Source organism: Prolixibacteraceae bacterium (assembly GCA_019856515.1).
GTDB classification, from domain to species: domain Bacteria; phylum Bacteroidota; class Bacteroidia; order Bacteroidales; family Prolixibacteraceae; genus Halosquirtibacter; species Halosquirtibacter xylanolyticus.
Genome location: CP082230.1, coordinates 1903158 through 1960828, shown reverse-complemented (window position 1 = coordinate 1960828; position 57671 = coordinate 1903158). Strand labels below are relative to the sequence as shown.

The 57671-nt window shown below is 37.1% G+C and carries 64 protein-coding genes (1 of these 64 only partly in view); 51 read left to right on the top strand and 13 right to left on the bottom strand.

Translation table 11 applies throughout. From position 1 onward, the window contains the following. Positions 1–1262: 1262 nt before the first annotated feature. Together K5X82_06920 and K5X82_06915 are read left to right on the top strand one after the other, a co-directional pair. Entirely contained in the window at positions 1263–2540 is a 1278-nt protein-coding gene (locus tag K5X82_06920; GenBank protein QZT38620.1) for an ATP-binding protein, read from the top strand. A gap of 10 nt (positions 2541–2550) precedes the next feature. Beyond that, positions 2551–3270 (top strand): RloB family protein, encoded by a 720-nt coding sequence (locus K5X82_06915; protein QZT38619.1) that lies wholly within the window; start codon positions 2551–2553, stop codon positions 3268–3270. A 97-nt stretch (positions 3271–3367) separates the two neighbouring features. Here the strand turns inward: K5X82_06915 and rlmD are convergent, their stop codons facing one another. From rlmD to K5X82_06900, 3 genes are all read right to left on the bottom strand, one after another. Beyond that, positions 3368–4777, bottom strand: coding sequence for a 23S rRNA (uracil(1939)-C(5))-methyltransferase RlmD (gene rlmD / locus K5X82_06910; GenBank protein ID QZT38618.1), 1410 nt, complete (start codon positions 4775–4777; stop codon positions 3368–3370). Positions 4778–4858: 81 nt separating this feature from the next. Continuing rightward, positions 4859–6430 (bottom strand): hypothetical protein, encoded by a 1572-nt coding sequence (locus K5X82_06905; GenBank protein QZT38617.1) that lies wholly within the window; start codon positions 6428–6430, stop codon positions 4859–4861. Positions 6431–6441: 11 nt separating this feature from the next. Continuing rightward, positions 6442–7170 carry a DUF2490 domain-containing protein gene (locus K5X82_06900; GenBank protein QZT38616.1) on the bottom strand — a complete coding sequence of 243 codons (729 nt, stop codon included), beginning with the start codon at positions 7168–7170 and terminating at the stop codon, positions 6442–6444. Between the two features lie 218 nt (positions 7171–7388). Here K5X82_06900 and K5X82_06895 point away from each other — a divergent pair, with 218 nt between their 5' ends. Beyond that, on the top strand, positions 7389–9341 hold the full coding sequence (locus K5X82_06895; GenBank protein QZT38615.1) for an ATP-binding cassette domain-containing protein: 1953 nt from the start codon (positions 7389–7391) through the stop codon (positions 9339–9341). 51 nt (positions 9342–9392) lie between these two features. Then, positions 9393–10136 carry a 23S rRNA (guanosine(2251)-2'-O)-methyltransferase RlmB gene (gene rlmB / locus K5X82_06890; protein ID QZT38614.1) on the top strand — a complete coding sequence of 248 codons (744 nt, stop codon included), beginning with the start codon at positions 9393–9395 and terminating at the stop codon, positions 10134–10136. A gap of 67 nt (positions 10137–10203) precedes the next feature. Here rlmB and K5X82_06885 read toward each other — a convergent pair whose 3' ends face one another. Next, positions 10204–10683, bottom strand: a complete 480-nt coding sequence (locus K5X82_06885) for an Lrp/AsnC ligand binding domain-containing protein (GenBank protein ID QZT38613.1) — start codon at positions 10681–10683, stop codon at positions 10204–10206. Between the two features lie 685 nt (positions 10684–11368). On the opposite strand from K5X82_06885, the gene K5X82_06880 reads away from it, so the two are divergent. From K5X82_06880 to K5X82_06860, 5 genes are all read left to right on the top strand, one after another. Continuing rightward, positions 11369–12976, top strand: a complete 1608-nt coding sequence (locus K5X82_06880; GenBank protein ID QZT38612.1) for a S41 family peptidase — start codon at positions 11369–11371, stop codon at positions 12974–12976. Between the two features lie 293 nt (positions 12977–13269). Continuing rightward, positions 13270–13890, top strand: coding sequence for a nicotinamide riboside transporter PnuC (gene pnuC / locus K5X82_06875; protein ID QZT38611.1), 621 nt, complete (start codon positions 13270–13272; stop codon positions 13888–13890). Beyond that, entirely contained in the window at positions 13883–14416 is a 534-nt protein-coding gene (locus K5X82_06870; protein QZT38610.1) for an ATP-binding protein, read from the top strand. The genes pnuC and K5X82_06870 overlap by 8 nt, the downstream gene beginning before the upstream one ends. A 5-nt stretch (positions 14417–14421) precedes the next feature. Then, positions 14422–15351: a serine acetyltransferase gene (locus K5X82_06865; GenBank protein QZT38609.1), complete on the top strand. Its 930-nt coding sequence runs from the start codon at positions 14422–14424 to the stop codon at positions 15349–15351. A 71-nt stretch (positions 15352–15422) separates the two neighbouring features. After that, positions 15423–16586: an RNA methyltransferase gene (locus tag K5X82_06860; GenBank protein ID QZT38608.1), complete on the top strand. Its 1164-nt coding sequence runs from the start codon at positions 15423–15425 to the stop codon at positions 16584–16586. A gap of 265 nt (positions 16587–16851) precedes the next feature. Here the strand turns inward: K5X82_06860 and K5X82_06855 are convergent, their stop codons facing one another. Further along, a complete protein-coding gene (locus K5X82_06855) occupies positions 16852–18294 on the bottom strand; it encodes an SPOR domain-containing protein (protein QZT38607.1) in 1443 nt (480 codons plus the stop codon). Between the two features lie 278 nt (positions 18295–18572). Here K5X82_06855 and K5X82_06850 point away from each other — a divergent pair, with 278 nt between their 5' ends. The 7 genes from K5X82_06850 to K5X82_06820 all read left to right on the top strand — a co-directional run bounded on the left by K5X82_06850 (position 18573) and on the right by K5X82_06820 (position 25068). Further along, positions 18573–19598 carry a hypothetical protein gene (locus tag K5X82_06850; GenBank protein QZT38606.1) on the top strand — a complete coding sequence of 342 codons (1026 nt, stop codon included), beginning with the start codon at positions 18573–18575 and terminating at the stop codon, positions 19596–19598. Between the two features lie 9 nt (positions 19599–19607). After that, entirely contained in the window at positions 19608–21026 is a 1419-nt protein-coding gene (locus tag K5X82_06845; protein QZT38605.1) for a redoxin domain-containing protein, read from the top strand. A gap of 44 nt (positions 21027–21070) precedes the next feature. Continuing rightward, positions 21071–21643 (top strand): hypothetical protein, encoded by a 573-nt coding sequence (locus K5X82_06840; protein QZT38604.1) that lies wholly within the window; start codon positions 21071–21073, stop codon positions 21641–21643. 178 nt (positions 21644–21821) lie between these two features. Then, positions 21822–22535, top strand: coding sequence for a 4-hydroxy-tetrahydrodipicolinate reductase (dapB, locus tag K5X82_06835; GenBank protein QZT38603.1), 714 nt, complete (start codon positions 21822–21824; stop codon positions 22533–22535). A gap of 22 nt (positions 22536–22557) precedes the next feature. Then, positions 22558–23907 (top strand): signal peptidase I, encoded by a 1350-nt coding sequence (gene lepB, locus K5X82_06830; protein ID QZT38602.1) that lies wholly within the window; start codon positions 22558–22560, stop codon positions 23905–23907. Between the two features lie 88 nt (positions 23908–23995). Further along, complete coding sequence (locus K5X82_06825) at positions 23996–24565, top strand: sigma-70 family RNA polymerase sigma factor (GenBank protein QZT38601.1); 570 nt, start codon at positions 23996–23998, stop codon at positions 24563–24565. A 38-nt stretch (positions 24566–24603) separates the two neighbouring features. Further along, complete coding sequence (locus tag K5X82_06820) at positions 24604–25068, top strand: hypothetical protein (GenBank protein ID QZT38600.1); 465 nt, start codon at positions 24604–24606, stop codon at positions 25066–25068. 61 nt (positions 25069–25129) lie between these two features. Here the strand turns inward: K5X82_06820 and dnaJ are convergent, their stop codons facing one another. From dnaJ to K5X82_06790, 6 genes are all read right to left on the bottom strand, one after another. Beyond that, positions 25130–26293: a molecular chaperone DnaJ gene (gene dnaJ / locus K5X82_06815; GenBank protein ID QZT38599.1), complete on the bottom strand. Its 1164-nt coding sequence runs from the start codon at positions 26291–26293 to the stop codon at positions 25130–25132. 1 nt (position 26294) lies between these two features. Then, entirely contained in the window at positions 26295–26879 is a 585-nt protein-coding gene (locus K5X82_06810; GenBank protein ID QZT38598.1) for a nucleotide exchange factor GrpE, read from the bottom strand. Positions 26880–27011: 132 nt separating this feature from the next. Further along, positions 27012–27533, bottom strand: a complete 522-nt coding sequence (locus tag K5X82_06805) for a TlpA family protein disulfide reductase (GenBank protein ID QZT38597.1) — start codon at positions 27531–27533, stop codon at positions 27012–27014. Further along, positions 27530–28840 carry a UDP-N-acetylglucosamine 1-carboxyvinyltransferase gene (gene murA / locus K5X82_06800; GenBank protein QZT38596.1) on the bottom strand — a complete coding sequence of 437 codons (1311 nt, stop codon included), beginning with the start codon at positions 28838–28840 and terminating at the stop codon, positions 27530–27532. Before murA ends, K5X82_06805 begins: the two co-directional genes overlap by 4 nt. 42 nt (positions 28841–28882) lie before the next feature. Continuing rightward, a complete protein-coding gene (locus K5X82_06795; protein ID QZT38595.1) occupies positions 28883–29521 on the bottom strand; it encodes a DUF4290 domain-containing protein in 639 nt (212 codons plus the stop codon). Positions 29522–29600: 79 nt separating this feature from the next. Beyond that, entirely contained in the window at positions 29601–31925 is a 2325-nt protein-coding gene (locus tag K5X82_06790) for an exodeoxyribonuclease V subunit gamma (GenBank protein QZT38594.1), read from the bottom strand. 254 nt (positions 31926–32179) lie between these two features. On the opposite strand from K5X82_06790, the gene K5X82_06785 reads away from it, so the two are divergent. The 3 genes from K5X82_06785 (at position 32180) to K5X82_06775 (ending at position 36299) form a co-directional block, all read left to right on the top strand. Further along, entirely contained in the window at positions 32180–33451 is a 1272-nt protein-coding gene (locus K5X82_06785) for a gliding motility-associated C-terminal domain-containing protein (GenBank protein QZT38593.1), read from the top strand. Between the two features lie 788 nt (positions 33452–34239). Further along, on the top strand, positions 34240–34929 hold the full coding sequence (locus K5X82_06780; GenBank protein QZT38592.1) for a CDGSH iron-sulfur domain-containing protein: 690 nt from the start codon (positions 34240–34242) through the stop codon (positions 34927–34929). 71 nt (positions 34930–35000) lie between these two features. After that, positions 35001–36299: a hypothetical protein gene (locus K5X82_06775; protein QZT38591.1), complete on the top strand. Its 1299-nt coding sequence runs from the start codon at positions 35001–35003 to the stop codon at positions 36297–36299. Positions 36300–36514: 215 nt separating this feature from the next. Here the strand turns inward: K5X82_06775 and K5X82_06770 are convergent, their stop codons facing one another. Both K5X82_06770 and K5X82_06765 read right to left on the bottom strand, forming a co-directional pair. Further along, entirely contained in the window at positions 36515–37756 is a 1242-nt protein-coding gene (locus K5X82_06770; protein QZT38590.1) for an ISL3 family transposase, read from the bottom strand. 147 nt (positions 37757–37903) lie between these two features. Further along, positions 37904–40057: an elongation factor G gene (locus K5X82_06765; GenBank protein ID QZT38589.1), complete on the bottom strand. Its 2154-nt coding sequence runs from the start codon at positions 40055–40057 to the stop codon at positions 37904–37906. Between the two features lie 408 nt (positions 40058–40465). On the opposite strand from K5X82_06765, the gene rpsL reads away from it, so the two are divergent. The 32 genes from rpsL to K5X82_06605 all read left to right on the top strand — a co-directional run. Further along, positions 40466–40843: a 30S ribosomal protein S12 gene (gene rpsL / locus K5X82_06760; GenBank protein QZT38588.1), complete on the top strand. Its 378-nt coding sequence runs from the start codon at positions 40466–40468 to the stop codon at positions 40841–40843. Between the two features lie 185 nt (positions 40844–41028). Then, positions 41029–41505 (top strand): 30S ribosomal protein S7, encoded by a 477-nt coding sequence (rpsG, locus tag K5X82_06755; GenBank protein ID QZT38587.1) that lies wholly within the window; start codon positions 41029–41031, stop codon positions 41503–41505. 35 nt (positions 41506–41540) lie between these two features. Continuing rightward, a complete protein-coding gene (gene fusA, locus K5X82_06750) occupies positions 41541–43646 on the top strand; it encodes an elongation factor G (GenBank protein QZT38586.1) in 2106 nt (701 codons plus the stop codon). 21 nt (positions 43647–43667) lie between these two features. Then, complete coding sequence (rpsJ, locus tag K5X82_06745) at positions 43668–43973, top strand: 30S ribosomal protein S10 (GenBank protein ID QZT38585.1); 306 nt, start codon at positions 43668–43670, stop codon at positions 43971–43973. Positions 43974–43994: 21 nt separating this feature from the next. Continuing rightward, entirely contained in the window at positions 43995–44615 is a 621-nt protein-coding gene (gene rplC / locus K5X82_06740; protein ID QZT39099.1) for a 50S ribosomal protein L3, read from the top strand. Further along, positions 44615–45244, top strand: coding sequence for a 50S ribosomal protein L4 (gene rplD / locus K5X82_06735; protein QZT38584.1), 630 nt, complete (start codon positions 44615–44617; stop codon positions 45242–45244). The genes rplC and rplD overlap by 1 nt, the downstream gene beginning before the upstream one ends. Positions 45245–45255: 11 nt before the next feature. Next, positions 45256–45546, top strand: coding sequence for a 50S ribosomal protein L23 (gene rplW, locus K5X82_06730; protein QZT38583.1), 291 nt, complete (start codon positions 45256–45258; stop codon positions 45544–45546). A gap of 6 nt (positions 45547–45552) precedes the next feature. Then, complete coding sequence (gene rplB, locus K5X82_06725) at positions 45553–46377, top strand: 50S ribosomal protein L2 (protein QZT38582.1); 825 nt, start codon at positions 45553–45555, stop codon at positions 46375–46377. A 22-nt stretch (positions 46378–46399) separates the two neighbouring features. Further along, positions 46400–46669, top strand: coding sequence for a 30S ribosomal protein S19 (gene rpsS / locus K5X82_06720; GenBank protein ID QZT38581.1), 270 nt, complete (start codon positions 46400–46402; stop codon positions 46667–46669). Between the two features lie 15 nt (positions 46670–46684). Beyond that, the gene (gene rplV, locus K5X82_06715; protein QZT38580.1) at positions 46685–47092 is read left to right on the top strand and encodes a 50S ribosomal protein L22; all 408 of its coding nucleotides are present in this window, start codon (positions 46685–46687) and stop codon (positions 47090–47092) included. Positions 47093–47102: 10 nt separating this feature from the next. Then, on the top strand, positions 47103–47810 hold the full coding sequence (gene rpsC / locus K5X82_06710; GenBank protein QZT38579.1) for a 30S ribosomal protein S3: 708 nt from the start codon (positions 47103–47105) through the stop codon (positions 47808–47810). A 28-nt stretch (positions 47811–47838) separates the two neighbouring features. After that, positions 47839–48273: a 50S ribosomal protein L16 gene (gene rplP, locus K5X82_06705; protein ID QZT38578.1), complete on the top strand. Its 435-nt coding sequence runs from the start codon at positions 47839–47841 to the stop codon at positions 48271–48273. Beyond that, positions 48273–48473, top strand: coding sequence for a 50S ribosomal protein L29 (gene rpmC / locus K5X82_06700; protein ID QZT38577.1), 201 nt, complete (start codon positions 48273–48275; stop codon positions 48471–48473). The genes rplP and rpmC overlap by 1 nt, the downstream gene beginning before the upstream one ends. A gap of 11 nt (positions 48474–48484) precedes the next feature. Continuing rightward, a complete protein-coding gene (rpsQ, locus tag K5X82_06695; protein QZT38576.1) occupies positions 48485–48739 on the top strand; it encodes a 30S ribosomal protein S17 in 255 nt (84 codons plus the stop codon). Between the two features lie 2 nt (positions 48740–48741). Then, positions 48742–49107, top strand: coding sequence for a 50S ribosomal protein L14 (rplN, locus tag K5X82_06690; GenBank protein QZT38575.1), 366 nt, complete (start codon positions 48742–48744; stop codon positions 49105–49107). A 13-nt stretch (positions 49108–49120) separates the two neighbouring features. Next, positions 49121–49444: a 50S ribosomal protein L24 gene (rplX, locus tag K5X82_06685; protein ID QZT38574.1), complete on the top strand. Its 324-nt coding sequence runs from the start codon at positions 49121–49123 to the stop codon at positions 49442–49444. Continuing rightward, on the top strand, positions 49444–50004 hold the full coding sequence (gene rplE / locus K5X82_06680) for a 50S ribosomal protein L5 (protein ID QZT38573.1): 561 nt from the start codon (positions 49444–49446) through the stop codon (positions 50002–50004). Before rplX ends, rplE begins: the two co-directional genes overlap by 1 nt. 5 nt (positions 50005–50009) lie before the next feature. After that, positions 50010–50279, top strand: coding sequence for a 30S ribosomal protein S14 (rpsN, locus tag K5X82_06675; protein ID QZT38572.1), 270 nt, complete (start codon positions 50010–50012; stop codon positions 50277–50279). A 25-nt stretch (positions 50280–50304) separates the two neighbouring features. Beyond that, positions 50305–50703 (top strand): 30S ribosomal protein S8, encoded by a 399-nt coding sequence (gene rpsH, locus K5X82_06670; protein ID QZT38571.1) that lies wholly within the window; start codon positions 50305–50307, stop codon positions 50701–50703. 18 nt (positions 50704–50721) lie between these two features. Further along, entirely contained in the window at positions 50722–51276 is a 555-nt protein-coding gene (gene rplF / locus K5X82_06665) for a 50S ribosomal protein L6 (GenBank protein ID QZT38570.1), read from the top strand. Positions 51277–51295: 19 nt separating this feature from the next. Continuing rightward, positions 51296–51652, top strand: coding sequence for a 50S ribosomal protein L18 (gene rplR / locus K5X82_06660; protein QZT38569.1), 357 nt, complete (start codon positions 51296–51298; stop codon positions 51650–51652). 8 nt (positions 51653–51660) lie between these two features. Further along, a complete protein-coding gene (gene rpsE, locus K5X82_06655; protein QZT38568.1) occupies positions 51661–52176 on the top strand; it encodes a 30S ribosomal protein S5 in 516 nt (171 codons plus the stop codon). A 12-nt stretch (positions 52177–52188) separates the two neighbouring features. Next, on the top strand, positions 52189–52368 hold the full coding sequence (gene rpmD, locus K5X82_06650; protein QZT38567.1) for a 50S ribosomal protein L30: 180 nt from the start codon (positions 52189–52191) through the stop codon (positions 52366–52368). 23 nt (positions 52369–52391) lie between these two features. Next, positions 52392–52838 (top strand): 50S ribosomal protein L15, encoded by a 447-nt coding sequence (gene rplO / locus K5X82_06645; GenBank protein QZT38566.1) that lies wholly within the window; start codon positions 52392–52394, stop codon positions 52836–52838. A gap of 6 nt (positions 52839–52844) precedes the next feature. Continuing rightward, positions 52845–54185 (top strand): preprotein translocase subunit SecY, encoded by a 1341-nt coding sequence (secY, locus tag K5X82_06640; protein QZT38565.1) that lies wholly within the window; start codon positions 52845–52847, stop codon positions 54183–54185. 10 nt (positions 54186–54195) lie between these two features. Next, a complete protein-coding gene (gene map, locus K5X82_06635; GenBank protein ID QZT38564.1) occupies positions 54196–55008 on the top strand; it encodes a type I methionyl aminopeptidase in 813 nt (270 codons plus the stop codon). Then, positions 54987–55208: a translation initiation factor IF-1 gene (gene infA / locus K5X82_06630; GenBank protein QZT38563.1), complete on the top strand. Its 222-nt coding sequence runs from the start codon at positions 54987–54989 to the stop codon at positions 55206–55208. The genes map and infA overlap by 22 nt, the downstream gene beginning before the upstream one ends. Positions 55209–55222: 14 nt before the next feature. Further along, positions 55223–55339 carry a 50S ribosomal protein L36 gene (rpmJ, locus tag K5X82_06625; protein QZT38562.1) on the top strand — a complete coding sequence of 39 codons (117 nt, stop codon included), beginning with the start codon at positions 55223–55225 and terminating at the stop codon, positions 55337–55339. A 31-nt stretch (positions 55340–55370) separates the two neighbouring features. Then, positions 55371–55748: a 30S ribosomal protein S13 gene (gene rpsM, locus K5X82_06620; GenBank protein QZT38561.1), complete on the top strand. Its 378-nt coding sequence runs from the start codon at positions 55371–55373 to the stop codon at positions 55746–55748. A 12-nt stretch (positions 55749–55760) separates the two neighbouring features. After that, on the top strand, positions 55761–56150 hold the full coding sequence (rpsK, locus tag K5X82_06615; protein ID QZT38560.1) for a 30S ribosomal protein S11: 390 nt from the start codon (positions 55761–55763) through the stop codon (positions 56148–56150). Positions 56151–56180: 30 nt separating this feature from the next. Further along, complete coding sequence (rpsD, locus tag K5X82_06610) at positions 56181–56789, top strand: 30S ribosomal protein S4 (protein QZT38559.1); 609 nt, start codon at positions 56181–56183, stop codon at positions 56787–56789. A 19-nt stretch (positions 56790–56808) separates the two neighbouring features. Then, positions 56809–57671 carry the 5' portion of a DNA-directed RNA polymerase subunit alpha gene (locus tag K5X82_06605; GenBank protein QZT38558.1) on the top strand. Its footprint extends 130 nt past the window's final position, so the window shows 863 of its 993 coding nt (coding positions 1–863); it begins with the start codon at positions 56809–56811; its stop codon lies beyond the right edge, outside the window.

Sequence of the window (57671 nt, the reverse complement as noted above, 5' to 3'; positions counted from 1 at the left end):
TGTGATTTCGATTCGTCTGAATCTGTAATGATATGCACTAATTTTACTCCCTTCATCTTTAGTACTTCCTTACCACCTCCTAAGGGGTTGATAGGAGTCTCCTCCTACCTTTGTCCATGGTTCAGCCATGGTTCGTCCATGGTTTGTCCATCGATTTCGGGGTTTTCGATGGCTGAATCATGGCTAAACCATGGACAAATCTTGGACATAGGTGGGAGAAGGTACCTGTCATCCCCCTAGTTGATAGTAAGGAGGTGGTAGGGAAGATATGCTTGCTATTATCCCAATGGGCATTAGCAGGGGGGTAAGTCGAATATTTGGTGTGAGGTAATTCTCTTTATGAGAAGTGATTTGATTCTATGAATATACTAAAAATAGCAATATAGGTCCTTGATTAGTTGTTTTTTATGTGGCTGTAGTTGATGTAAGTAATGGAGCATAAACATTGACATCTCTTTAACTGCTAATCCAACCTCACAAGTCCCAATATATAGTGTGAGTCTGCTCATACAAAATAAATAATCTTGTCAGCTCTCTTTTAGTATGATATTAATATTCACATCATCTCATGCAGAGAAAGGGGATGACATATTATACCCTGAAGAGGTATCACTTTCTAGTCTAGATTTTAAAGCGTATGTATGGTTTTTTATATACGGAGGGTTGAAGGTTAGACCAGTATGAGTGATTTGCGATTAAAATAAATTGGAGCGGACTTACAGCCCTTATGTGTTGGGGAGTATCTATACCCAACGCTTCGCACTGGGCTATTCACTGTTGCGTCTTCAGCGCATCGTTGCAGCAAATAAAGATGGATTATATTGAATAACTCGACCTGTTAATATCGATTGTGGAGATCTCATTTAATGATGTCAATGAATCTTATATGATAACGCATCATTAATTACTATAACATAAAAGCTGTCCCACTAGGCTAGAAAGTTTAGGACTTTCAGTGCATTGTTGTCAAAAGAGATATGAGCCGATTTACAAACACTATGACTAATATCATATAATAAAAGATACGTCATTATTTACACATCTATACTTAACGTGAATAATGGAGTAGAGATTCTTTTCTAGTAATAGAGTCTATTCGTAGAATTATAATTAAGAAATATGTTAGTGCATAAACAATTCATTCTCATAATTCTTTGCTTAATAAGACATGTATGGTTAAAAAGTCATTTTTGGGAGTTAACAACCTGTTTTTGTTGTATATTTGCAAATAGCTACTTTTATGTTTGCAAATAATACATGATATGCTTTTAAATTTTACAGTAAAGAATTATAAAACGTTTAAGGATGAAGTTGAATTTAGTGCTGTTCTATCTGAACGAGACAAAACTTCATTAGTGAATAATATTGTGCAGTTTCCGGACCAAAAAATAAGTGCATTAAAGACCTCTGTAGTTTATGGGGCTAATGCGAGTGGTAAGAGTAAACTGTTCAATGCAATGAATTTTATGACTAGATTTATACTCAGAACTTCTAGCTCTAGTCAAAAGGGAGACAAGATTGATGTTGATCCTTTTAGATTGAATACAGAAACAATTACCCAAGACAGTGAATTCGAGATGGTTTTTTTGTCAAAAGATGGTATCCAATATCGCTATGGTTTTTCTTTAAATAGGAATAAGGTAACGGAGGAGTGGTTGTTTTCGAAAGCTCAAAGGGAAACGGAGGTTTTTTATCGTTTCGAAGACGAGGAGATTGACTATAACAAAACGAAATTCGAAATAGCTAAACTTATTAAGTCAAAGAATCTGTTGAGAGAGAATGGTTTATTGTTGTCTTTGGCTGATCAATTAAATGATTCATTGGCATCAGAGGTCATAGAATGGTTTAAAAGTTTTAATGTGATTTCAGGAAATGAACCTGAAGGTTATGAGTCATTTACGATTGATAAAGTGCAAGAGAATAATAACTTTAGGAGTCGTGTTGAAAAATTTCTTTCAGAGTCTGATCTTGGTATTGATAGTCTACTTGTTAAAGATAGCGAGTTTCCAGATTCCTTATCACAATTATTTACGGAATTGCCTGAAAAAATAAAGGTTTATAATCGTCCAGATATTAATGTAAAGAAAGATGTTTTTGATAAGGACTATAGGCCTGTAGACGAAAAAAGTCTTTTTAATTTGTTTAAAGATGAATCAGAAGGAACTCAAAAGATGTTTGCTTTATCAGGCCCCATTATTGATACGCTAGAAAATGGTAAAACGTTGGTTATTGATGAGCTCTGCTCTAAACTACATACTAATCTTCTTTTGAATATTATTCGTTTATTTAATTCAAAAGAGTTTAATAAAAATAATGCGCAATTAATTTTCAATACACATAATGTTTATATTCTAGATCCAGAAACTTTCAGGAGAGATCAGATTTGGTTTATGGACAAAAATATTTATGGAGAGTCAAATCTATATTCCCTAGACGAGATTAAGGGTGTTCGTACTAGTGACCAATACGGTAAGAATTATCTGTTAGGGAAATATGGAGCCACTCCAAATGTTCATTATGTTTCTGTGAACTCAATTTAAATACTCTCTTATGAAAATGAAGAATAAGCGATTGGTTCAAGAGGAGATACGTAAGAAACGAAAAGAAGAACAGAAAGCTAAACGAAAAGAGAAGCCATTAGGGCGAAAAAATGAGCACATCGAACAGAAACGAAGTTTTTTGATTATAACCGAAGGTGAAACAGAGGAAAGCTATTTTAACTTTTATAGCTCTCCTTTAGTGCATGTCGATGCTCGTCCATCTAATGATAATAGTGCAAAGGGTGTTGTCGATGAAGCGTGTCGTAAAATCGAAGAGGAGCACTCTTTTGATCATGTATGGGCTGTCTATGATAAAGATGATAATAGTTCTGTGGCTTTTAATAATGCCTATAATAAAGCGTTAAGTCAAGGAGTTAAAGTTGCATTTTCAAATCAGGCATTTGAATATTGGATATTGCTTCATTTTATTGATCATCCTGGAGGTTGTGTTAATAGAGATCGATATCGTAAGATGTTAAATGATGAACTGATAAAGTGTGGGTCTAGCATACATATAGAAAGAAATCAGAAAAAGATTAATAAGGATCTTTATGGGTTATTACTTAGTAAAGTGAGATTGTCAAATGGAGAATCGATGAGCAGAAGAACATTGGCTGTGAAACGTGCTAGAAGGATTTATGAAGAGAAATATACGGATGGATTGACTCCTTCGGATATGGAATCTGTGACGACTGTATTTCAGTTGGTGGAGGAGTTGATTCGAGGTTGATATTTTATTTGTGATATAATTCTGAATTAACAGCGATCACAATAAAAAAGAGACTGTCCGATTGACAGTCTCTTTGATGAATCGTATAGAACGATTTTTATCTCTTTTCAAGTAGTACTACATTCTCCACGTGATGTGTGTGTGGGAACATGTCTACTGGACGTACTTTTGTCACTTTGTATTTTTCATCCATAAGAGAAAGGTCTCTTGCTTGTGTCGCTGGGTTACAGCTGACATAAACAATGCGTTGAGGTGCTGCATTTAGAATCACGTTGATTACATCTTCATGCATTCCAGCTCTTGGTGGATCGGTGATAATTACATCAGGATTACCATGAGCAGCAACAAACTCGTCATTTAAGATATCTTTCATATCTCCAGCGTAGAATGTTGTGTTGTCAATTTTGTTGTTGGCAGAATTGACTTTGGCATCTTCAATTGCAGATGGAACATACTCAATACCTACAACATGTTTTGCTTTCTTCGCTACGAAGTTTGCAATAGTACCTGTTCCTGTATAGAGGTCATATACGTTTTCTTCCCCTGTTAGTTGGGCAAAGTCGCGTGTAATTTTATACAGCTCGTACGCTTGTTCTGAGTTGGTTTGATAGAATGATTTTGGACCAATTTTGAATTGGATACCTTCCATTTCTTCCATGATATGATCTTGCCCTTTGAAGACAATGATATCTTGGTCGGCAATTGTATCATTCTTTTTCTCGTTAATCACATACATAAGAGATGTGATCTCTGGGAATTTCTCTGCAATGTGGTTCAATAGAGCTTCTCTTACCTCTTTGTCTTCATGGAAGAGAGATAGAATCACCATTGTTTGTCCTGTCGAAGAGGTGCGAACAATCAAAGTTCTAAGGAAACCTTCTTGGTTTCTTAGGTCGAAGAAAGTCAGTCCGTTCTCTAAGGCATATTTTCTTACTTCGTTACGAATTCCGTTAGACGGATCTGATTGTAACCAACATTTATCGATGTCGATAATTTTGTCGAACATACCAGGTATGTGGAATCCAACGGCATTCATATGGTCAAACTCTTGTCCAGACTCAACCTCTTCAAATGTTAACCAACGCTTGTTAGAGAAGGTGAATTCCAGTTTGTTTCTGTAGAAAGAAGTCTTTTCTGATCCAAGTATTGGTTCGAATTCAGGAAGTTCTACTTTACCTAAACGGTTTAGTTGGTCTACTACTTGCTTCTGTTTGTAGAAAAGCTGTTTGTCGTATGGAAGAAACTGCCACTTGCAACCACCACATGTTCCAAAGTGTTCGCAGAATGCATCTTGACGATCTTCTGAGTATTCGTGTACTTTTGTAACTCTAGCTTCTTGGTATCTTTTTCTTTTTTTTACGACCTGAAGGTCTACTACGTCGCCAGGAACCACATGAGTTGTAAACACGACCATGTCATCGATCTTAGCGATAGCTTTTCCTTCGGCACCTACATCGGTGATACGAACTTTCTCGTAAAACGGTTTTTTTCTTCTACTTCTACCCAAAACGTAAAACTTAAATATGATATTAAAGCGACAAATATAACGATTCCGATCACTATAGTAGATAGTTAATCGTAAAAAAAGTTACGGTTCGGTGATTTGACATTCTAATAGATCTAAAACGCCCGCATAAACAAAATGATTTGGTCCAATCGGTTGAATCGCTTCGTTTGTTGGAAGATAATCTTTGCTGAGATCTAGCTTAAGGTATTTGATTGTTTTGCCACTATCAACTGAGATGGAGTTAATTCGCCATTTACCTCCCTCTTTGGATACAGAGAAGATGCGTTGGTGGTTATCATTGTGAAGTAAAATGAAAATATTATTGTCGATTTTCCATATCGGTGTAACACTCTTGTTTTCATAATCGACATGCAGTCGCATCATCTCTCCAGCCTTGCCGATTTGATACAGGTATAGCTGATTATGAATAATCTGGATATCTAATGCGTTGGTGTCTTTCGTTGTATTTATTGAATGGGTGAAATAAGGAAAGTCGGTCTCTCTATCTCCTATCTTATAGAAGAGTATCTTGGGATTATCTTCTTGGGTCAAAGCCACAAAAATTTGTTTGTTGTCGATCGTAAGCAGTTTTGGTGCTTGAAGTACTGCTCTTTGGGTCTGTAGGTTGAGAGAGGTGAAATTAATTACAGACCATTGTTTATCGCTCTTTTGTATTTCGAATATTCCTTTGTTCGAAGTGACTACAAGTCGATCTTTCCCTTTAATAATCGAAGGGTTATATATTTGTCCCTCTTTAAGCTTAAGGATAGACAGTGTCTTTAAATTTTTATTTAACTCAAAGAGATGGCCGTTGGAAAGTAGTACTATGATATTTTGATTGTCTGTTGAAACTGCTAGGATTCGAGTTTTGTCTACCGTGCGATATTTCTTGGGTATGATCCACATGTTTAGAAGTGCTATCGCAGCATTGGGTGCATCTAACTCTTCATCAGCATACAGATATAGATGGATCCCTTTTCCGATAATGAATTGATCATTATAAGCAGTATTGGTAATTGGAAGTTCAGACTGGTACTTCTGCTGGTTGTTAATTAGTAACTCTTTTAGTTGCTTAAGATTTTCTACTTGGCTAATATTCTCGCGAATGGCATTGATTTGTTCTTTTTTCAAAGCTTCATTTCCAGGATATTTTAGACTATGTACATATTTGATTTCAGTCGTATCATGAATCAGGAATTTGGAGACTTTGTTTAAAGAGGCTACCCAAAGTGCTCTTTTTTTATTTGTATAGGTGGTAACATTGAAGTTAGGAAATAGTCCAACCTCTTTACGATCGTAAGAGGCAATCATCAGAGAGGGTATTTCGTGAGTAGGCTTTGGGTGACTGATGGTAATTGTTGGTTTTGATGGACTAAATTCAATAGTGTTCTCTTGAGGTTTAATCGCATGAACTTGCTTATCTTTTTGATTTTCATTTTTCGTTTCAGCACGGTTCACTTGATTTTCTTGGGGTGTATGTTTTATTGGATCATCTTTCTCTTGCTTGATATAATTAAGTGTGTCCACAGGAAGATTGACATGAACAGGTTGTTTCTTTTTTTGATACATTTTGATACCTGTGATCAGAATTGCAATACTTAGTGCTATTACCACTAGAATCCCCATGTTTTTTTTGTCTCTCTTCCTTGTCATAACCAATAGTTTTAAAAAAGTTTGTGGGTTAATTGTAAACGAAAAAGATTCGTTTTCTTGTTGGTGATATGTTCAGTAGCAGATTTGCCATTGATCAACTCATAACGAAACTCTAAAGTCAGATTGTTAGAAATGATATATCCAGGGGCGACGGTATATTTATTCTGTGAAAAGTATGCATGGTCAATATTATCCCCGAAAGATATAAAAGTTTCAAACATTGGACGAATGTAAATGGATTTTGGAATGAGTGCTGGTTTTGATATTGGGATCTTTGTATCCACACGATAACGAAAACGACCCTGTGCGAACATCTCATTTTCTCCTGTAAGATCCCATGTAAATCGTTCCTCCATCATGAGTCGATGCACAAAATTAAAACTGTTTAATCGAGGCCATGTTAATGATACTGCTTGATAAGGGCGGACTTCGAATTGATAATTTTGGTGGTACTTTCGGACATAGTTAAGACGTGCTCCTGCGGTAAATTTAATATCACGTTTGAAACGATAGGATAGTTCGTTTCGTAACTCTATTCGATTCCAATTGTCATTGTTTGTAACATAGTGATATCCAAGAGCACCAACGTAATTCCAGTTTGGTTTTATTGGCGTGGAAAGAAAATAGTAAGTGCGAAATTGATTGTAATTGTCTATAGCATAGGACCTATTCGAAAATGAATATGTACTGCACAGTATACAGAATATGTATAGCCATTTTTTTTGAAAAATATTCTTCATTGTGTGTTTGTGTTGTTGTCTCATTGCGTGCAAATCGAGTACAAAAAGAATAAAAAAAAAGCAGTTCGAAAAATATGCCCTAGTGGATTTTCCTTATTTAATATTCATTAAACAGTTATAAACTCCAAAAAGTTTACGGATAAGATGGATAGAAACAAGAAAAGAGCGATGAAATATTATATCTTTGCTCCCTTAGGTGTAATCCAAAATTGAGTTCAATGATTTCTGTAGAGCAGCTGACTGTCAGCTTTGGAGGGTTTGATTTGTTTAAGAATCTAACCTTTAAAATAAATCCCAAGGATCGTATTGGTTTAACTGGCCGTAATGGTGCTGGTAAATCGACAATGTTAAAAGTGTTTGCAAAACAGAAGGAGGCTACTTCTGGAGAGGTAGTACGTCCTAAGGATGTTACTGTTGGATATCTGCCTCAGCATATGATGGTTAATGACCATCGAACTGTTTTAGAAGAGGCGGAGTCTGCTTTTGATGATATCCTAAACATGGAGAAGGAGTTGGTGGCATTGAACGATGCTTTAGCTTCTCGTGAAGATTACGATTCGGATGAATATATGAAGCTGATTGAGAAAGTTACTGAAGTAACAGATCGATTGCAAATTATTGGAGCAGGGAATTATATGGCTTCAATTGAACAGACTCTTTTGGGATTGGGATTTAAGCGTGATGATTTTAATCGTTTGACTTCAGAATTCTCTGGAGGATGGCGTATGCGAATCGAGTTAGCTAAGATACTTTTGAAGCGTCCTGATGTATTCCTACTGGATGAGCCTACCAATCACTTAGATATTGAATCGATACAGTGGTTAGAGAATTTCTTAAAAGACTATCATGGAGCTGTGGTTTTGGTTTCTCACGATAGGGCTTTCTTAGATAATATTACCAACCGAACTATTGAAATTAGTTTGGGTACAATACACGATTACAAAGCGAATTATAGTAAATATCTCGATCTTCGAAAAGAGAGAAGGCAGCAGCTGGAAGCTTCCTATGAGAATCAACAGAAGATGATCAAAGATACGGAAGATTTTATTGAACGCTTTCGATATAAAGCGACCAAGGCGGTACAAGTTCAGTCACGTATAAAGCAACTTGAGAAAGTGGATCGTATTGAGCTTGATGTGGAAGATCGACGTTCGTTAAATATTAAGTTTCCTCCAGCACCTCGTTCTGGAACTATTGTTGTAGATGCGAAAGAGGCTTCGAAACGCTATGATCATTTGGTATTAGATACGGTTGACTTTGAGCTTGAAAGAGGTAAGAAAGTTGCCTTTGTCGGTAAGAATGGGGAAGGAAAATCGACCATGGTTAAGATGATTATGCAAGAGATTGCATATGAAGGAGAAGTGAACCTTGGTCACAATGTAAAGATTGGATACTTTGCTCAAAATCAAGCTTCTCTATTGGATGAGTCCTTGTCCGTTTTTGAAACGATTGACAATATTGCCACTGGTGATATGCGAACTAAGGTTAGAGATATCTTAGGTGCATTCATGTTTGGAGGGGAAGATGTAGATAAGAAGGTGAAAGTGTTGTCTGGAGGAGAGCGATCTCGATTGGCAATGATTAAACTTTTATTGGAGCCTGTAAATTTATTGATCCTAGATGAGCCTACCAACCACTTGGATATTTCATCCAAGGAGTTGTTAAAGCAAGCAATTGTGGATTTTGAAGGCACGGTGATTGTCGTATCCCATGATCGTGAATTTCTAGATGGTCTAGTTGATGAAGTGGTTGAGTTTAGAGATAAGAAGCTGAGAACACATCATGACGGAATTTATGGCTATCTTGAGAAGCGTCAGATAGAGTTAGCTAATGAACAGGTGACACTGCGTGCGGCACAAAATAAAAAAAGTGAAGAGAAATTAGAAGATAATGATACTTCTGATAGTTTAAGCTATGAGCAGAAGAAGGAGATCAATAAAAAGATTTCGAAAGCTGAAAGAGCATTGACTGAAGTAGAGAAGCAGATTGAGAAGTTTGAGTTGAAGCTTGAAGCGCTTGATAAAGAGATGGAGCTAGATCCATCTAAGGGCGCAGACATGGATTTCTTTGCAAAATATGAGGCTGTAAAGAGAGATTTGGAAGAGGAGATGACCAAGTGGGAGAACTGTACCGAAACATTAGAAGAGGTGAGTTGTTTGAAAACTTGGTAGTGCGATTATAAAGAGAAAAGTATTTAGGATATTATTATAAAAAAAGACGAAATGAGTTCGCAGGGTAACGATTATATTTTTGGGATACGTCCGATAATGGAAGCTATCCATTCTGGTAAACCTATTGAGAAGATTCTATTAAAGAAGGAGAGTAGTGGAGAGTTGTATAAAGAACTTTTTGCATTGATTCGTGACAAAGAGATTCCTTTCCAGATGGTTCCTCACGAAAGACTTCAACGAGTTACCAAGAATAACCATCAAGGTGCTATTGCTTATGTTTCACCTATCGATTTCGCGAACTTTGAAATGCTTGTAGCTGAAAAGATGAACGAAGATGGTGCCATGCCTCTATTCTTACTATTGGATAGAATCACCGATGTGAGAAATTTTGGAGCAATTGCTCGTTCTGCTGAAATTGCAGGAGTTGATGCGATTATTATTCCAGAAGCGGGTTCAGCTCGTATTAATGGAGAAGCAGTTAAAACTTCTGCTGGAGCTTTGCATACATTGCCTATTTGTAAAGTGAAGCACTTGAAAGATGCTGTGTTTACACTACAGCAATATGGTGTGCAATGTGTGGCTGCATCAGAGAAAGCAAAAATATTCTATTATGAAGCAGACTTTAAGATGCCTTTGGGTATTGTGATGGGTTCTGAGGATAAAGGAGTAACTCCTGGAATCTTAAAAGTAGTAGAACAACAAGTTGCAATTCCACAGAAAGGAAAGATTCAGTCGCTTAATGTTTCTTCGGCAGCAGCAGTTCTTCTGTTTGAAGTGGTAAGACAAAGAGGATAGAAGTCCTATCATACACCATGAGGTGATAAAAACGACGCCCATTAATATTTTTAATGGGCGTTGCTTTTTATTGTTCTTCATTGATGATTATCGGCACCTCGCGTCTAAACGTCTCTTCTAAAGAAATGATCGTTTCTGTAGATGTTATCCCCTTAATCGGTTGGATTTGATGAATGAGAATATCTTTCAGATGCTCGTTGTCTCTAGAGTATACTTTGGCGAAGATCGCGTATTGTCCAGTAGTGTAATGACACTCTACAATTTCAGGTATCTCTTTTAATTTCTCCGCAACGGTTGGATATAAACCTCCTTTATCAAGAAAAATACCGACATAAGTACAAGTTCTATAATCCACTTTTTTTGGATCTATATGATATCCCGAACCGATGATTACCTTCATCTCAGTTAAACGGTTAACTCGCTGATGTACTGCAGCTCTTGAAATACCACATTTTTCTGCTACATCTTTGAATGGGATGCGTGCATTCTGTGATATGATATCTAATATTTTAAGATCGATTACGTCTAATTTTCCTTTGCTACTCATTTCATTATCAAGTATTATAACACTGAATAAACTGTCTCAATGCTTGTATTTAATAGCAAAGATAAGCAAAATGTTATATCCTTGTCATATTAATAACCATTTATCTAAGAGGTGAAAAGATGTTATAGAATAGCTCTCTATTTTTTGTTTTTTAAAGAAATGGTATGGTATAATGGGGTTGATGACTTACTTTGATGGTAATCAATTACTTTATGTTTGGTATTAATGGTTTCATGTTTTTTGTTGTAATTCGTTTGTGGAAATAATTGAGTTCTTTTTATCTTGGCATGATTCATGTTTTGGTTTGTTGATAATCTGAGGTCTGGGTGATCTTAGTTAATTCAAAATATGTTTTATAATAAAGCTTGATCTTTGTTGGTTGATAATGAGAGGTTCTAGTCTATTTCCGCCTTATACATGAATCTTTAAGAGAATCTGTCCCCTCAAAAAGCAAACTAATTAAAGAGTGCATTGTTATAGATATAATACCAATACTGTATTGAATTGAGAGATATCATTCTGTTCAACTTCGTTTGTACTTAGTAGAAGTATCACCGTAGGGTAGGGATATCTCTATTTTTGATTTACATCAACAGGGTGTATTCTCAAAAGATTAGAGATCTTTTCAAAATTGAATTGATATTGTTATGATAATGTAAGTAGCTTCACTTCTTAAATATATACTATGAACAAATTACTATTAGTGTTTATCTCCGTGTTTATGTACTCGTGTAGTTATGCTCAAACTGAGGATAAAAGTTTACGTGCACAAGCTGTAAAGTATGCACGTGTATTAAGTTTCTTGGAAGAGTATTATGTCGATAGCGTTGACTTAGAGCAGGTAACTACCTCTGCGATAAAAAAAGTCTTATCGGATTTAGATCCTCATTCGAGTTATGTGAGTGCAGAAGAGGTGGAGAAGATGACTGAGATGTTAGAGGGTAGTTTTGAAGGGATTGGAATATCTTTCAATATATCTAATGATACATTGGTTGTTATGAGTACTATAAGTGGTGGCCCATCTGAGCAAGTTGGGATTCATGCTGGAGATAAAATATTGATGGTGGATGGTGAAAATATTGCAGGAGTGGGATTGACCAATTCAAAGGTTGTAGAGGTTCTTAGAGGAAGTAAAGGAACCAAAGTGGTCTTAATGGTCAAACGAGGTGTTCAAGCTCCTGTCGACTACACTGTTGTCAGAGATGAAATTCCGATTTATAGTTTGGATGCTTCATATATGGCAGATCCCAATACGGCATATATCAAATTAAATCGTTTTGGTGCGAAGACCGAAGAGGAGTTTACAGAGGCATTGGCTGAATTAGAGAAAGAGAATGATGTACAGAATTTAATTCTCGATCTGCGAGGTAATGGTGGAGGTTATTTACGTGCAGCTATCGGAATTTCGAATCAATATCTAAATAAAAATAAACTGATTGTTTATACCTCGGGTCTGCATAGTCCTAAAAAGGAGTACTATTCAGATTCAGATGGTGATTTTAAGCAGGGAAAGATGATTGTGCTAATTGATGAGGGCTCTGCATCTGCAAGTGAAATTGTGACGGGTGCGATTCAAGACTGGGACAGAGGAGTTGTTATTGGACGAAGATCTTTTGGTAAGGGATTAGTGCAACAGCCTTTTATGTTGACTGATGGTTCTTTGATGCGATTGACTATAGCTCATTATTTTACTCCCGCAGGACGTAATATTCAAAAGCCTTATGGAAAAGGAACAAGTGCATATTATAAAGATATCATGGATCGTGTTGAGGATGGGGAGCTCTTCGATTCGACAAAGGTGGTTCGTGATTCAACAAGTGTGTATTATACCTTAAAGAATCATCGTAAATTTTATGGTGGAGGGGGAGTCGTTCCAGATATTTATGTTCCGCTAGATTCAACGGTGAGTTATGGTTATATCAATCAGATGATACGAGAGGATCTATTCTATCCTTATGTTTTTGAGTATTTGAATAAACATAGAGAGGATATTGCAGCTAATTATCCTGATTTTGCATCGTATAAGAGTGGTTATAAGTTGCCCGTTGAGGTGATAGAGAATCTTCATAAAAGAGCAAAAGAGAAAATTAAAGATGTGAAGGTGGTAGAGAATGAAGAGTCTAATGCAATGATATCATTACAGATGAGAGCGATTATGGCACGTTTTTTATATCCAAGAGGTGCTTTTTATGAGATGCTTAATGAGGATGATGACGAAATAGACAAAGCATTAGAGATATTAAATAGCAAGGATAAGTATCAGAATATTTTAAATCGTGATAATGCGATATAGCCTTGCTAAATCATTGTTTATCGTGAGTAGGTAGGAGAGTCATATATGTTAGTTGTTTAGGTGTAAAAAGATGTTTCTTGAATATAAGGAACATCTTTTTTTGTCTCTTCATACTAACGGATGTAATATAGGTGTGGGCTGTTTGATAATTTGACTGTTACATTTATTTATTGTGAACGTTACATTCGTATTCTATATACGTAATTTTTTTTCTTGGAATTGTATCGCATTGCATTGTGTAAAGTTTTAAATGAATAATTTTGCATCTTTACGTCTGTTTTTAAATGAAAGTTATGTTGGATACTTTATTAGATTGGATTGTTACAGATAAAAACTTGGAGTGGATAAGTGCAATCCTTGGTTTTTTATATATTTTTTGTTCTATACGGGAACATATCTTGACTTGGTTCTTTGGGGTATTAACTTCGGCACTATATATCTATGTTTTCTTTGTGAATAAGTTTTATGCAGATATGTCTCTTCAGGTCTATTATGTTATAATCAGTGTCTACGGCTGGTATATGTGGACAAAGAAGTCGAAAAGTAATGGAGAGAAATCAGATATAAGTATTCGGTATACAACTCGAAAAGAGTGGTTGTATATTATTGTTTCTTCATTGGTTCTTTATGTTGGTATATGGTATTTGTTGGCTTATCATACAGACTCTCCTGTACCTAAGGTGGATGCATTTACGACGGCATTTGGAATTGTGGCGACATGGATGATGACTAAGAAACTAATTGAACAATGGCTATTTTGGGTGGTTATAGATTTAGTTGCTGCTATTGCATACTTCTATAAAGATATGACACCGACCGTATTATTAATGTCAACTTATACGGTATTGGCAGCAGTGGGATTTTATCAATGGAAACGTTTGATGACAAAACAAAATAGTGCTGCGAATGTATAGAGTGGTTATTACTGGTCCGGAATCTGTAGGTAAGTCAACGATGTCGAAGTATTTAGCTAAATATTTTGATGGTGTGGATATTCCTGAGTATGCTCGGACTTATGTAGAAGAGCATGGTTTTGATTATAGTTATGAGGATGTTGTTGCTATTGCATCACACCAGGTGGATCAGGATATGGCATTAGTGGGTGAGCCTTTAAAGTTCGTTTTTTATGATAGTTGGATGATCATCACCAAGATTTGGTTTGAAGAAGTTTATAATAAAGTGCCTGAATTTGTTGATCAACATATTCAGCAATATGCTGCAGACTTATATCTGTTGTTAGATTATGATCTTCCTTGGGAGGAGGATCCAACTAGAGAGAATGGGGGTGAACGACGTGCTTATCTGTATGAGAGGTATAAGAGAGAGTTGAAGTCACATGGATGTGATTTTATCGAGATCTCTGGAGTAGGCGATGTTCGTTTTGAGAATGGAAAACGCGCCGTAGAAAAGTTTTTAAAAAGCAGAAGCGAAAATATATAGGTCGAATGGATGATAAAAATGTAAAACAAAGGTTCGAAGGAATTGTGGATGCTCTTTCAGCACCAACTTCTTATTTAAAGGTTTGTCATGAGCATTATGAAGATGAGCCAATGCCTAGTATTGCGGTATTGCAGGATATCGTGGAAAAATGTCGACAGCTAATATTTCCAGGTTTTTATGGTTTTATCCCTATAAACCCTACTACATTAAAATATTACACTGGATTGTTGGTAGATCAGATCTACGAGATGCTTAATGACCAAGTGTTGGCAGGTCTTTGCTTCTCTTGTACGCAAGAGAGGACAGTCGAGTTGTTGATGTCACGAAAGAAATTGAGTAAACAGATTACGATCGACTTCATTGAGTCGATACCGATGTTACGTGAAAAGATGTCGAAGGATGTGGAGGCTGCATTTTTAAATGATCCTGCGGCGAGTCATCAAGGAGAGGTCGTATTTAGTTATCCATCCATCAAAGCAATCTGTAATTATCGTGTTGCCCACTGTTTATACAAACTTGGTGTTCCAATGATTCCAAGAATTATTTCTGAATTAGCACACTCGGAGACGGGTATTGATATACACCCTCATGCACAGATTGGAGAGTCGTTTTCGATAGACCATGGTACAGGAGTTGTGATTGGTTCAACATGTATTATTGGAGATCGAGTACAGTTGTTCCAGGGGGTTACATTAGGAGCCAAAAGTTTCCCATTGGATGAGAATGGTAATCCAATAAAGGGTATTGCTCGTCATCCTATTGTAGAAAATGATGTGGTAATCTATTCTAATGCTACTATTCTTGGGCGAATTACAGTAGGACATCATGCTACGATCGGTGGTAATGTATGGGTCACAGATGATGTTTTGCCCTATGCTAGAATAATACAAGGACGCTCTCGTGTTGAAAAATTTATCGATGGAGGCGGAATTTGATTTCGTTCTATGTTTGTTTTTGATGGAATTCGTCTATTTTTGTGATAATTATAATGGGTAAAAGTTCTATCGTGGAAAACTACAAGTATGTAGCCAAGACATTCGCTGGTTTAGAGGGGGTGTTGGCAAAAGAGTTAATCGATCTAGGAGCTTCTAATGTTGAAGAGCAGAGAAGAGCTGTTAGTTTCGAAGGAGATAAAGAGATGTTGTATCGTGCGAACTATTGTTGCCGAACAGCGTTGAGGATCTTGAAGCCAATTTATGAGTTTGATGTAACCAATAGAGACTCTCTATATGAAGAGGCATCAAAAGTGGATTGGACTCAATATTTAACTTTGGGAAAGACCTTTGCACTAGACTCAGTTGTTACGTCTGATCTGTTTGCCAATTCAATGTTTGTATCTCTTCGTGTGAAAGATGCCATTGTTGATCAATTCCGAAAGAAGTATAAGAAGCGTCCTTCTGTTGATCCTGAAAATCCTGACATTAAGGTACATGTCCATTTAATGGGTAATAAGTGTTCTCTATCTTTAGATAGTTCTGGAGATGCTTTGTATCGTCGTGGATATCGTTTGGGACAGAATGATGCACCACTTAGTGAGGTTTTGGCTGCTGGTATGATTCTGTTGAGTGGATGGGATCAGAATAGTGCTTTTGTAGATCCTATGTGTGGATCTGGTACACTTCTTATTGAGGCTGCAATGATTGCGTATGGTATTCCTCCTGGGGTTTATCGTCAAAGTTTCGGTTTTGAGAATTGGCCTGATTTCGATGCAGACGCATTTGAGAATGTGTATGATGATGATTATGAGAAGGAGTTTGATTATCCAATTCTTGGATCTGATGTACACCCAGGTACACTTAAGATTGCAGAAAAGAATATTCGTAATGCAAATCTATTTAAGTGTATCCATTTAAAGCATAAAGATATTCGTGAAGTGAAATGTCTGGTTGATGGTGGAACTATCATCACAAACCCACCTTATGGTGAGCGTATGAAACCAAATTCACTTGAGCACCTTTATCGTTCGATTGGAGATACGCTTAAGAAAGAGTTTGCTGGATATGATGCTTGGATTTTATCTTCTTCTAAAGAAGGGTTTAAGAGTGTTGGTTTAAGAACAAGCCAAAAGATCAAGCTATTTAATGGTTCTTTAGAGTGTAGTTTTAATCACTACGAACTTTACGAAGGAACAAAGAAAAGACCTTCTGAGACACAAGAAGAGGAGGATTAATTTTCTCTTTTATATAGATTATAAGAAAGGCTGTCTAGTGTTTAGACAGCCTTTTTTGTGATCTTCTCTTTAGAGAGGATGAATTGATGTTGTCTGCTAGTCTCTGTTTTAATAAGTTTCGATATATCAAGACCACATGGTTGTCTAGGTGCACACTATTTTAAGGTATTGTTCGGATCAATATCTTTTTGTTGTTGATGTAATAGGATAAAAAAAGGTTTATCCTATTAATAGAATAAACCTTTATATGTTTGAGTGGCTACGTTTACTTATAACTTCCGAAGTGTTCTCCCTTTAAGGTTCGAACACGAACGCCATTCTTATATCCTACCACAAAGGCATCCCGAATGGTGGTGTCTTCTTGAATCTTTTGGCAATACTCTTTCGCTTGTGCATATGATTTAAATCTACCAATTAAGAATTTTGTGATACCATTATTATCTTCGTCTATGATTTCAGAATCTATACGGAAATATTTACGTGCAATTTCATTGGTGAATGGAATTTTGCTGAATGCCGCTAATTGTACACGGAATTCCCATTTCGCAGATTTGTATACCGAAGATTGGATTTTAACCTTTTGACGTTTTTTATTCTTGTTGATATAGGAGTAGGTTCCTAAAACATATATTCCTCTATCAAACTCTTGTGATGCTTTGAGTTTAAACTGATAATGAATGGTGTCATTTGCAGTCATATTATCATCGATAATTTTGATGGTCTCAAGGTCGTATTTCCCTGTCTTTTCATTATAGCCCATGATTCCAGGAAGTAGTTCAAGTTCTAATTTAGCATCTGCTTGGAACTTGCCTTTAATGACATCTACATCTACGAAACACTCATCGTCCTTCGCAATATACTCTTTGGTCTTAACGTCAAACTCATGAACATCTTTTCTGAAGAACTCCATATTTTTATTACGGATAATTTTCTTCATCTTCTCTTCTTTGTCTTTACGAAAGTTGAATTTGTAGGCAAATCCAAGTCCTGCATTAAGATAAATCGGATTGCGATTAAAATTATAATCCTTGTCACTTCCACCTTCGTAATATTGACGATGAAGTACATTACCATCTGCAGTTAATCTAAGTGCAAAATGTTTTGAAATATTATAATCAACCATGATTCCTGCTCCAAAACTCATTGCCCAGTTTTCTGTTGGTTTTTCGAGTGTTGAATGTTGAAGATAGTTAATTCCTCCTCCTACTTTACCATAAAATGTGAATTTAGAATCAACAACATCTTTGTTGGCCCAATTAGAGAAGTTAACGATGAAATTCAGTTTTCCATCTATTATCGTAGGTTTTGCAGTTTGACCAATTACCATTCCATAGTTGGCATCGATCCCTAACATCATTATGTCATTTATTGCACGATGGATCCCGAACGTAGCCATAGGTGCTATCGTACTATAATCAGCATTGGATCCCATTGTCTCTTTAAAGAAAGTAGTAATACCTCCACCAGCTTGTATTGTCCAAGCTTTTTCAACTCTATGACGAGTGAGTGGTTTCTCCTTTGTCTTTTTCTCTTTAGGCGCTTTCTCTTTCTTTTCCTCTTTTTCAGGAGACTTCTTTTCCTTCTTATCTTTCTTTTTCTCCGCTTTTTCTGTGGCCGGCTTCTTTTTCTTCTGAGTAGTATGTGCCTGAGCATCATTCGATATCAGAAAAGGTATAATTAAAAGAAGAATTAAAAAATGTCTTGTCATGATATATTCGAAAATTGAAGTTTCTCTTTGTTGTTACGATTGATGTTTTTCTTTATGTATCGGTGTAAAACGATCCACAATTTAAATATAATATTATTATGGAATAAAAAACAATCCTCGCAAAGTTATCTTTTTTCTTTATTCAAAATAGTATATTATCATTGGTTTCTTGATATTGTTACATATTAGTTGATTATTTTTGTGTAGATAATCAAACATTTTGTGTGACTAATTATTTTCCATGTTTGATTTCATATTTATTTAACCAAAAACATATCATGAATAAGTCTTTATTTATATTCGTATTTGCTGTTTTGGCAGTATTGAATTTGAATGCTTCTACTGATAAAACAATACATTTTAGTGTTCCTACGATGTCTGTGTCGTCGATTACGATGGATGTAGAATATGGAAATGTTGTTTTTTATGAAACAAGTGAAGATTCACTTGTCGTTGATGTTCGTATCGTAATGGATAATATCGCAGAAAATAAGGCATCCAAAGAGTTGAAGAATTATGATGTGATCCACCATGTTAAAGATAGTATTCTAAATTTACATCAGACTAGAGGAAGGGTGACGAATACTGTACGAAAATATCGATTTAATTATAGGATCGGTATTCCAAAGTTTTATCCTATAAAGATTCATTCGTTGTTCTCATCTTTTGATATTCCTGTCTGGCGTGAGAAAATTGATATTGATGCGACTTATAGCCATTTTAGATTTAGTGGTTGTGTTGGGAAGTTGGGCACAGGAAAATTAAAACTTAAATCATCTGATATTATTGCTGATACACTTGTTGTTGGTAATGTCAATATCGATCATGGTTCGATATCTGCAAAAGAGTTCAATAAAATGTCGATATCTGCTCATTATGCAAAAGTTAATATTGATAATTGTGCTAATGCAACAATGACGGGGGAATCATCTCAGTGGAAAATAAAAAGGATAGAGAATGTTAAGTTTAATACCAAATATACATTAATAAAGCTTGGCATCGCTGTTGGTAATGTGAGTGTTACAAATTCCTTTGCTTCAGTGTATATTGATGAGATTAGCTCTAACTCGACTACACTTAATGTGAAATTAGACAAAGGAGATTTGTATGTTGGCACTAATTTTGATATATTGAATTATGTTTATGTTACACTCGAACATGCTTCTTTAGGTGATGATATGAAAGAGTTAGACTTACCACACCGAAAAGATCAGTCTAAAGAGATTTACGAAAGAAGAAGATCTAATGGGTTTTCATCTAAAATGTATGTCAATTTAAGATACGGAACAATGTACAATCAATAAAATATTTTTATGCGTTTTGGTAGAATTATAATTCATTACCTATCTCTTAGTGTAGTGTTTTTGCTTGTCTCTGTAAGTTATGTTACTGCATCTGGGATTAAAGTTCATCTTACTGGTAGTCATGATAATGATAAGGTTTATCTAGCTGTTTACCAGGGAACCTCGATCATGTTGGTTGATAGTGTTCAGTTGAACCAAGGGGTTGGTGTTATTCCAAGTAAGAATATCAAAGGCCCTGGTCTCTATAAGCTATACATCGATAAGGATAGACACCAAGACATTCTTCTAGGTGATGATTATGACATGTCTATTACTGCTACTGCAGGAGATAAATTGAAGATTAATAACGTCGTAGGTGCTAAAGAGACTGTGCTATTTTTTCAATATGAAAGTAGACTACTTGATGCCCGAAATGCTATGAGTTCGTATCGAAAGCAGTATACAGAATTTGAGAATAATAAAGACAGTGTTGCTGCTATACGCAAGCGCATGAATACTTTGAATGAGCGTATGAAGCGTTTTATGCAAGCTCAATCATCAGAATCTAATACGCTTTTTTATGCAGACTTTATAAAAGCAGCAAAATCTGTAGGTTTACCCAAAAGTTTATACGGTAATGCTCGTAAAGACACCGTGCTGTGGAGTAAGCAATATAACTTCATGAGAAATCATTTCTTTGACAATATTGATTTCTCTAATGAGGGGCTTGTTCGAAGTCCTATCTTGGAACGAAACCTTGATAAGTATATGAAAGATATACTTGTGCCGCTACCTGATTCAATTGGCCCTGCTTTGTTAATGGTTATTGAGAAAAGTAAAAAGAATGAGGCAGTGTACAAATACGTTGCAAATCATCTCTTAACCTCTTCTATTAATTCAAAGATTATGGGAATGGATAAGGTGTTTGTTCAAATTGCATCTCAAAATCAATTACGATCTGGACAGACACTTTTAGATTCAGTTAATTATAAGAAAGTGAAAGATAAGGTGATGGCTGTAATGCCTGTGTTAGTGGGGGCAAAGGCGCATAACTTAAGTTTGCAAGATTCTCAAGATAGGGATGTTTCATTGTATAGTCAGCAAGGTAAATACCATGTTGTTGTCTTTTGGGATCCTACCTGTAATCACTGTAAAAAGGTCGTTCCAGATCTGTATCAACGAGCTTTTACAAAGTATTTTGGAGAAGGTGTTGATTTTATGGCTGTAAACACACAACAGGATGTGGAAAAATGGAGCAAATTTATTAAAGATCAAAACATTGGTCAATGGATTAATGTTTACGATAAATATGGGAATAGTTTTATGCATCATTATTACAATATAACTACCACGCCTAAAATATATCTACTAGATCATGATATGAAGATTGTGGCGAAGGATGTTGGCGTTGATACACTTGTCGATATATTGGATGAAAAGTTGAATTGATTGATGTTGTAAAGTGATAAATTGGTAATTAAAAATTTATGAATATGAAGAATTTAAAGTTTTTTCCTCTTTTAGTGGTCGCAGTATTATTTTTTGTTGGATGTAAATCATCCAAAGAGGTTGTGAAGAGCTCTTCGGAAGAAGAGGTTTTGTTGACTACTTATTGTTCTGGTGATTCATATCGATCAACAGACAAGCTTATTCGTGCCAGTTCTCTTGGTGAAAGTACAGATCAAGTAATGTCAAAAAGAATGGCAAGAACAAATACTTTGGAAGAGTTGTCTTCGAAGATTGAAGTGAGTTTCAAGTCCGTTGTGGATAATTACTACAGTTCAAAGTCTACAGCTAAATCTGAAGAAGTACAAAGAAGGTATGAAGGACTTTCACGTGAGGTGATCAATCAAAAAATATCAGGTTATAGAACCATCTGTGAAAAGATTACTAAAACAAAAAAAGGAACTTATAAAACGTACCTATGTTTTGAGATTGGAATCGATGAATTGTTGAATCCAATATATGATAAGATGTCAAACGATGCGAAGCTTCGTTTGGATTATGACTATGAGAAGTTTAAAAAGACTTTCGAGAAAGAGTTGAAAGACTCAGAACGTAGATAATATTTGATTTCAAATACGAAGTGGGGCTAAAAGAACTATTGTTAATTTTTCTTTTTGTCCCATTTTTCTATGCATATATTTGTAATTTTATTACCGCTTTGCGATCCAAATCTATATAGTAGAAAAATATTGATCGTTGAACGAGTAGTTTAAGATAAAACAGATTCAAGATTCAGATATGAAAATAGCATTGATTGGTTACGGAAAGATGGGGAAAACCATCGAGAAAATTTGTTTAGATCGAGGTCATGAGATAGCCTTGGTTGTTGATGAACAAAATGCAAATAGTATTACATCAAAGGATCTTGAGGGATTGGATGTAGCCATTGAATTTACAAATCCAGCTTCTGCAGTTAAGAATTACAATTTATGTTTTGATGCTGGGGTACCAGTGGTGAGTGGAACAACAGGTTGGTTAGACCAAGAAGCAGCGGTTATAGAACAGATGAAAGCGAAAGATGGAACTTTCTTCTATGCCTCTAATTTTAGTCTAGGTGTTAATTTGTTTTTTGAGCTCAACAAGAAGCTTGGGCAAATGATGAATCGTTTTCCTGACTATGATGTTGACATGGTGGAGGTACACCATACACAGAAGTTGGATGCCCCTAGTGGTACAGCTATAACTTTAGCTGAGGGTATCTTTGAAACTGTGGATCGTAAAACATCATGGACATTGGACGCTCCTAAAGAAGAGCAACTACATATTGAAGCGGAAAGACGTGGGGATGTGCCAGGAATCCACACCGTGAAATATGAATCAGAAGTAGACGAAATTGTGATTACACATAGCGCTAAAAGTAGACAAGGTTTTGCTTTCGGTGCAGTGCTTGCTGCTGAATTTGCTTTCGATAAGAAGGGAGCATTAAATATGCGCGACCTACTTAATTTATAAACCTAATTTACACAGAGACCCAATGAGTTTTATTCAAGAAAAAATCAGAGAGAATAAGAAAGGTTTCATAAAATTCATCGTTTACTCGATTCTTTATCTCTTATGGTTACTATGGTTAGGGAATTTCTATCTTCTTCCTGGACTTTTGATTATTTTTGATCTATACGTTACTCAAAAAGTGAATTGGACTTTTTGGAAGAAGCGTCGTCCCGAGGGTGAGAAAATGACTAAGACCGAAGAGTGGGTAGATGGAATTATATTTGCAGTTATTGCAGCAACATTCTTAAGAGCATTCTTTATTGAAGCTTATACCATCCCCACTTCATCTATGGAGAAATCAATGCTTGTAGGTGATTACCTATTTGTGAGTAAAGTAAGTTATGGTCCAAAAGTGCCTAACACTCCCGTTGCTTTTCCATTGGTGCATCATACCTTGCCTTTTACGGAATCGACCCCAGCATTTACTGAAGCAGTAGAGTGGCCATATCATCGTCTTAAGGGCTTTGGTGATGTGAAACGCAATGATGTTGTGGTATTTAATTATCCTGATGGCGATACTGTTGCATCTAAAATGCAAAACCAAAGTTATTACCAACTCGTACGTGCCTATGGTTGGAAAGAGGTAAATAGCAATAAAAGAGTATTTGGAGATATACTTCATCGTCCTGTGGATAAGCGTGAGCATTATATTAAGAGATGTATTGCTCTGCCTGGTGATTCTCTTCAAGTGAAACATGGTGTCGCATTTATCAATGGGCAACAGCAAGATGATGTCAAGAACTTACAATATGAGTATCAATTACGTACTAATGGATCTCGTATTAATCCAAAGGTTCTAGATGAAATAGGAGTCTCTCCAGATGATATCTCTACCAATGGGGTAGTCTATCAAATGCCTCTGACGTCTGAGATGGTTGATAAACTTAAAGCGTATAAGGGTATCAAGTCTATCATTAAATATGAGGCACAGAAACCTAGTTTGTCACTATTCCCATTTGATAGTAGGTATCCATGGAACGAAGATAATTATGGACCTATCTATGTGCCTAAGAAGGGGGCTAAAGTGACTTTGACATTAGACAATCTACCACTATATCATCGTATTATTGAGACTTATGAAGGGAATAAGTTGGAAGTTAAAGATGGTAAAATACTCATCAATGATGCTCCTGCTGATAGTTATACCTTTAAGCTCAACTACTATTGGATGATGGGAGATAATCGTCATAATTCAGCAGATTCACGCTATTGGGGATTTGTTCCTGAAGATCATGTTGTTGGAAAAGCGGTATTTGTATGGTTTTCTGTGGATAAGTTTAAGGGTTTTCCTGATAATATCAGATGGAAGCGTCTTTTCTCTTTTGTGAAGTGATACATGTCAAACGATTGCATAAAAAATAGTAAATTATTTTTATCTCAAAAGGGTACCTATGTACCCTTTTGGGTATAAACTGTAGAATATGGCTAAATTTGCTAATGATGAAATAATTTATGGTATTAAGACACAGAACCATGCGGTTCTTCACTCCCTGTATCGTAGTTATTTTAAAGTGATTTCATACTATATTCAAAATAATAGTGGAACGGAAGAAGATGCTAGCGACGTCTTTCAGGAATCGTTAATCGTAATATACAGAAAGATTCAAGATGGTGATTTTGAGTTGACTTGTAGTTTTGATACATATCTTTATGCTGTGTGTCGTAATCTTTGGCTTAAAGAGTTGAAGAAGCGTGATCGTTTTTCTGAAGAGTTAGTTGGTGATTCTCAGTTTGCTTCTTTTGAATTAGAAGATGATATGGAGGAGGTGATTCAAAAAAATGAACGCTATCGTCTGTATCAAAAGCATTTTGACTTAATGGGGGAAGATTGTAAAAAGTTAATGTCTCTTTTTCTAAAGAAGGTTCCACTAAAGGAGATTGCCCGTTTAATGAATTATAGTAGTGAGCAGTACGCTAAGAAAAGAAAATTTCGTTGTAAGGAATACCTTGTAAAGAGTATTCAGAACGATGACGAGTTTGGCAACCTGTAGAGGCTGCTGAGCTGTTGTGTATTTTTGTTGATATTTTTATGTGTCAGTCTATTAGTGATTTCGAATTAGAGAAAGAAGTTGAATTCTTCTTGTCTGATTTGAATGATAAAACATTTAGGAACCTTTTACACTCTGTTGATATGAATTATCGTCTTGAGAATGAAGTTGATTGTGCTATTACAGAACTCGATGTGATGAATTTGCGTGATCAACTGGAATCCATTTCCAAATTGTACTTAAATCAAGAAGTACCTTTTCATTTAATTGAAGGATATAGAGAGGACGGAATTGATGAGGAGGAGAGAAAATCCATCGAATTGATGAAGAACCTTAATAGTGATATACAATCATTATTAAGTTTATCAGAGGATATTGATGATGGAGTAAGTGAATATGATATTATCTCTTTTCGTGAGACCTTATCAAGGCTTACAAAGCAAGAGAAGCATTTGCTAAAGAATATTCCATTGAGAACAATTAATGTTGCAAATAAGAGAGAGTGATTATTAACTTTTTCGATGTAATAAATAAAAAAGGCGTTCATTGATTGAACGCCTTTTTTATTTATTTAAACATGTCTTTCAACTTGTCCTTGAAACTCTTATTTTCTCTTGGACTTTTATTGAAATTAGGTAGAGTGCTTAGCTTCTCAAGTAGTTCTTGTTCCTCTTTGTTGAGTTTATTTGGTACCCATAGATGAACTTGAACAAGCAAGTCTCCTTTGCCATAGCCATTCACATCAGGAAGTCCTTTGCCACGAAGACGAAGAATTTTACCTGGTTGCGTACCTGCTTCTAGTTTAACCTTTACCTTACCATCAATAGTCGGTATCTCGGCATCACATCCTAGTGCAAGATTTGGGAATGTGGTATAGAGATTATAAATTAAATCGTTGTCATCTCGAATCAGTTCTGGATGTTCTTCTTCTGTAATTACAACAAGAAGATCTCCAGGTTCTCCACCTCTTTTTGCTGCGTTACCTTTACCCGAAACACTTAACTGCATTCCTTCAGCAACTCCCGCAGGAATATGAACGTGAATTACCTCTTCTCCTTTAACGATTCCTTCTCCATGACAATCCTTACATTTGTCGGTAATGGTTTTGCCATCTCCTCCACAGTCAGGACATACTGCTTCTGTACGCATCTGACCCAAGAATGAGTTCACTACTTGCGTGACACGACCTGTGCCACTACATTTAGCACAAGTGTGGAATGCACTACTATCTTTAGCACCTGTTCCTGAACAAGTACCACATTTAATATATTTATTGACTTTTATCTTTTTGTCAACACCTTCGGCAATTTCCTTTAGGTTAAGTCTTACCCTAACACGCAGATTTGAGCCTTTGTTTCTACTGAAGTTTGATCCTCCGCCACCAAATCCACTGAATCCGCCGAAGCCACCTCCGCCGCCACCGCCAAAGATGTCACCGAACATAGAGAAGATATCATCCATAGACATACCTGCACCACCGAAGCCACCGCCACCGCCAGCTCCTCCTTCAAATGCAGCATGTCCAAACTGATCATACTTCTGTTTCTTCTCAGGGTTGCTTAAGATGTCATAAGCTTCCGCAGCTTCTTTAAACTTATCCTCAGCTTCATTGTCATCAGGGTTTTTATCCGGATGATACTTGATCGCTAATTTACGGTATGCTTTCTTTATTTCAGACTCAGATGCACTTTTGGACACCCCAAGTATTTCATAATAATCACGTTTACTCATCTTATTCTCCTATGACAACTTTAGCAAAACGAATAACTTTATCATTCAATGTATATCCTTTTTCGATTACATCAACAACTTTACCTTTTAGGTCTTCTGAAGGTGCAGGAATTTTAGTAAGTGCTTCATAATGATCTGTATCAAACACATCACCTACGCTACCTAGTTCAACAACACCATTCTTTTTTAAGAAGTCTTTCAGTTTAGTATAGATCAACTCAACTCCTTCAAAAACATTTCTATTTTCATCAGTCACATTGATTGCAGAGATAGCTCTTTCAACATCATCTACTACAGGAAGGATATCGACGATAACTTTCTCTCCAGCAGATTTAGTAAGGTCCATTTTCTCCTTCAGAGTTCTTCTTCTGTAGTTGTCAAATTCAGCAGAAAGACGCATATACTTGTCTTTTTGTTCTGCTAATTGTTTCTCCACATCGTTTGATTCCGTCTCAGTTGTAGTCGCACCATCTTTAACTTCCTCATTAGCATCTGTTGCTTCAGAATCTTTGGTATTCTCTACACCTTCTTGATTTATATCTTTGATTTCTTCTTGCTCTTCAGTATGTACCTTCTTATCAGTCATAATTATTGTCTATTTTTTGCTCTCAGCAGTACAAAAATTTTGCCACAATGCCATTAATGCATACTTTGTCATGTTCTTGTTGACAAAGTATGTTATAATGGCGTAGATTTTATATAAGGACATGTCACTTTGTTATTTTGACATGCATTCAAGCTTTTTCTCTAGCTCTTTGCAATTCAAGTCTCTTGCGATAATGATTCCCTTACCGTTGATTAATATGTTATTGGGAATAGCATTAATCTTGTATCTCTTTGGATATGTTCCATACCAACCCTTGAAGTCACAAACATTGTAATCCCAAAAAAGTTGATCTTTCTTAATGGCGTCTTTCCAATATTTCTCTTTTTTATCTAGAGAGATGGCAAAGATCTCAAACTTTTCACCTTGAGTAAACGTCTTACTTCGATACTTCTTGTAAACTTGAACTAATTTACTGTTCTCTTTTCGACAACTAGGGCACCATGATGCCCAGAAATGAACTAGAACTATATTTTCACGAAGACTATTTAGTTTTACCTCATCTCTACTCGTATCTTTTAAGACAATATTTGGTGCTATCTGTCCAACTTTAACTCCTTCTTTCTCTACATTTCGTATTGAATATCCCTGTATGGACATGAGAAGGATTGATATGAAGATGACTATCTTTTTCATTCTTCTACTCTTGTAATTTTTGCACCAATTGCTTGTAACCTTTGGTCGATGTTTTCGTAACCTCTGTCAATCTGATCAATATTGGAGATGGTCGAAGTTCCATTTGCTGAGAGTGCAGCAATTAACAATGCAACCCCTGCTCTAATGTCTGGTGATGCCATATTGGTTGCTCTGAGTGCCTGCTGTTTATCCAAGCCAATTACAGTAGCTCTGTGTGGATCACATAGGATTACTTGTGCCCCCATATCGATAAGTTTATCTACAAAGAAGAGTCTACTTTCAAACATTTTTTGGTGTATTAACACACTTCCCTTAGATTGCGTTGCAACCACAAGAATAATACTAAGTAGATCGGGAGTAAGTCCTGGCCATGGTGCATCAGCTATCGTCATAATAGATCCATCAATAAATGATTCTATTACGTATGAATCTTGCTTAGGAACCACCATGTCATCTCCATCCTTGATAAGTTTGATACCTAACTTCTCAAATGTACGTGGTATCACTCCTAAGTTCTCCCATGATACATCTTTGATGCGGATCTCTGAACCTGTCATGGCAGCTAAGCCGACAAAACTTCCTATCTCAATCATATCAGGTAGCATTCGGTGGGTACATCCACCTAATCGTTCAACTCCTTCAATAATTAAATAGTTCGATTTAATTCCTTCAATCTTAGCCCCCATACTATTTAGCATGCGACAAAGTTGTTGTAAATATGGTTCACAAGCAGCATTGTAAATAGTGGTACGTCCTTTTGCAAGAACAGCAGCCATAACAATATTGGCGGTTCCAGTTACAGATGCCTCTTCAAGGTGAATATCTACACCATATAGTTTGTCTGCAGTGATAGAGAAGAAACTCTCTTCTGCTTCAAAAGAGAATGTAGCACCCATCTCTTGAAAACCTTGGAAGTGTGTGTCTACTCTTCTACGCCCAATTTTATCACCTCCTGGCTTCGGCATCTTTCCTTTACCAAATCTTGCTAATAATGGGCCAAGTAACATGATAGAACCACGTAGGCTGGAAGCTTTGTCTTTAAATATTTCACCGTCTAGGTAATCTAAGTTGATCTCATCGGCAATAAAAGATTTGGTCTTATTGCCCATGTCTTTCACTTTGACCCCTAAGTCTTCTAGGATTTCTATCAGTTTATTGACGTCACGTATATTTGGTATATTCTCAATAAAAACCTCTTCTGAAGTTAGTAATACTGCCGAAATAATCTGAAGTGCTTCGTTTTTTGCTCCCTGAGGAGTCAATTCACCAGACAAAGAGTGTCCCCCTTCAATTACAAATTTTGCCATTGATTCTAAGATTTTTGGTAGCTTAATCCGCTATATGTGATACTATTTTTGCTTTTTATAGCCTTGATGATTGCTCTTTTTATACTGTTTCTTGTTATCCTGATGATAACTTTTTCTACGGGTGGTACTGTTGTTCGTAAACTTTCGTGTTTCCGATAGTTTAATATCATTAAGTATCAGCTTGCCATTAGACATCTGTTTTAAATCTGCTGCAATCTGCTCGTCATTTACAACTCCCTTGTTCCAAGAGAAGTATGACTTTTTCATATGGTTTGCAATAGATTTAATCAACTCTTCTTTTTCATGGCCATCTTCAAATTCCAACGCCTTTTCGATCATACGATCTACTAGGTGCCCATAATGTTTCTTCTTGATTCTTTTCTGTGGGTATGGAACCTTCTTTGGCTTTTCTGAAAGTGATTCTTTGGTAGGAAGGGGATACGGAGAGTCAATATCTAAAGTAAAGTTTGACATGATCGCAATGTGATCCCATAGCTTATGTTTAAAATCAGGTACATCACGTAGATAAGGATACATGTTACCCATGATATCAATAATCGTTTGTGCCGCTGCATTTCTGTGCTCTTTGTTCTGTATGTCTAAAAGTTGATCGACCATTTTTTGGATATTTCGACCGTATTCAGGCATAATTAGTCTTTTTCTACTCGAATTGTATTCCATTTAAAAAGTAATGTAGTTGTATGGTCTGTTTCTGGGGGAAACAACCAACTATTGTATATAAGTCTTTATGTATTTTCCTTTAATCTAGAACTTGTAGTTTGGCAAAACGTAGTAGCAGCGTCTTCGCTCCATGTTCTTCAAACAAAATTACCGCTTTTTTGTTTGCTTGTTCGCCTTCTATTGCTTGTATAATTCCAATACCAAATCGTTGATGTTTTACTCTAGTATCGGGGGTTAAACTGTTCGGATCTGCTCCAATTACTACTTTATCATTCATTTTAGCAAGATCTTCCATGCGTTTGATCTTCCCTGATAATCGAACCCCTTTTATATTGTCTACGGTTGACTCTATCGTTTCTAGGTGTCCGTATTGGTGTTTTTCTAGACGTTTTCGTTGTGTCTCTTTTCTCTTAATAAAGATCTCACTCTCTGACTCTAGTGGCATCTTTACATATTGAGTGTCAATCTCCGATAGAAAACGACTTGGAGTACAAAACTCAATTTTGCCCCATTTAGATCTTTGTTTTACAAAAGAGAGCCACAAGTTCGTTTCTGCCCTTGTTATTGCAACATAGAAGAGTCTTCTCTCTTCCTCTAATTCTTGAACGTTTAATGATGTTTCCTTAATCGATGGGAATAGTTTCTCTTCCATCCCAACTATAAAAACATTCTTAAACTCGAGTCCTTTAGATGAGTGTACCGTCATTAATGTCACACGATCAGTATCTTCACCATTTTGTGTGTCTTGATCTGTTAACAGTGCAACTTCCGATATATAGTCTAAAATTAAGAAAGATTTTCCTTCTTCCATCGAATTATCGGTAAAATCTTTAATTCCATTAATCAGTTCTTGAATATTTTCAGTCTTTCCTTTGTTTTCAGGGTTGTGATTAAAATCGTACTCTTCAAGAATTTTGGTCTTCTCACAAACCATTTCTGCCATCTCGAAAGCATTCATCATATTAGATTTCGATGACATCTCATTGATCATCTCAATAAAAGCTTGGACTTTCTTAAACGCCCCTGCGTTAAGTCCTGCAAGCTGGCAGTGATGTGCATCGGACGCTACTTCAAAGATACTTAAGTCATGGAATGCTGCTGCATTCTCTAACTTACTCATGGTGGTTGCACCGATACCCCTTGTGGGAAAGTTGATGATTCGCTTTAACGATTCATCGTCTTGTGTGTTGATGATCAGTTTAAAATAGGCTAATACATCTTTGATCTCTTTTCGTTGATAGAAAGACAAACCACCATAGATTTTATATGGAATATTTCTCTTTCTTAGACACTCTTCAAAGATTCGCGACTGAGCATTGGTTCGATATAAGATAGAGAAATCTTCATAATTATAACCTTTATCTCTTTTAACCTGAGTAATTTTCCTTGCAACTTCTATACCTTCTTCATTATCCGTTAGTGTATAAAAGAGTTGAATACGCTCACCAATCTCATTCTCAGAGTAGGTCTTCTTTGGAATCTGATTTGAATTCTTCTTAATAACACTATTTGCAGCTTCAACGATGGTCTGTGTCGACCTGTAGTTCTGCTCTAGTTTAAATGTTTTATACTCAGGGTAATCATTTCTGAAGTTCAATATGTTCTCAATCTTTGCTCCTCGGAAGGAATAGATCGACTGTGCATCATCACCTACCACACATAGATTCTTGTTTAATGCCGCAAGTTTTTTAATGATAAGGTATTGTGAGAAGTTGGTATCTTGATACTCGTCTACAAGAATGTATTTGAATCTTTTTTGGTATTTTTCTAAAATATCAGGATGGTCTCTAAACAGTATATTTGTTTCCAAAAGAAGATCATCAAAGTCCATTGCTCCAGCCTTCTTGCAGCGTCTTGTATACTCCAAGTATATGGCTCCAAGCTGTGGCATTTGTTTAATCTTATCCGCCTCTTTTATATCTTTATTATTGATGTAATTCTTGGGAGTAACTAAGTTGTTTTTTGCAGTACTAATTCTACTTTGAACCACCGAAGGTCGATAAATTTTATCGTCTAATTTCTTGTTCTTGATGATGCTTTTAATAACACTCTTCGCATCTTGTGTATCATAAATAGTGAAGGTTGATGGATATCCTATGGCTTCCGCTTCTATTCGGAGTATCTTGGAGAAAATTGAATGAAAAGTTCCCATCCACAAGTTCTTTGCCCTCTCTTCCCCAACCGCATCTGATATCCGCTCTTTCATCTCTCTTGCTGCCTTATTGGTAAAAGTCAACGCCAAAATGTTTTTTTCACTAATATCTTTATTGACAAGGTGTGCTATTCGATAGGTCAATACCCTTGTTTTTCCTGATCCAGCACCAGCAATAACCAAAGTTGGTCCATCAATATTTTCAACCGCATTTCTCTGCGGAGTATTCAAGGTTTCAAGATAATCGTACACTTAGTTTATTTTAAAAAATTCAAAATCCAACATCCGTAGGTTCCAATAATCAGAAGTAGCTTGTGTTAAAATGACGACACCATATGGCTTGTGAATAATTAAATATTAAGAGCCAATTTTTTCAATATCGTGGTGTCAATCATGAAGTCTGAGCTACAAATATAATTATTTCTTTAAAACGAACCTTGAATTACACGAATTGTTCTTTTTTTTCGTTATACTTTTGGTATATAGATATTAAAATAAGCTTTTTTATGAGGAAATTATCGCTTCTACTCTTCTTAACTCTTTGTGTAAAGACATTCTGTTTTGCACAATTGTCTTCGAATAACAGTAGTGCTCTTGTCGAAACAACATATCCAACTACAACACGTGTTGATAATATCTATTTCTTTAATGAGGTAGATGGGAATTTTAACTATACCTATTCAGGTGCGATCTCTTATGAATGGTTTAAATGGAATGGTACAACAAATAATTTTGAATCGATTCTATTATCAGGAGCGGGAGTGAGTCAATTGTTAAATACTACGGATGGATACTATCGTGTCGTCGCTTCTAATGCTACAGGTATGCTGCAAGAAACCTATTTCTGGGTGTTTCGTGTGGATGCTACGGTTAAAACGGAAATATTAGATAGTGACTGTAGTTCATTTCGTCTCGTCTCTACTTTGAATGGTGCTTCTCATGTGGAATATTTTGATCCTACGACTTCTGTGCCAGTTCGAAAGAACTCTAACCCTAAATATGCGTGGACATTGGCCTCTAAAGGGATCTCAACACAACCATATGCAACCATTTATGACCTACCTAGAGTCGATTCCGATTATAATTTACTCTACACCGATGAGTTTGGTCGTGATATAAACAACAGTGTAAAATATGAGGCATTATTACCTGACGTCAAATTTAGTTATACTACAAACCAAGATGGTGAAGCTGAGTTTATGGCTCCTCTTGTTGTAGCATTCGTAAATGAGTCGAAAAATGATGATGAGATATATGCTTGGACACTCTACAAGTCGGATGAAGTATTGAAGAATGAAACGGCAAATAATCTTATTGCGGAATATGATTCATCCATGTATCGTACAGAGTCTATAGCACCGAAATATACTTATGAAACTCCGGGTTCCTATATGATTCAACTCGAAGCCCAAAGAACGAGGAATGGTCATCTGTGTAAAGCGGTTTTTAGATTAGATCCCCATCTTAAGATTGTTGCCTCGACCCTTAAAGTCCCAGAAGCATTTTCACCAAATGGTGATGGACTTAATGATGTGTTGAAAATTGAAGCAAAATCATTGAAAACACTAAAGTTCTTTATATACAATCGTTGGGGAAGGAAGATCTATAGCGCTTCTCTATCTAATATGGCATTTGAGGACTATCATGTACTAGAGTGGGATGGTACTTATAATGGAAAAACATTAAATTCAGGAGTCTATTTCTACACCTTAGAGGCTGTAGGTCGTGATGATGAACCTCGTGTTCAACAAGGAACGATTCACCTGTTCAATAATTGATGCAATCCTATCAACTCGTCAATCCTTACAACATGTAGTCGGGAAATATTACCAATTAATTAATGCAAGCCTAAATATGGCCTCTTGATATATTCAAGGGGCCACATTTTTTTACATTATGCACGAAATCTTCTAATTGGTCTTTGTCCGTGCTGGCAATTTGTCGATTAAACCCCATTGTATATGACAAGGACCTCATCGGTTGTAAATAGCAAATTAATAGTCCTCGGTGGTGTAAAAGTAAATTATCACTATTACAGCAAATAGTTTCCCTGATCCTCATTTGTCGATCTACTGTTGAAATTCTGTCTGAGGTATATTACGGTAGTGTAAATTAAACTCTGTCTGGGTGATTTTGTGAAGTGTGGTCTGTGTATATTTTGTTCCATTATGATGGTGAATATATCTTCTCTATTTGTGGGTGTAATTTATAATGAAATAGGGACATAGATGTTTTTAAAATCTATAAAAATATGGGGGTGATACAAAGATATAATGTCTATATGTATGGAGTGTACTGTACTGTGTTGAGTTTGCTTGTAACTATATAGGAGTAGAATGTAATCATTAATTTCGATCTAATTGACTCCATTGGCATATCATTACTGTGAATTTATACTATGTAAATGTTAATAGTGTAAATAATACAAACAATCGTTATCCATTGTATGTTTGATAGTTATCCTAGATCTTCGAGTGAGTAAGCTTAACCATCGTTGGATTGTTTATTTAGCTTGTTCATCTAATCGAGGGTAGATGATTTGTGTAACTTGTTAAATGTATTTGCGATGAAATTTTCAGTAGAAGTAGCTAAGAATGGCCCATACTTAGTTAAAGGGAAGGTGAAACTTACGCCAATTGAAATAAGATGTGACGAGGAGGGTAATTCGATAGGTTGGAATGAAGGAGAGTCAAAAATTGTTGATGATCCTGCTTTGTGTCGTTGTGGTAGATCAAAGAATGCTCCTTATTGTGATGGTTCTCATATTCAATCTGAATTTAATGGACATGAGACTGCTTCATTTTCATCTTATCTAAGTCGTTATGATGAAATTGATGGTCCTAAGTTTATTTTGACAGATGTATCTAAATTCTGTTCATTTGCTCGTTTTTGTGATACTTATGGTAGTGTGTGGAAGCTCGTAGAGGAGTTAGATGACCCTGAAGGACTTAAAATACCTATTGATCAAGTGAAGAATTGTCCTTCTGGCAGACTTGTGTTATGGGATAGTGAATCTAAAGAGAGGGTGTCTGAAGATTTCGATTTCGAAATTGCCTATATCGAAGATCAGAAATATCAATGTAGTGGTCCTCTGAGAGTGACCAATGCGGAATCAATAAGATCATTAGATAAGGATATGGAGTATGAAAAGCGCCCTAAATTTACACTGTGTCGTTGTGGTGAATCTTCTAATAAGCCTTTCTGTGATGGAACTCATGCATCTATGAAATTTCAAGCTGTGTATAAAAATAAGTAGTTGTGATTTGCATAAAAAAACTTCTTTTAATAATTGTCGCAGTTATAATGCTGCATTTAACTTCATCGAGTATGAATACAATTAAAGTGAATTCTCTAAATGACTTTTTAAATGCATTAAAGAGTCAAGAGCCTGTTAATATTGAACTACAATCTTCAATTCTTTTTCCGTGTTCCTTACATCTTCCTGAAGGTTTTACGATTACTGGTGTTTCTAAGGAAAGATCGATAATGAGTTTTAATAGCTCTGAAGGTGTTGGTTTAACAAAAGACAACTCTATTGAGGGAGTCTCAGTCCTGTGTAATCCAAATTCGCGTGCTATATTTATTGTTGGGAATGATAGTGATCTTGGACTAATTGAACTGCGTGATCTGCGTGTAATTGGGCAGGTTCAAATTTTAACGAGAGAACCTGTTCAGAAGACAAAGTTAGTTGCTGAAAATATCGACATCGTATCTTGTGATGCTCGTCACTATTCGGAACAACCTCAGAAATATGGAGTGAATGTTTACCAAGGTGCATTTACGGTTTACAATTACAATAGTGATCCTAATAGTCTGATAGATATTAATCTTAAAGGTATATCTGTCGGACGTGAAGGTGCGCCCGTATTTGGTAGTGGTCTTTTTGTTAGTGGCTTCTCTGATAATGGTGGATGGGTAAAGGGAAATATCATTGAAACGTTTGATATCTATTCTATCGGAATGATTCCTTTTGGTCAACCCAATATGATTACAGGAGGTGTATTTGCTGTTTATGGAACACACATCACAACCATCCATAATAAAGGTACTGTAACAACTTATGGTGTGAATGATATGGTGCTAGATACTTGGGGGGAAGTAGATAATTGGATTTGTGATAAGAAGATAACATCTTATGGACCGAGTGGAATCGGCTTTGTGAATTTTGGAATAGTCAAGAGTTTTGTGGCGCATGATACAATAGAAACGTTTGGTCAAGGGGCTCGTGGATTTAACCAATATGATGGTACTGTTGGTCGAATTGAATTTAAATCTATTATTACTCATGGAGATGGTTCTATTGCAGTTCAAGTAAGCAAGCCAATTGGTGAGATTGTGGTTAATGAGAATATTGAGACTTTTGGTTCCGTAGGAAAAACGCTTGTTAAAGGGGTGATTCTTACCTTGTCTGCTGATGGGCTTAGTATTAAAGAGGGCGGATTAGTGGATGAAATTACCGTGAAAGGAGATATTATTACGCATGGAGATAATGTGGTGTCATACTCTGTAAACGGTGGTGAAGTGAAGAATATCATTGTGAATGGTAAAGTAATCGCAGAAGGGGATGGCTCCCAAAGAATTAGTGTTGTGAATAATGGAAAAACAGATATTAAGAACTTACATTAAAATATATATCAGTGTTAGATGGTGGAATCTAAGCTAAATGTTTATTGTCAAGTCCTACATGTTTATCATGATGTCATGATTAGGTTGGTGTTTCTGTTTTGGAGGTTAGAAAATTATCTCTTTCAGAAGTGTGATTGTTCAAAGTTTTAGATGGTGTTGTAACTGGTTGTATGTTACTTTTTTTGGCTCTTTCCAAGATTTGATGGGTAATCATATTAAAAAGAACAATGCTTATTCACCTTTCTAAAATCTAATTTACCCGTAACAAGATATATCATTGTGATGAAATTTTTAGTGTCCCTAAATCCTTTAGCTCTTCTTTTTACTGTTTGAACCACAGAATTAAGACCTTCTAATATTCCATTATTTATCTTTGTTTCCATCCATTGCACAACGCCATCCCAATGTCTTTTAATTGTATTGGCAGCCTTGATGATAGGCTCCATCCTAGAGTGAGTTGCCCAATAATACCATTGTTTTAATAAGCACACAAACTCTTCTGCCGTGTTAGCGTATGTGTAAATATCCTGAAAGCTTTCACGTATTCGGAGTGCTCTGAAACTCTTTAATTTACTGTTTGATATAGAAAGATCCTTAAAGGCTTGCTGTTGCTTTAAGGTGAAGTTTGTCTTGTTCTTTAAGAATAAATACCTGTTCCCCTTTAGACACTCTTCATCTTTTGCTTCAGATCGTCTAACCTTATCTACTGCTTCATTGATTATCTTCATAATATGAAACTTGTCAAATGTAATGGAAGCATCTGGAAGGTGTGTTGCTATGCCACTAATGAATGAAGGAGACATATCACAACTGACATGACTTATTTTACTTGATTTGATCACTTTATTTTGGTCGTGATAATGTGGAATAACCTTACAAAAAGAAGCAATAGTTTCTGCCCCTTTTCCTTCAGTAACATGTACTGTCTTGCGTTCTTTTAGGTCTACAAACAAAGTAACATAATTATGCCCTTTTTTACAAGAAGTCTCATCAACCCCTATCATCTCAATATCAGAATGGTCTTCTTCGGCCTTTGCTGTATCGACATACAAAGTTGCCAACTTCCATAGCTTATCATCATAAACACCTGTCATTTGTGCAACCTGATGAACTGGCATATAAGAAATTAAGGACATTAATAATGCTTCAAACAACAGTGTAAAACCAGGTAGTTCACCTTCCCAAGGCATATCAAGAATAGCAACATTACCATCTCCCTTTATAACACGGGGAACACGTGCAGTTAAATAACACTTATACTCAAAGAAGCTTAAATGCTGCCATGTTTTCTTTCGTGTATCATGCACCTGTAGGTTATCCTCTCCATTGTGACTAAAACGAGAACCTCTCTTAAAATCGATATAAACATCTAAACGTTGGGATTCCTTGTCTAAGTTAATACCATCAATAAAATAGGGAGATTCAATATGTAAGGCTGAGGCTAATAAATCGTACATGATGTCTTATTTTAGAAGTTATTATATAGAAATTAAACATGTAGCATACCCACTAAGTTTCGGAAAGAGCCCTTTTTTTTGATTCTTGTGGGAATAAAAAAGAGAGTGTCTTTTAGTGACACCCTCATCTTAGAAATATTAATATTGTTAAACTAATTCTACTTCTTCGTGTTCTTCAAGAACTTTTTTCTGTACCTCTGATTGCATCTTTTCGTATTTGTCAAACTCCATCTTGAACATGGCTCTACCATTGGTTAGAGAACTTAATGCTGTAGAGTATTTGTAAGTCTCTTTTAGTGGTATTTGCACATTGATTACTTCGTAGTTTCCACTTGATTCCATTCCTAGAATCATGGCTCTTCTACCTTGAAGATCACTCATTACATCTCCCATTTTATCACTAGGAACAAATACTTGCATTTTGTAGATCGGTTCAAGGATCTTTGGATCAGCCTCTTTGAATGCTTGGCTAAACGCTGTTCGTCCAGCGATTTTGAAAGATATTTCATTTGAATCAACAGGGTGCATCTTTCCATCGTAAACATATACGATAATGTCGCGTGCATAACTTCCTGTTAGTGGACCTTCTTCCATTTTTTCCATTATTCCTTTTAGAATTGCTGGTTGGAATCTTGCGTCAATTACTCCTCCTACGATACAGTTACAGTAGATTAGTTTTCCGCCCCACTTAAGAGGGTGTTCCTCGACGTGGCGAAGGCTTAGTTTGATCTCTTTATCGCCAATTTTAATGCTCTTCCTTGGTTCTTTTCCTTCGATGTATGGTTCAATCATTAAGTGGACTTCTCCAAATTGTCCTGATCCTCCAGATTGTTTCTTGTGTCTAAAGTTTGCAAGTGCAGGCTTGGTAATTGTCTCTCTGTATGAGATGCGTGGTCTTTCAAGTTGGATGTCTACTTTGTAGATGTGATCGAAATACCATTTAAGGGTGTTGATATGATACTCTCCTTGTCCATGAACTAAAAGTTGTTTTAGCTCTTTTGCATACTCCATTTTCCAGGTTGGATCTTCTTGTGAGAGTTTATGAAGAATTTCGGCTACCTTTTCATCGTCACTCTCGTTAACTGCTTTAATAGCTGTTGTGTATCGAGGTTTAGGAAACCTAAGGTTGCGAAATTTATAGTTTTCAGTTTTGTCACAGAGAGTGTGATCTGTTTTTGTTTCTTTTAGTTTTACAGTTGCTCCGATGTCTCCAGCATGGAGTTCGTTAACACGTACTCTGTTTTTACCTGCTGAGACAAATAGTTGTGATAATTTTTCTTTATTATCGGTGGTGGTATTAAGTAGCTCATCTCCCTCTTTAAGTATTCCTGAGTTTACTTTAAAGTAGTTGATTTCACCTACGTGTGGCTCAACGGATGTCTTGAAGAAGAATAGAGATGTTTTGTCTTTTTCATCAACGAATACTTGTTGTCCATCCACGGTCTCTTTCGGCTTCAATTCATTGGGTGCTGGTGCAACATTACATATAAATTCCATCAAACGACGTACGCCCATGTCTTTCTCTGCACAGATACAAAATAGAGGATATAGTTCTCTTGCTAGCATCCCTTTTTTTATTCCTTCACGCATCTCCTCCTCGGTCAGAGTCCCTTTGTCAAAGAATAGTTCCATGAGCTTTTCATCATTTTCTGCTGCTTTCTCTACCAATTCGTTGTGTAGTTCATTGGCTTTCTCTAGTTCTGAATCAGGAATGTCTAGAATCTCAGGTGATCCGCCTTCTGGACCCCATTGGTACATCTTCATCTTTAGAACATCGATTACTTGATGGAAGTTTTCGCCTGTCTCTACAGGGTACTGTATCAAAGCAATGTGGTTTTGATATCCATTATTTAGTTCGCTGATAAGCGTGTCCCATTGGATATCTGCTCTGTCGAGCTGATTGACTGTAAAGATAAGAGGTGTCTCGAAGTTTTTTGCTTGTCGAGTGGCTATCTCTGTACCAACCTCTATTCCTTCTGTTGCATTTATTACCATGATACCTGTGGCGGCAACGCGCAGTGCTGGGATTACATTTCCTACAAAATCATCCATTCCTGGAGTATCAATGATATTTAACTTTCTATCGTTGTACTCCGTGTAAAGCACTGAGCTGAAGACGGAATTCCGATATTCATGTTCTACGGTCGTATGGTCAGAAACAGTGTTTTCTTGTGCAACACTTCCTCTTCGCCCAATTACGCCTCCTTCAAATAACATAGATTCACACAGAGTGGTTTTACCTGATCCGGAACCCCCAATGATGGTAAGGTTACGGATGTCGCAAGTTTTGTATGTTTTCATAGCCAAATGTATTTAAGGTTGATACTATTTGTTACATGTGACTAAAGTTACATAAAGAAGTTTTTATTTGATATGATGGGGTGCTTATTTTAACCTTGTTTTACAGCATGTTAGTGGTTGTTTGAGGTCCGTGTAAAAGATTGTATATTATAAGGGTTTGTCTCTTCTTGTGGTAGAATAATGGTTCTAATAGGCTGTTGTGTACCTCATAATATATAAAAAAATAGATAAAAATGATCTTTTTTCAAGAAAAGCTGTGTTTTTGTCTTGGAAATTAGTAGTTTTGCCCCTCGATTTTTGGCTTGGTGAAGCACGAAAGTAAATGCCTTGTGAGAGCAATGTGTTTTGAGAAAGTGCATTACTGCCGTTTTGATTTTAAAACTTATAGTTAAATAAAGATTAATTTTTATGCCTACTATTCAACAGTTAGTACGTAAAGGGCGTACAAGCAAAGTGGAGAATAGCAAATCTCCAGCGTTGGATGCATGTCCACAGCGTCGTGGAGTTTGTGTACGTGTTTACACAACTACTCCAAAGAAGCCTAATTCAGCAATGAGAAAAGTTGCAAGGGTTCGTCTTACCAACGGAAAAGAAGTGAATGCTTATATTCCAGGTGAAGGACACAACTTGCAAGAGCACTCGATTGTATTGGTTCGCGGTGGTCGTGTAAAAGACTTACCAGGGGTACGTTATCACTTGGTTCGTGGAGCGCTAGATACTGCTGGAGTTGAAGGACGTCTTCAACGTCGTTCTAAATACGGAGCGAAGAGACCTAAGAAGAAGTAATTTTTCTAGGTAAGAGTTTTTGTCTCAACAGAGAGTTGAGATATGTAATTGATTAAAAATCTTGGTTGTTTGTTCGTGGTTTGGTTGAGTAAGGGTTTGATGACCGTTTCTGGTTTCAAAGAAGAAATGTAGGCTGCCTGAAGCTTAACAGCCAATTCGAATAACACAAACATTAGGGCTAAAAGATGAGAAAGGCAAAACCAAAAAAGAGGGTCCTTTTGCCGGACCCAAAGTTTAACGATACCATGGTAACAAGGTTCGTTAACGATTTGATGCAAGATGGAAAGAAAAGTGTGGCATTCCGCATTTTTTATGATGCTCTTGACATCGTTGATGGTCGTATGAAAACTGAAGAGTTGTCTGCACTGGATATTTGGAAGAAAGCAATCCAAAATATTACTCCAGGTGTTGAGGTTAAGAGTCGCCGTGTAGGTGGATCTACTTTTCAGGTGCCAATGGAGATTCGTCCAGAGCGTAAGCTGGCTATCGGAGTTAAGAATTTAATTATGTATGCTCGTAAGCGTTCAGGTAAGACTATGGCTGATAAGTTGGCTGCAGAGATTATGGCTGCGTTTAATGAAGAGGGTGGTGCATATAAGAAGAGAGAAGATACACATAGAATGGCTGAGGCTAACCGTGCGTTTGCTCACTTCCGCTTCTAATTTGTTAGTTGAATCTGTTTATACAATAGTATATAATGGCTAGAGATTTAAAATTTACTAGGAATATCGGTATCATGGCTCACATTGATGCTGGTAAGACTACCACTACAGAGCGTATTTTATTCTATACTGGTAGAACACATAAGATCGGTGAGGTGCATGATGGTGCAGCTACGATGGATTGGATGGAGCAAGAGCAAGAGCGTGGTATTACCATTACTTCTGCTGCTACATACACTGAGTGGAATTATTGTGATAAAACTCATCAGATCAATATCATTGATACTCCGGGTCACGTTGACTTTACTGTTGAGGTAGAGCGTTCATTGCGTGTTTTGGATGGTACTGTTGCAACATTTTGTGCAGTAGGTGGTGTTGAGGCACAGTCAGAGACTGTATGGCGCCAGGCTGATAAGTATGGTGTGCCAAAGATTGCATATGTAAATAAGATGGACCGTTCTGGTGCTGATTTCTTCAACGTTGTTGCAGATGTTAAGGCGAAATTGGGTGCAAATCCAGTGCCTATTCAGTTGCCAATTGGAGCCGAAGAGACTTTTGCAGGTGTAATTGACCTAGTAAAAATGAAAGCTATCCTTTGGCATGACGAAACAATGGGTGCGGATTACTCTATCGAGGATATCCCTGCTGATTTGCAAGAGCAAGCTGAGGAGTATAGAGAGAAGCTAGTTGAGGCAGTTGCTGTTCAAGACGAAGCTTTGATGGAGCGTTTCTTTGAGGATCCAGACAGCATCACTGAAGAGATGATGTATGATGTGATTCGTAAAGCAACTATCGCTGGAGATGTAGTTCCAATGTTATGTGGTTCTTCATTCAAAAATAAAGGGGTTCAAACATTGCTTGATGCAGTATGTTTGTATTTGCCTTCACCTTTGGATAAAGGAGAGACTGTTGGTACTGTATTGGGTGAAGATACTGAAGCTGTACGTAAACCAGATGCTGAAGAGCCATTGGCTGCATTGGCATTTAAAATTGCAACTGACCCATTTGTAGGTCGTTTGTGTTTTATCCGTGTTTACTCAGGAACAATTCTTTCTGGTTCATATGTAATGAATGCAAGAACAGGAAAGAAAGAGCGTATTTCACGTTTATTCCAAATGCACTCAAATAAACAAGAGGCTAGAGAGAAGATTGAAGCTGGAGATATCTGTGCTGCTGTAGGTTTCAAAGATATCCGTACTGGAGATACTTTGTGTGCTATGGATGCGCCAATGGTTCTTGAGCAGATGACTTTCCCTGACCCAGTTATTGGAGTAGCAGTTGAGCCTAAGACTCAGAAGGATATGGATAAGATGGGTATTGGTCTTGCTAAATTGGCAGAAGAAGATCCAACTTTCCAGGTAAATACTGATGAGGATTCAGGGCAGACTATTATTCGTGGTATGGGTGAGCTTCACTTGGAGATTATTATTGACCGACTTAAGCGTGAGTTTAATGTTGAGTGTAATCAAGGTGAGCCTCAAGTATCATATAAAGAGACTATCCGTTCTGAAGTTTCATTACGTGAGACATTCAAGAAGCAGTCGGGTGGACGTGGTAAATTTGCCGATGTTCACGTACGTGTTGCTCCTGCAGAGGACGGAAAAGAAGGTCTTGAGTTTGTTGACGCGATCAAAGGTGGATCTATTCCTAGAGAATTTATCCCTTCTGTGAAGAAAGGTTTCGAAGAGGCTATGGTTAATGGACCATTGGCTGGTTATCCTGTAGAGAGTCTTAAAGTTACTCTTTATGATGGATCTTATCACCAAGTCGATTCAGATCAATTGTCTTTCGAACTTGTAGGTCGTCAAGCATTTAAGAGTGCTGCATCACAGGCATCTCCTGCATTGTTAGAGCCAATGATGAGTTTAGAGATTGTTACTCCAGAGGAGTATATGGGAGATATTATTTCTGACTTGAACCGCCGTCGTGGTCAGGTAGAAAGTATGGATTCTCGTGGTACTGCTCGTGTTCTTAAGGCAAAAGTGCCTCTTTCAGAACAATTTGGATATGTAACGACGCTTCGTTCATTGTCTTCTGGTCGTGCAACTTCTTCTATGACATTCTCTCATTATGAAGAAGTACCAAAGAACATCGCAATTGAGGTGTTGGAGAATGTGAAAGGTCGAACAGATTTGTTGTAATATATAGTAATTTATCTCGAAATGAGTCAAAGAATCAGGATTAAATTAAAGTCTTACGATCACAATCTTGTAGACAAATCAGCTGAGAAGATTGTTAAAACAGTTAAAACAACAGGTGCAGTAGTTAGTGGTCCTATTCCACTTCCTACGCACAAGCGTATCTTTACTGTTTTGCGTTCTACTTTCGTGAACAAAAAATCACGTGAGCAGTTTGAGTTGTCAACGTACAAGCGTTTGATCGACATTTACAGTTCTACTGCAAAAACTATCGATGCTCTTATGAAATTAGAGCTTCCTAGTGGTGTAGAAGTAGAAATTAAACTTTAATAATTTTAGACAATTTAAAGTATTATGTCTGGATTAATTGGAAAAAAAATCGGAATGACTTCCGTATTCAGTGTTGAGGGAAAAAACATTCCATGCACTGTGATTGAGGCTGGTCCTTGTGTCGTAACTCAAGTACGTACTGAAGAAGTAGATGGATATGCTGCTATTCAGTTGGGTTTTGAGGATAAAAAAGAGAAGCATGCTACAAAAGCAGAGCAAGGTCACGCTAAAAAAGCGAACACGACTCCTAAGAAGAGAGTGGTAGAGTTTTCTGCAGAAGGTATGGATTTCCAGCTTGGTGATGTTGTAACCCTAGACGTTTTGAATGTTGATGGATGGGTTGATGTTTCAGGTGTCTCTAAAGGTAAAGGTTTTCAGGGTGTTGTAAAGCGTCATGGTTTTGCTGGTGTAGGTCAAGCTACACACGGTCAACATAATCGTTTGAGAGCACCAGGTTCTATTGGGGCGGCATCTTACCCAGCTCGTGTATTTAAAGGTATGCGTATGGCAGGTCGTCACGGTGGCAAGACTGTTAAGGTTGAAAGCTTAAAAGTTTTGAAAGTAATACCAGAGAGTAACTTGTTAATTGTTAAAGGTTCCGTTCCAGGAGCTAAGGGGTCTTACTTAATTATTCAGCAGTAATGGAAATTAGTGTATTAAATCTAGCAGGACAGGAGACTGGTCGTAAAGTTGCATTGAATGATGCAATCTTCGCGATTGAGCCGAACGATCATTCAATCTATTTGGATGTTAAACAGTTCTTGGCAAATCAACGTCAAGGGACTCACAAGTCCAAAGAGCGTGCTGATATTTCTGGTTCAACAAGAAAGATTAAAAAGCAAAAAGGTACTGGTACAGCTCGTGCTGGTAGTATCAAGTCTCCAATTTTCCGTGGTGGTGGACGTGCTTTCGGGCCTCGTCCAAGAAATTACGGTTTCAAGTTGAATAAGAAAGTGAAGCAATTAGCTCGTAAATCAGCTTTGACTTACAAAGCTAACGAGGGAGCTATCAAGGTTCTTGAAGATTTTACTTTTGAGTCTCCAAAGACGAAAGAAATGGTTTCTTTGCAAAAGAATTTACAGATTAACGATAAAAAGTTGTTAATTGTTTTATCTGATGCAAATAAAAACATATATTTGTCGACCAGAAATTTACAGAATGTAGACGTTATTGCTGTATCTGACTTGAATACATATAACGTATTGCGTGCAAAAACTATCGTTTTTGTGGAAGGTTCTGTAAGTAAGTTGGAGGAAGTATTTAATATTTAACGATTTAGGCAATGAATGTTTTAGTTCGACCTATAGTAACAGAAAAAATGACGGAGCAGCAAGAGACTTTGAACTCTTATGGTTTCGTTGTTTTGAAGAGTGCAGATAAAGGCCAGATCAAAAAAGCCATTGAAGCTATGTATGGAGTAGAAGTTTGCTCTGTAAATACAATGGTTTATGCAGGAAAGCGTAAGATGCGTTACACTAAGACTGGTGTGCAAAACGGCAAGACTGCATCTTTTAAGAAGGCGATCGTTACCTTGAAAGAAGGTGGCGTAATTGATTTTTACAGCAATATTTAATAGGAAATGGCAGTAAGAAAGTTTAAACCTGTAACTCCCGGTCAGAGACACAAGATCGTTGGTGTTTTTGATACGATTACCACTGACACACCTGAAAAATCATTGTTGAAGCCCATGAAGAAATCCGGAGGACGTAACAACTCTGGAAAGATGACAATGAGGTATATAGGTGGAGGGCATAAGAGAAAATATCGTGTTATCGATTTTACAAGAGATAAAGACGGTATCCCTGCAAAGGTAGAATCTATTCAGTATGATCCTAACCGTACTGCGCGTATCGCGTTGTTGGTTTATGCTGATGGAGAGAAACGTTATATTTTGGCACCAAACAAGCTTGAAGTTGATCAAGTGTTGTTGTCAGGAGATAATGTTGCACCAGAAGTAGGAAATTCTCTTCCTCTAGCAAATATTCCTCTTGGAACAATCATTCATAATATTGAGCTTCATCCTGGTCAAGGTGGTGTTATGGCTCGTTCAGCGGGATCATATGCACAATTGACTTCACGTGAAGGCAGATATGCTATTGTAAAATTACCTTCGGGCGAATCTCGTATGGTACTTGTAACATGTCGTGCTACAATTGGAGCAGTAAGTAATTCAGATCACGCGTTAGAGCGTTCAGGAAAAGCGGGACGTTCACGTTGGTTGGGACGTCGTCCACGAGTTCGTGGTGTGGCAATGAACCCAGTTGATCACCCAATGGGTGGTGGTGAAGGACGTCAGTCTGGAGGTCACCCAAGGTCACGCACGGGTCTGTTAGCTAAAGGCTTCAAAACTCGTTCGAAGAAAAAAGCTTCGAATAAGTATATTGTAGAAAAAAGAAAGAAGTAATCGGCAAAAGTAAGTACAAATTATGAGTCGTTCATTAAAAAAAGGACCTTTCATTGATGTAAACCTTGATAAGAAGGTTGCAGCTTTGATTGAGTCAGGTAAAAAGACCGTTGTAAAGACTTGGGCGCGTAGCTCAATGATTTCTCCGGATTATGTCGGACATACAGTCGCAGTACATAATGGGAATAAATTTATTCCTGTATATGTTACAGAGAACATGGTAGGACATAAATTTGGAGAGTTTGCTCCAACGCGTACTTTCCGCGGTCATGGTGGTAATAAGAAAAAATAGTAAATCTGTATCACGATGGGATCAAGAAAACATAATAATGCGATAAAGCTTAAAGAAGCGAAAAAACAACAGTATTCAGCTGTATTGCGTAACTGTCCTACTTCACCTCGTAAGATGCGTTTGGTAGTTGACATGATTCGTGGTGTAGAAGTGAATCGCGCATTAGATATCTTAAAGTTCTCTTCAAAAGAGGCTTCAAGAAAAGTAGAGAAGTTACTTCTTTCTGCTGTCGCAAACTGGCAAGCAAAAAACGAAGGTGTTCGTTTGGAAGAGAGTAATTTGTATGTGACTGAAGTATTCGTAGATGGTGGACGTATGCTTAAACGAATTCAACCAGCACCTCAAGGTCGTGCTCACCGAATTCGTAAGCGTTCTAATCACGTTACGATTCGCTTAGCAAGTAATAATGTTGTTCAAGAATAAATAATAATACATGGGACAAAAAGTTAATCCGATAGCAAACCGATTGGGATTCATCCGTGGATGGGATTCAAACTGGTTCGGAGGTAATGATTATGGAGATAAGCTTGCCGAGGATTTCAAAATTCGTAAATATTTGAATGCGCGTTTGGCAAAAGCGAGTATTTCAAAAATTATGATTGAGCGTACTCTTAAGCTTATTACTATTACCGTTCAAACATCTCGCCCTGGTATTATTATTGGTAAAGGTGGTCAGGAAGTAGATAAGCTTAAAGAAGAGCTTAAGAAGATCACTAAAAAAGATGTTCAGATCAACATTTTTGAAATCAAAAGACCAGAGCTTGATGCTAAGATTGTAGGTACAAATATCGCTCGTCAAATTGAAGGCCGTATTGCTTATCGTCGTGCTGTTAAGATGGCTATCTCTTCAGCAATGCGAATGGGAGCAGAAGGTATTAAGGTTCAGATTTCAGGTCGTCTTAATGGCGCTGAAATGGCACGCTCGGAAATGTACAAAGAAGGTAGAACACCTCTACATACACTTAGAGCAAATATTGACTATGCACTTGTTGAAGCATTGACAAAAACTGGACTTCTAGGAGTTAAAGTTTGGATTTGCAAAGGCGAGATTTATGGAAAACCTGAACTAGCTCCAGTACAAGCTCCACGAGATAATCGTGGCGGTAATAAGCGCGGAGGTTTTAAGAAGCGTAGAAAGTAATTTGTTAATTATCTAAGATTAGTAAAGGATGTTACAGCCTAAGAAAGTAAAATTCAGAAGAGTCCAAAAAGGAAGGATGAAGGGGAACGCACAGCGCGGTAACCAACTTTCATTCGGTACTTTTGGTATTAAGTCGCTACAGACTTCATGGATTACAGGGCGTCAGATAGAGGCAGCAAGGATTGCCGTAACAAGAAAGATGCAACGTCAAGGACAGATTTGGATCCGTATTTTCCCAGATAAGCCTATTACAAAGAAACCTGCAGAGGTTCGTATGGGTAAGGGTAAAGGAGCTCCAGAGGCGTTTGTTGCACCTGTTACACCTGGACGTATGATTATTGAGGTAGATGGTGTACCATTTGACCTTGCAAAAGAAGCACTACGTTTAGCTGCTCAGAAGCTACCTGTGACGACAAAGTTTGTTGTTCGTCGTGATTTTGTTGAATCATCAAATGCAGAATAATGAAAACTTCTGAAATTAAAGAATTAAGTACAGCAGAGATCCAAGAGCGTATCGCAACAGAATCTGAGGCATTAGTACGTTTGGAATTGAATCACGCGGTTAGCCCTGTGGACAATCCACAAAGTATTCGCGAAAGCCGCAGAACTATTGCACGTTTAAAGACGATCTTGCGTCAACGTCAAATTAGTGAAACTAAGTAATAAGGATGACGATGGAAAGGAACCTTAGAAAAGAGCGTATCGGAGTAGTTGTTAGTAACAAAATGGATAAAACCATCACTGTTACTGTGCATCGCAAAGAGAAGCACCCTATTTACGGAAAATTCGTAAATAAGACTTCAAAATTGTATGCTCAAGACGATAAAAACGATTGTAATATCGGCGATACCGTAAAAGTTATGGAGACTCGTCCTTTGAGTAAGAAAAAAGGATGGAGATTGGTAGAAATCATTGAAAGAGCTAAGTAACCATGATACAACAAGAGAGTAGATGTGCTGTTGCTGATAACAGTGGTGCAAAAGAAGCTTTAGTTATTCGTGTATTAGGTGGTACTAAAAGGCGTTATGCCTCTGTAGGTGACCAAGTAGTGGTAACTGTTAAGAGCGCTATTCCTTCTGGTAACATCAAAAAAGGTACTGTTTCTAAAGCAGTTGTGGTACGTACAAAGAAGGAGGTTCGTCGTGCAGATGGATCTTACATCCGTTTTGATGACAATGCACTGGTTTTGTTGAATGCTGCAGGTGAAATGCGCGGAACTCGTATCTTTGGGCCAGTAGCTCGTGAGTTGCGTGACAACTTCATGAAGATTGTTTCGTTAGCACCTGAAGTTTTGTAAATCGTACAATATAATGCAAAAAAAGTTTAAAATAAAAAAAGGGGATACCGTTAAGGTTATTGCTGGATCTGGAAAAGGCGAAACAGGTAAGGTTCTTGAAGTAATCAAGAAAACCGACCGCGTTATCGTTGAAGGTGTAAACCTAATTTCTAAGCATGTTAAGCCTAATGCCGAAAATCCTCAAGGTGGAATCATCAAGCAAGAAGCTGGAATTCACATTTCTAACTTGATGTTCGTAGATGCGTCTACAAAAGAGGTTACTCGTGTTGGTCGCAGACTTAATGAGGATGGTAAGTTGGTTCGTTATACTAAAAAATCAAAAGAGGAGATTAAGTAATGAACGCGAATATACCTACTTATAAAGCAAAATATCAAGAGCAGGTTCTACCTGCCTTGATGAAAGAGTTTGGTTATAAGTCTGTAATGCAGGCGCCAAAACTTGAGAAGATTGTAATCAACCAAGGTGTTGGAGCAGCTACAGGTGACAAGAAATTAGTTGACATAGCACTTGCTGAGTTGACAATGATTGCTGGTCAAAAAGCTGTTTCTACTGTTTCAAAAAAGGATATCTCTAACTTCAAGTTGAGAAAGAAGATGCCTATTGGAGCAAGAGTAACTTTGCGTAAAGATCGCATGTATGAATTCTTAGATCGCCTTATCTCTGTAGCATTGCCACGTATTCGTGACTTCCAGGGTATCCAAGCAAAATTGGATGGTCGAGGTAACTATACATTGGGTATAACTGAGCAGATCATTTTCCCAGAGATCGCGATGGATAAGATCAACAAGATTTCTGGTATGAATATTACATTCGTAACTACAGCTACTTCTGATGAAGAAGGTTATGCTTTGTTACGTGAATTTGGTATGCCTTTTAAAAACGCTAAAAAGAAATAAGAGATATGGCTAAGGAATCAATGAAAGCCCGCGAAGTAAAACGTGCAAAGTTAGTTGCACGCTTTGCTGAGAAGCGTAGTCGTCTTATCGCAGAGGGGGACTATGAAGGACTCCAGAAGCTTCCTAAGAATGCTTCTCCAGTTAGAATGCACAATCGTTGTAAGTTGACTGGACGTCCAAAAGGATATATGCGACAGTTTGGAATCAGTAGAATTTGTTTCAGAGAAATGGCTTCTTCTGGTTTAATTCCAGGTGTTAAAAAAGCAAGTTGGTAATCTCTTTAAAAGAAAGTTTAAAAAAATGACAGATCCTATAGCTGATTTTTTGACTAGATTAAGGAATGCCGTTAAAGCAAAGCACCGCGTTGTGGAAATTCCTGCATCTAAGATCAAAAAGGAAATGACCAAAATTCTTAAAGAAAAAGGTTATATCCTAAGTTACAAATTTGATGACGAGAAAAACTATCAAGGAAGTATTAAGATAGCATTGAAATATCATCCAGAGTCTGGGATACCTGCAATCAAAGGATTGAAGCGTATTAGTAAACCAGGTTTGAGAAGATACGCTAACACAGACACTATGCCACGTGTATTGAATGGTCTTGGGGTAGCAATTCTTTCTACTTCGAAGGGAGTTATCACTGACAAAGAGGCTCGTGAGCTAAATGTTGGTGGAGAAGTATTGTGTTACGTATATTAATCAAGAGGAGAATATTCAATGTCAAGGATCGGTAAATTACCTATTGAAATCCCTGCTGGCGTTACCGTTAGTGTTTCTAGCGACAACATCGTTACAGTTAAAGGCGGACTTGGAGAGTTGACTCAAAAAGTTGATGCTGAAATCACTGTTACAGTAGAGGAAAATCAAGTAGTAGTATCTCGTCCAACGGATCAGAAGCGTCACGCTTCTCTACATGGATTGTATCGTTCACTAATCAGTAATATGGTGGTTGGTGTTTCTAAGGGATACGAAATCAAATTAGAGTTGGTAGGTGTAGGTTATCGTGCTGAGAATCAAGGTCAATTATTAGACCTTGTTCTTGGATACTCTCACCACATCTACTTGCAACTTCCAAGTGAAGTAAATGTTGTTGCTGTTACAGATAAGCGTAGCAATCCAACAATTACTTTGAAAAGCTGCGATAAGCAGTTGATTGGACAAGTTGCAGCTAAAATCCGTTCATTCCGTGCACCAGAACCGTATAAAGGAAAAGGTGTTAAGTTTGATGGTGAGCAACTACGTCGTAAAGCAGGTAAGTCTGCTAAAGTATAATTATAAGAATTAGAAAATCATGTCTTTAACAAAACTACAAAGACGCGCCAGGATCAAAAAAAGAATCAGAAAAATTATTTCTGGTTCTGCAGCTACTCCTCGCATGAACGTATATCGCAGTAACAAACAGATTTCTGTTCAGTTTATTGACGATAATGCGGGTAAAACAGTGTTATCTGTGTCGTCACTATGTAAAGAGATCGCAAGCCTTGAGGGATCTAAGTCTGAGATCGCAACTGTTGTTGGTAAGAAAGCAGCTGAGGCAGCTCTAGCGGCAGGTATTACTCAAGTTGTATTCGATAGAAATGGATATTTGTATCACGGACGTGTAAAAGCAGTAGCTGAAGCTGCTCGTGAAAACGGTCTTAAATTCTAATTATTACAATGGCACAAAATATACGTAACGTAAAAACAAGCGACATCGAACTTAAAGATCGATTGGTTGCTATTAACCGTGTTACTAAAGTGACAAAAGGTGGTCGTACCTTTAGTTTTTCTGCTATTGTAGTAGTAGGTAACGAGAACGGTATCGTAGGATGGGGTCTTGGTAAAGCTAATGAAGTAACTACTGCTATCTCTAAAGGGGTAGAAGCAGCGAAAAAGAACTTGATCAATGTACCTGTTCTAAAGGGAACTATTCCTCACGAGCAATACGCTAAATTTGGTGGTGCGCGTGTATTCATGAAGCCTGCATCTTCGGGTACCGGAGTAAAGGCTGGTGGTGCAATGCGTGCAGTACTAGAGAGTGCTGGAGTTCACGATATCCTAGCTAAGTCGAAAGGTTCTTCGAATCCTCACAACTTGGTAAAGGCTACTTTTAATGCTCTTGCAGAGCTTCGCGATGCACAAACTGTTGCTGCACACCGTGGGGTTTCTCTTGACAAAGTGTTTAACGGATAATAGAAAAACACAATGGCAAAAATAAAAGTAACACAAGTAAAAAGCGCAATTGGAGCTACTAAGACCCAAAAGCGTAATCTAGAAGCACTTGGTTTGCGTAAACTGAATGGTAGTGTTGAGCATGATGCATCTCCAGTAATTCTAGGTATGATTAATGTTGTTAAACACCTTGTTAAGGTCGTTGAATTATAATTAATAAATAAAAATAACTAGATATGGAGTTGCACAATCTACAACCTGCGAAAGGTTCCACTCACTCTGATAAGCGAATTGGCCGTGGTCAAGGATCTGGTTTTGGTGGTACCTCGACACGTGGGCACAAAGGTGCTAAGTCTAGATCAGGATATAGCCGCAAAGTTGGTTTTCAAGGAGGTCAGATGCCTCTACAACGTTTGGTTCCTAAATTTGGTTTTAAGAACATCAACCGTGTAGAGTACAAAGGAGTTAACTTGGGATCACTTCAGGCTGTTGCTGATAAGCATGAGACTACAACAATAGATAAAGCGTTATTGATTAAGGCTGGGCTAGTTTCTAAAAATGATTTGGTAAAAATCTTGGGAAATGGCGAAATTACTTCTAAATTAGAGGTGAAAGCAAATGCTTTTTCTAAAAGCGCAAAAGAAGCTATTGAAAAGTTATCTGGAACAACAGAAATACTCTAAACCTATATGAGAAAGTTAATCGACACCCTAAAGAATATTTATAAGATCGAAGAGTTGCGATCTCGTATCAATACAACTTTGTTGTTGTTATTGGTTTATCGTCTAGGATCATTTATTGCCTTACCAGGTATTGATCCTATGCAACTAGGTGAACTGAAAAAGCAGACTGCAGATGGTTTGTTAGGACTCCTAAATACTTTTTCAGGAGGTGCGTTCTCAAATGCTTCGATTTTTGCATTGGGAATTATGCCTTATATTACCGCTTCGATCGTTATTCAGCTTTTGGGTATCGCTGTTCCATACTTTCAACGTTTACAAAAAGATGGAGAGTCTGGTCGTAATAAGATTAACCAAATTACCCGTTTGCTAACGGTTGGTATTTTATTTTTACAAGGATCAGGTTATCTAACGAATTTGCATTACCAATTACCAGAAAGCGCCTTCGCAGTAGGAGGCGCCTTCTTTACTATACCTGCTATCATTATTATGTGTGCGGGTTCTATGTTTGTTATGTGGCTAGGAGAGCGTATTACTGATAAAGGTATCGGTAATGGTATCTCCTTAATCATTATGATCGGTATTATATCTCGACTTCCTTTCGCATTCTTCGCTGAGTTGGCTTCACGCTGGTCTGAGCAAGGGGCAGGAATGTTGATGTTCTTGGTTGAGCTAGTTCTACTTTTTGTAGTATTCATGCTTTCGATTTTGTTGGTGCAAGGTACTCGTAAAGTGCCTGTGCAGTATGCAAAACGAATTGTAGGAAACAAACAATATGGTGGTGTTCGTCAGTATATTCCTTTGAAAGTGAATGCTGCTGGTGTTATGCCAATCATTTTTGCGCAAGCAATTGTTATGATTCCTCTAAGTATGCAAGGACTTTTTGAGTCTGAAGGTATTAGAGCGTCTTTAGCTGCATTTAGCGATTTTACTGGGTTCTGGTATAATTTCGCTATGGCATTAATGGTTGTTATTTTCACATATTTTTATACTGCTATTACAGTTAATCCTGTTCAAATGGCAGAAGATATGAAAAAGAACGGTGGTTTTATTCCAGGTGTTAAACCAGGTAAGAAAACCGTTGAATTCTTGGATACTATTATGTCACGTATCACTTTGCCAGGATCTATATTCCTAGCATTGGTTACTATTTTACCATCTTTTGCAATGAAATTGGGTATCAATGGACAGTTTGCAAATTTCTTTGGAGGAACTTCTCTTCTAATTTTGGTAGGTGTAGTTTTAGATACATTACAGCAGATTGAGTCGCACTTGTTAATGCGTCACTATGATGGTCTTATGAAAGACGGTCGTATTAAGGGACGTGTTGGTGGAGCAGCTGCAATATAGCTTTTTCATAATGAATGGGTCCATCTACTACAAAACAGAACAAGAAATCTCATTCATACGAAAAAGTTCGCTACTTGTAAGTAAAACTTTAGCTGAAATAACTAAACTTATTCAACCCGGCATCTCAACTCTAGAGTTGGATGCCGTTGCTGAATGTTATATTCGCGAACAAGGAGCTACTCCTAGTTTCTTAGATTATAACGAATTTCCAAACAGTTTATGTGTATCTGTCAATGATTGCGTATTACATGGACTACCCTCTAATTATCTTATTAAAGATGGTGATGTAGTATCTGTCGATTGTGGTGTCTGTTTAGATGGTTACCATGGAGATGGATGTTTTACTTTTTTAGTGGGTAATGTTTCGGAAAATCACTATAATCTTTGTAAATCAGCGTATGAAAGCTTATCTTGCGCCCTCGAAAATGCGCATGAGGGGAAAAACCTCGGAGATATCGGTTATTCTATTGAGAATATCGCAAAAGAGGCCGATTTTGGTGTGGTAAAATCCTTTGGTGGACATGGAATTGGAAAAAATTTGCATGAGTCACCTTTTGTGCGTAATTTTGGCAGGTCAAAAAAAGGGATGAAACTCCTTAGAGGTTTGACACTTGCAATAGAACCCATGTTGACAGAGTATTCTTCGGATGTTTTTTTGTCAGATGATGGATGGAGTGTTTTGACCAAAGATGGTGGTGTGGGTGTGCATTTTGAACATACCCTTGCCGTAAGACCATACGGTGCTGAAACCTTGACTGATTTTTGTTTTGTTGAGAATCAATTGAAAAAAAATAAATTCTTATGGCGAAGCAGCCTTCTATAGAACAGGACGGGACTATCATTGAAGCATTGTCAAATGCAATGTTTCGTGTTGAATTACACAATGGTCACGTAATTACAGCACACATTTCAGGTAAAATGCGTATGCATTATATTAAGATCTTACCTGGTGATAAAGTGAAAGTAGAGATGTCTCCTTATGATTTGACTAAGGGACGTATCACATTTCGATATAAAAACTAATCGTTAAACTTATAATGAAAACTAGAGTATCGATTAAAAAGCGCAGTAGTGACTGCAAGATTGTGCGTCGTAAAGGACGTTTGTATGTAATCAATAAGAAAAATCCTAAGTTTAAGCAACGTCAAGGATAATTCTTTAATCTAAAGTTTAAAATTAAATTTTATGGCTCGTATTGTTGGTGTAGATATCCCAGTTAATAAACGTGGAGAGATCGCATTGACCTATATCTACGGTATTGGTCGCAGTCTTTCAGTTGATATACTTGAAAAGGCTGGCGTAGATAAGGACATTAAAGTGAAAGATTGGACAGATGAACAATTCCAAGCGATCCGTGGTTTGATCAATAGTGATTATACTGTTGAAGGTGAATTGCGTTCGGAGATCCAGTTAAACATCAAGCGATTGATGGATATCGGATGTTATCGTGGAATTCGTCATCGTATTGGACTACCATTGCGTGGACAAAAGACTAAGAACAACGCGCGTACACGTAAGGGTAAGAAAAAAACTGTTGCAAATAAGAAAAAAGCAACTAAATAAGGTTAACTGATTATGGCAAAAAAGTCAAGTAATACTAAAAAAAGAGTTGTTAAAGTAGAGGCGATTGGTCAAGCACATATTCACTCGTCTTTTAATAACATCATTATCTGTTTGACTAACAATAACGGTGAGGTTATTTCATGGTCATCAGCTGGTAAAAAAGGATTCCGTGGATCAAAGAAGAATACTCCTTATGCTGCACAGGTTGCTGCTGAAGAGTGTGCTAAGACTGCTTTTGATCTAGGTCTTCGTAAAGTAAAAGTATACGTTAAAGGGCCAGGAAATGGACGTGAGTCGGCTATCCGTGCTATCAATAATACTGGTATCACAGTGTCGGAAATCGTTGATGTAACTCCATTACCACATAATGGATGTCGTCCTCCTAAGCGTCGTAGAGTATAATTTTTATAGGACTTATTAAAGTAAGATTAAATGGCTAGATATATTGGACCAAAGTCGAAGATCGCACGTAGATTTGGTGAAGCAATTTTTGGACCTGATAAGGTTCTAGAGAATAAAGCATACCCTCCAGGACAACATGGACCTAACCAAAGAAGAAATAAAACTTCTGAATATGGTCTTCAGTTGAAGGAGAAGCAAAAAGCAAAATATACTTATGGTATTCTTGAGCGTCAGTTCCGTACTTTGTTCAAGAAAGCAAACGCATCTAAAGGTGTTACAGGTGAGGTGTTGTTGCAATTGCTAGAGTGTCGTCTAGATAACGTAGTGTATCGTTTAGGTATTGCACCTACGCGTTCTGCAGCACGTCAGTTAGTATCACACAAGCACATTACTGTAAATGGAAGCGTTGTAAATATTGCCTCGTATAGTGTACGTCCTGGCGATATTATTGGAGTTCGTGAGAAATCAAAATCACTTGAAGTGGTTTCAAACTCTCTTGCGTCTCACCGTGGTGGTCAGTATTCTTGGTTAGAATGGGATTCTGCTGCTTTATCAGGAAAATTCTTGAATCGTCCTGAAAGAACGGAGATTCCTGAGAATATTAAGGAACAACTAATCGTCGAGTTGTACTCTAAATAACGATATAATCTTAAGATTTATGGCAATATTAGCTTTCCAAAAGCCAGACAAAGTGATAATGGTGGAATCTTCAGAGACCTTTGGTAAATTTGAGTTTCGTCCTCTAGAGCCAGGGTATGGTATTACAGTTGGTAATGCTTTAAGAAGAATACTGTTGTCATCTTTAGAAGGATACGCTATCACGACAATTAAGATCGAAGGTGTTGAGCATGAGTTTTCTACTATCGAAGGTGTAATCGAAGATGTAACTGAGATTATTTTAAATCTTAAGCAGGTTCGTTTTAAGCAAGAAGTAGAAGATTTTGACAGCGAAAAAGTTTCTATCTCACTTTTCGGTCAGGAGCAATTTACTGCTGGCGACATAAATAAGTTTGCTTCAAACTTCCAAGTGTTAAATACAGATCAAGTTATCTGTAGAATGAACCCTGAGGTGAAGCTTCAATTGGAACTTACGATTGAAAAAGGTCGTGGTTATGTTCCAAGTACTGAAAACAAACCAGTAGAGGATGATTTTGGTATTATTCCAATCGATTCTATCTATACTCCAATCAAGAATGTTAGATACGCAGTAGAAAACTACCGTGTTGAGCAGAAGACTGATTACGAGAAATTGGTGTTAGAGCTAACTACTGACGGATCTATTCATCCTAAAGATGCGCTTAAGGAAGCTGCCAAAATTCTAATCTATCACTTTATGTTATTCTCTGATGAGAAGATAACATTAGATAATGAGGAGAAATTCGGCAACGAAGAGTTTGATGAAGAGGTTCTTCATATGCGTCAATTGCTAAAGACTCGTTTAGTTGATATGGATCTCTCAGTTCGTGCTTTGAACTGTCTTAAGGCTGCTGATGTTGATACATTAGGTGACCTTGTGCAGTA

Excerpts from the sequence above, each read along its gene's own strand:
- K5X82_06920 (QZT38620.1), top strand. The coding sequence starts at position 1,263 with ATGCTTTTAAATTTTACAGTAAAGAATTATAAAACGTTTAAGGATGAA.
- K5X82_06915 (QZT38619.1), top strand. The coding sequence starts at position 2,551 with ATGAAAATGAAGAATAAGCGATTGGTTCAAGAGGAGATACGTAAGAAA.
- K5X82_06905 (QZT38617.1), bottom strand. The coding sequence starts at position 6,430 with ATGACAAGGAAGAGAGACAAAAAAAACATGGGGATTCTAGTGGTAATA.
- K5X82_06900 (QZT38616.1), bottom strand. The coding sequence starts at position 7,170 with ATGAAGAATATTTTTCAAAAAAAATGGCTATACATATTCTGTATACTG.
- K5X82_06895 (QZT38615.1), top strand. The coding sequence starts at position 7,389 with ATGATTTCTGTAGAGCAGCTGACTGTCAGCTTTGGAGGGTTTGATTTG.
- rlmB (QZT38614.1), top strand. The coding sequence starts at position 9,393 with ATGAGTTCGCAGGGTAACGATTATATTTTTGGGATACGTCCGATAATG.
- K5X82_06885 (QZT38613.1), bottom strand. The coding sequence starts at position 10,683 with ATGAGTAGCAAAGGAAAATTAGACGTAATCGATCTTAAAATATTAGAT.
- K5X82_06880 (QZT38612.1), top strand. The coding sequence starts at position 11,369 with ATGAACAAATTACTATTAGTGTTTATCTCCGTGTTTATGTACTCGTGT.
- pnuC (QZT38611.1), top strand. The coding sequence starts at position 13,270 with ATGTTGGATACTTTATTAGATTGGATTGTTACAGATAAAAACTTGGAG.
- K5X82_06870 (QZT38610.1), top strand. The coding sequence starts at position 13,883 with ATGTATAGAGTGGTTATTACTGGTCCGGAATCTGTAGGTAAGTCAACG.
- K5X82_06865 (QZT38609.1), top strand. The coding sequence starts at position 14,422 with ATGGATGATAAAAATGTAAAACAAAGGTTCGAAGGAATTGTGGATGCT.
- K5X82_06855 (QZT38607.1), bottom strand. The coding sequence starts at position 18,294 with ATGACAAGACATTTTTTAATTCTTCTTTTAATTATACCTTTTCTGATA.
- K5X82_06850 (QZT38606.1), top strand. The coding sequence starts at position 18,573 with ATGAATAAGTCTTTATTTATATTCGTATTTGCTGTTTTGGCAGTATTG.
- K5X82_06845 (QZT38605.1), top strand. The coding sequence starts at position 19,608 with ATGCGTTTTGGTAGAATTATAATTCATTACCTATCTCTTAGTGTAGTG.
- K5X82_06840 (QZT38604.1), top strand. The coding sequence starts at position 21,071 with ATGAAGAATTTAAAGTTTTTTCCTCTTTTAGTGGTCGCAGTATTATTT.
- dapB (QZT38603.1), top strand. The coding sequence starts at position 21,822 with ATGAAAATAGCATTGATTGGTTACGGAAAGATGGGGAAAACCATCGAG.
- lepB (QZT38602.1), top strand. The coding sequence starts at position 22,558 with ATGAGTTTTATTCAAGAAAAAATCAGAGAGAATAAGAAAGGTTTCATA.
- K5X82_06825 (QZT38601.1), top strand. The coding sequence starts at position 23,996 with ATGGCTAAATTTGCTAATGATGAAATAATTTATGGTATTAAGACACAG.
- K5X82_06820 (QZT38600.1), top strand. The coding sequence starts at position 24,604 with ATGTGTCAGTCTATTAGTGATTTCGAATTAGAGAAAGAAGTTGAATTC.
- dnaJ (QZT38599.1), bottom strand. The coding sequence starts at position 26,293 with ATGAGTAAACGTGATTATTATGAAATACTTGGGGTGTCCAAAAGTGCA.
- K5X82_06810 (QZT38598.1), bottom strand. The coding sequence starts at position 26,879 with ATGACTGATAAGAAGGTACATACTGAAGAGCAAGAAGAAATCAAAGAT.
- K5X82_06805 (QZT38597.1), bottom strand. The coding sequence starts at position 27,533 with ATGAAAAAGATAGTCATCTTCATATCAATCCTTCTCATGTCCATACAG.
- murA (QZT38596.1), bottom strand. The coding sequence starts at position 28,840 with ATGGCAAAATTTGTAATTGAAGGGGGACACTCTTTGTCTGGTGAATTG.
- K5X82_06795 (QZT38595.1), bottom strand. The coding sequence starts at position 29,521 with ATGGAATACAATTCGAGTAGAAAAAGACTAATTATGCCTGAATACGGT.
- K5X82_06785 (QZT38593.1), top strand. The coding sequence starts at position 32,180 with ATGAGGAAATTATCGCTTCTACTCTTCTTAACTCTTTGTGTAAAGACA.
- K5X82_06780 (QZT38592.1), top strand. The coding sequence starts at position 34,240 with ATGAAATTTTCAGTAGAAGTAGCTAAGAATGGCCCATACTTAGTTAAA.
- K5X82_06775 (QZT38591.1), top strand. The coding sequence starts at position 35,001 with ATGAATACAATTAAAGTGAATTCTCTAAATGACTTTTTAAATGCATTA.
- K5X82_06770 (QZT38590.1), bottom strand. The coding sequence starts at position 37,756 with ATGTACGATTTATTAGCCTCAGCCTTACATATTGAATCTCCCTATTTT.
- K5X82_06765 (QZT38589.1), bottom strand. The coding sequence starts at position 40,057 with ATGAAAACATACAAAACTTGCGACATCCGTAACCTTACCATCATTGGG.
- rpsL (QZT38588.1), top strand. The coding sequence starts at position 40,466 with ATGCCTACTATTCAACAGTTAGTACGTAAAGGGCGTACAAGCAAAGTG.
- rpsG (QZT38587.1), top strand. The coding sequence starts at position 41,029 with ATGAGAAAGGCAAAACCAAAAAAGAGGGTCCTTTTGCCGGACCCAAAG.
- fusA (QZT38586.1), top strand. The coding sequence starts at position 41,541 with ATGGCTAGAGATTTAAAATTTACTAGGAATATCGGTATCATGGCTCAC.
- rpsJ (QZT38585.1), top strand. The coding sequence starts at position 43,668 with ATGAGTCAAAGAATCAGGATTAAATTAAAGTCTTACGATCACAATCTT.
- rplD (QZT38584.1), top strand. The coding sequence starts at position 44,615 with ATGGAAATTAGTGTATTAAATCTAGCAGGACAGGAGACTGGTCGTAAA.
- rplW (QZT38583.1), top strand. The coding sequence starts at position 45,256 with ATGAATGTTTTAGTTCGACCTATAGTAACAGAAAAAATGACGGAGCAG.
- rplB (QZT38582.1), top strand. The coding sequence starts at position 45,553 with ATGGCAGTAAGAAAGTTTAAACCTGTAACTCCCGGTCAGAGACACAAG.
- rpsS (QZT38581.1), top strand. The coding sequence starts at position 46,400 with ATGAGTCGTTCATTAAAAAAAGGACCTTTCATTGATGTAAACCTTGAT.
- rplV (QZT38580.1), top strand. The coding sequence starts at position 46,685 with ATGGGATCAAGAAAACATAATAATGCGATAAAGCTTAAAGAAGCGAAA.
- rpsC (QZT38579.1), top strand. The coding sequence starts at position 47,103 with ATGGGACAAAAAGTTAATCCGATAGCAAACCGATTGGGATTCATCCGT.
- rplP (QZT38578.1), top strand. The coding sequence starts at position 47,839 with ATGTTACAGCCTAAGAAAGTAAAATTCAGAAGAGTCCAAAAAGGAAGG.
- rpmC (QZT38577.1), top strand. The coding sequence starts at position 48,273 with ATGAAAACTTCTGAAATTAAAGAATTAAGTACAGCAGAGATCCAAGAG.
- rpsQ (QZT38576.1), top strand. The coding sequence starts at position 48,485 with ATGGAAAGGAACCTTAGAAAAGAGCGTATCGGAGTAGTTGTTAGTAAC.
- rplN (QZT38575.1), top strand. The coding sequence starts at position 48,742 with ATGATACAACAAGAGAGTAGATGTGCTGTTGCTGATAACAGTGGTGCA.
- rplX (QZT38574.1), top strand. The coding sequence starts at position 49,121 with ATGCAAAAAAAGTTTAAAATAAAAAAAGGGGATACCGTTAAGGTTATT.
- rplE (QZT38573.1), top strand. The coding sequence starts at position 49,444 with ATGAACGCGAATATACCTACTTATAAAGCAAAATATCAAGAGCAGGTT.
- rpsN (QZT38572.1), top strand. The coding sequence starts at position 50,010 with ATGGCTAAGGAATCAATGAAAGCCCGCGAAGTAAAACGTGCAAAGTTA.
- rpsH (QZT38571.1), top strand. The coding sequence starts at position 50,305 with ATGACAGATCCTATAGCTGATTTTTTGACTAGATTAAGGAATGCCGTT.
- rplF (QZT38570.1), top strand. The coding sequence starts at position 50,722 with ATGTCAAGGATCGGTAAATTACCTATTGAAATCCCTGCTGGCGTTACC.
- rplR (QZT38569.1), top strand. The coding sequence starts at position 51,296 with ATGTCTTTAACAAAACTACAAAGACGCGCCAGGATCAAAAAAAGAATC.
- rpsE (QZT38568.1), top strand. The coding sequence starts at position 51,661 with ATGGCACAAAATATACGTAACGTAAAAACAAGCGACATCGAACTTAAA.
- rpmD (QZT38567.1), top strand. The coding sequence starts at position 52,189 with ATGGCAAAAATAAAAGTAACACAAGTAAAAAGCGCAATTGGAGCTACT.
- rplO (QZT38566.1), top strand. The coding sequence starts at position 52,392 with ATGGAGTTGCACAATCTACAACCTGCGAAAGGTTCCACTCACTCTGAT.
- secY (QZT38565.1), top strand. The coding sequence starts at position 52,845 with ATGAGAAAGTTAATCGACACCCTAAAGAATATTTATAAGATCGAAGAG.
- map (QZT38564.1), top strand. The coding sequence starts at position 54,196 with ATGAATGGGTCCATCTACTACAAAACAGAACAAGAAATCTCATTCATA.
- infA (QZT38563.1), top strand. The coding sequence starts at position 54,987 with ATGGCGAAGCAGCCTTCTATAGAACAGGACGGGACTATCATTGAAGCA.
- rpmJ (QZT38562.1), top strand. The coding sequence starts at position 55,223 with ATGAAAACTAGAGTATCGATTAAAAAGCGCAGTAGTGACTGCAAGATT.
- rpsM (QZT38561.1), top strand. The coding sequence starts at position 55,371 with ATGGCTCGTATTGTTGGTGTAGATATCCCAGTTAATAAACGTGGAGAG.
- rpsK (QZT38560.1), top strand. The coding sequence starts at position 55,761 with ATGGCAAAAAAGTCAAGTAATACTAAAAAAAGAGTTGTTAAAGTAGAG.
- rpsD (QZT38559.1), top strand. The coding sequence starts at position 56,181 with ATGGCTAGATATATTGGACCAAAGTCGAAGATCGCACGTAGATTTGGT.